The 56775-nt window shown below is 65.1% G+C and carries 50 protein-coding genes, 3 tRNA genes and 3 pseudogenes (2 of these 56 running past the window's edge); 18 read left to right on the top strand and 38 right to left on the bottom strand.

Features of this window, described 5'->3' with window-relative positions; translation table 11 throughout:
* From ftsY to smc, 3 genes are all read right to left on the bottom strand, one after another.
* Positions 1 to 86 carry the beginning of a signal recognition particle-docking protein FtsY gene (gene ftsY / locus BLU88_RS08355; protein ID WP_092012359.1) on the bottom strand. 1057 nt of this gene lie to the left of the window's left edge, so the window shows 86 of its 1143 coding nt (coding positions 1-86); its start codon is at positions 84 to 86; the stop codon falls past the left edge of the window.
* 160 nt (positions 87 to 246) lie between these two features.
* Positions 247 to 648: a hypothetical protein gene (locus tag BLU88_RS08350; RefSeq protein ID WP_092012356.1), complete on the bottom strand. Its 402-nt coding sequence runs from the start codon at positions 646 to 648 to the stop codon at positions 247 to 249.
* Between the two features lie 238 nt (positions 649 to 886).
* Positions 887 to 4426 carry a chromosome segregation protein SMC gene (gene smc / locus BLU88_RS08345; protein WP_092017328.1) on the bottom strand — a complete coding sequence of 1180 codons (3540 nt, stop codon included), beginning with the start codon at positions 4424 to 4426 and terminating at the stop codon, positions 887 to 889.
* A gap of 87 nt (positions 4427 to 4513) precedes the next feature.
* On the opposite strand from smc, the gene BLU88_RS08340 reads away from it, so the two are divergent.
* The 4 genes from BLU88_RS08340 to BLU88_RS08325 all read left to right on the top strand — a co-directional run bounded on the left by BLU88_RS08340 (position 4514) and on the right by BLU88_RS08325 (position 8175).
* Positions 4514 to 4586 (top strand) — tRNA-Asn (locus BLU88_RS08340).
* A 284-nt stretch (positions 4587 to 4870) separates the two neighbouring features.
* Positions 4871 to 6676 (top strand): BCCT family transporter, encoded by a 1806-nt coding sequence (locus tag BLU88_RS08335; RefSeq protein ID WP_157689041.1) that lies wholly within the window; start codon positions 4871 to 4873, stop codon positions 6674 to 6676.
* A 92-nt stretch (positions 6677 to 6768) separates the two neighbouring features.
* Positions 6769 to 7242 carry a hypothetical protein gene (locus BLU88_RS08330; protein ID WP_092012351.1) on the top strand — a complete coding sequence of 158 codons (474 nt, stop codon included), beginning with the start codon at positions 6769 to 6771 and terminating at the stop codon, positions 7240 to 7242.
* A gap of 72 nt (positions 7243 to 7314) precedes the next feature.
* Positions 7315 to 8175 carry a CorA family divalent cation transporter gene (locus BLU88_RS08325; RefSeq protein WP_157689039.1) on the top strand — a complete coding sequence of 287 codons (861 nt, stop codon included), beginning with the start codon at positions 7315 to 7317 and terminating at the stop codon, positions 8173 to 8175.
* 21 nt (positions 8176 to 8196) lie between these two features.
* Here the strand turns inward: BLU88_RS08325 and BLU88_RS08320 are convergent, their stop codons facing one another.
* From BLU88_RS08320 to BLU88_RS08285, 8 genes and pseudogenes are all read right to left on the bottom strand, one after another.
* The gene (locus BLU88_RS08320) at positions 8197 to 8592 is read right to left on the bottom strand and encodes a DoxX family protein (protein ID WP_092012344.1); all 396 of its coding nucleotides are present in this window, start codon (positions 8590 to 8592) and stop codon (positions 8197 to 8199) included.
* A 293-nt stretch (positions 8593 to 8885) separates the two neighbouring features.
* Positions 8886 to 9824 (bottom strand): bifunctional DNA-formamidopyrimidine glycosylase/DNA-(apurinic or apyrimidinic site) lyase, encoded by a 939-nt coding sequence (gene mutM, locus BLU88_RS08315; protein WP_092012341.1) that lies wholly within the window; start codon positions 9822 to 9824, stop codon positions 8886 to 8888.
* Between the two features lie 88 nt (positions 9825 to 9912).
* The gene (gene rnc / locus BLU88_RS08310) at positions 9913 to 10617 is read right to left on the bottom strand and encodes a ribonuclease III (protein ID WP_039210982.1); all 705 of its coding nucleotides are present in this window, start codon (positions 10615 to 10617) and stop codon (positions 9913 to 9915) included.
* Positions 10618 to 10621: 4 nt separating this feature from the next.
* Positions 10622 to 10824 (bottom strand): annotated as a pseudogene (gene rpmF / locus BLU88_RS08305) (50S ribosomal protein L32).
* A 2-nt stretch (positions 10825 to 10826) separates the two neighbouring features.
* A complete protein-coding gene (locus BLU88_RS08300; RefSeq protein ID WP_231939688.1) occupies positions 10827 to 11390 on the bottom strand; it encodes a YceD family protein in 564 nt (187 codons plus the stop codon).
* A 74-nt stretch (positions 11391 to 11464) separates the two neighbouring features.
* Positions 11465 to 12652: an MFS transporter gene (locus BLU88_RS08295; RefSeq protein ID WP_092012333.1), complete on the bottom strand. Its 1188-nt coding sequence runs from the start codon at positions 12650 to 12652 to the stop codon at positions 11465 to 11467.
* Positions 12653 to 12655: 3 nt separating this feature from the next.
* Positions 12656 to 13165 (bottom strand): pantetheine-phosphate adenylyltransferase, encoded by a 510-nt coding sequence (gene coaD / locus BLU88_RS08290; protein ID WP_092012329.1) that lies wholly within the window; start codon positions 13163 to 13165, stop codon positions 12656 to 12658.
* A 53-nt stretch (positions 13166 to 13218) separates the two neighbouring features.
* A complete protein-coding gene (locus BLU88_RS08285; RefSeq protein ID WP_092017327.1) occupies positions 13219 to 13971 on the bottom strand; it encodes a GntR family transcriptional regulator in 753 nt (250 codons plus the stop codon).
* Between the two features lie 116 nt (positions 13972 to 14087).
* On the opposite strand from BLU88_RS08285, the gene ehuB reads away from it, so the two are divergent.
* Genes ehuB through ehuA form a run of 4 tightly spaced genes read left to right on the top strand, consistent with a single transcriptional unit; the run spans position 14088 to position 17267 of the window.
* On the top strand, positions 14088 to 14966 hold the full coding sequence (gene ehuB / locus BLU88_RS08280; protein WP_092012326.1) for an ectoine/hydroxyectoine ABC transporter substrate-binding protein EhuB: 879 nt from the start codon (positions 14088 to 14090) through the stop codon (positions 14964 to 14966).
* Between the two features lie 21 nt (positions 14967 to 14987).
* Positions 14988 to 15818, top strand: coding sequence for an ectoine/hydroxyectoine ABC transporter permease subunit EhuC (gene ehuC, locus BLU88_RS08275; RefSeq protein WP_092012323.1), 831 nt, complete (start codon positions 14988 to 14990; stop codon positions 15816 to 15818).
* Positions 15815 to 16474, top strand: coding sequence for an ectoine/hydroxyectoine ABC transporter permease subunit EhuD (gene ehuD / locus BLU88_RS08270; protein ID WP_092012320.1), 660 nt, complete (start codon positions 15815 to 15817; stop codon positions 16472 to 16474). The genes ehuC and ehuD overlap by 4 nt, the downstream gene beginning before the upstream one ends.
* Entirely contained in the window at positions 16461 to 17267 is an 807-nt protein-coding gene (gene ehuA / locus BLU88_RS08265) for an ectoine/hydroxyectoine ABC transporter ATP-binding protein EhuA (protein WP_092012317.1), read from the top strand. Before ehuD ends, ehuA begins: the two co-directional genes overlap by 14 nt.
* 11 nt (positions 17268 to 17278) lie before the next feature.
* Here the strand turns inward: ehuA and rsmD are convergent, their stop codons facing one another.
* Genes rsmD through thiL form a run of 4 tightly spaced genes read right to left on the bottom strand, consistent with a single transcriptional unit; the run spans position 17279 to position 22694 of the window.
* Positions 17279 to 17881: a 16S rRNA (guanine(966)-N(2))-methyltransferase RsmD gene (gene rsmD, locus BLU88_RS08260; protein WP_092012313.1), complete on the bottom strand. Its 603-nt coding sequence runs from the start codon at positions 17879 to 17881 to the stop codon at positions 17279 to 17281.
* Positions 17882 to 17891: 10 nt separating this feature from the next.
* Positions 17892 to 20039, bottom strand: coding sequence for an ATP-dependent DNA helicase RecG (locus BLU88_RS08255; protein ID WP_092012310.1), 2148 nt, complete (start codon positions 20037 to 20039; stop codon positions 17892 to 17894).
* A complete protein-coding gene (locus tag BLU88_RS08250) occupies positions 20036 to 21655 on the bottom strand; it encodes a DAK2 domain-containing protein (protein WP_092012307.1) in 1620 nt (539 codons plus the stop codon). The genes BLU88_RS08255 and BLU88_RS08250 overlap by 4 nt, the downstream gene beginning before the upstream one ends.
* Before the next feature lies 1 nt (position 21656).
* Positions 21657 to 22694 carry a thiamine-phosphate kinase gene (gene thiL / locus BLU88_RS08245; protein ID WP_092012304.1) on the bottom strand — a complete coding sequence of 346 codons (1038 nt, stop codon included), beginning with the start codon at positions 22692 to 22694 and terminating at the stop codon, positions 21657 to 21659.
* Positions 22695 to 22726: 32 nt separating this feature from the next.
* On the opposite strand from thiL, the gene BLU88_RS08240 reads away from it, so the two are divergent.
* Positions 22727 to 23251, top strand: a complete 525-nt coding sequence (locus BLU88_RS08240; RefSeq protein ID WP_092012300.1) for a DUF3515 domain-containing protein — start codon at positions 22727 to 22729, stop codon at positions 23249 to 23251.
* Between the two features lie 18 nt (positions 23252 to 23269).
* Here the strand turns inward: BLU88_RS08240 and BLU88_RS08235 are convergent, their stop codons facing one another.
* The 7 genes from BLU88_RS08235 to leuC all read right to left on the bottom strand — a co-directional run bounded on the left by BLU88_RS08235 (position 23270) and on the right by leuC (position 30452).
* Positions 23270 to 24385, bottom strand: a complete 1116-nt coding sequence (locus tag BLU88_RS08235; RefSeq protein ID WP_092012297.1) for a D-alanine--D-alanine ligase family protein — start codon at positions 24383 to 24385, stop codon at positions 23270 to 23272.
* 93 nt (positions 24386 to 24478) lie between these two features.
* The gene (locus BLU88_RS08230) at positions 24479 to 25012 is read right to left on the bottom strand and encodes a YbhB/YbcL family Raf kinase inhibitor-like protein (protein WP_092012294.1); all 534 of its coding nucleotides are present in this window, start codon (positions 25010 to 25012) and stop codon (positions 24479 to 24481) included.
* Between the two features lie 45 nt (positions 25013 to 25057).
* Positions 25058 to 26071, bottom strand: coding sequence for an NAD(P)H-dependent glycerol-3-phosphate dehydrogenase (locus BLU88_RS08225; protein WP_092012291.1), 1014 nt, complete (start codon positions 26069 to 26071; stop codon positions 25058 to 25060).
* A complete protein-coding gene (locus tag BLU88_RS08220; RefSeq protein ID WP_092012288.1) occupies positions 26068 to 26835 on the bottom strand; it encodes a lysophospholipid acyltransferase family protein in 768 nt (255 codons plus the stop codon). Before BLU88_RS08220 ends, BLU88_RS08225 begins: the two co-directional genes overlap by 4 nt.
* A complete protein-coding gene (murA, locus tag BLU88_RS08215) occupies positions 26832 to 28148 on the bottom strand; it encodes a UDP-N-acetylglucosamine 1-carboxyvinyltransferase (RefSeq protein WP_092012285.1) in 1317 nt (438 codons plus the stop codon). The genes BLU88_RS08220 and murA overlap by 4 nt, the downstream gene beginning before the upstream one ends.
* A gap of 203 nt (positions 28149 to 28351) precedes the next feature.
* Entirely contained in the window at positions 28352 to 28951 is a 600-nt protein-coding gene (gene leuD, locus BLU88_RS08210; protein WP_092012281.1) for a 3-isopropylmalate dehydratase small subunit, read from the bottom strand.
* Positions 28952 to 28967: 16 nt separating this feature from the next.
* The gene (gene leuC / locus BLU88_RS08205; protein WP_092012278.1) at positions 28968 to 30452 is read right to left on the bottom strand and encodes a 3-isopropylmalate dehydratase large subunit; all 1485 of its coding nucleotides are present in this window, start codon (positions 30450 to 30452) and stop codon (positions 28968 to 28970) included.
* Between the two features lie 175 nt (positions 30453 to 30627).
* Here leuC and BLU88_RS08200 point away from each other — a divergent pair, with 175 nt between their 5' ends.
* The 4 genes from BLU88_RS08200 to BLU88_RS08185 all read left to right on the top strand — a co-directional run bounded on the left by BLU88_RS08200 (position 30628) and on the right by BLU88_RS08185 (position 34326).
* Complete coding sequence (locus BLU88_RS08200) at positions 30628 to 31344, top strand: IclR family transcriptional regulator (RefSeq protein ID WP_025777351.1); 717 nt, start codon at positions 30628 to 30630, stop codon at positions 31342 to 31344.
* A 65-nt stretch (positions 31345 to 31409) separates the two neighbouring features.
* On the top strand, positions 31410 to 32168 hold the full coding sequence (locus tag BLU88_RS08195) for a DeoR/GlpR family DNA-binding transcription regulator (RefSeq protein ID WP_092012275.1): 759 nt from the start codon (positions 31410 to 31412) through the stop codon (positions 32166 to 32168).
* 149 nt (positions 32169 to 32317) lie between these two features.
* Entirely contained in the window at positions 32318 to 34015 is a 1698-nt protein-coding gene (locus BLU88_RS08190) for a sodium:solute symporter family protein (RefSeq protein WP_092012272.1), read from the top strand.
* Positions 34016 to 34032: 17 nt separating this feature from the next.
* Positions 34033 to 34326 carry a hypothetical protein gene (locus tag BLU88_RS08185; protein ID WP_092012269.1) on the top strand — a complete coding sequence of 98 codons (294 nt, stop codon included), beginning with the start codon at positions 34033 to 34035 and terminating at the stop codon, positions 34324 to 34326.
* Between the two features lie 60 nt (positions 34327 to 34386).
* Here the strand turns inward: BLU88_RS08185 and BLU88_RS08180 are convergent, their stop codons facing one another.
* The 3 genes from BLU88_RS08180 to galT all read right to left on the bottom strand — a co-directional run bounded on the left by BLU88_RS08180 (position 34387) and on the right by galT (position 37860).
* A complete protein-coding gene (locus BLU88_RS08180) occupies positions 34387 to 35253 on the bottom strand; it encodes an alpha/beta fold hydrolase (RefSeq protein WP_231939687.1) in 867 nt (288 codons plus the stop codon).
* A gap of 115 nt (positions 35254 to 35368) precedes the next feature.
* Complete coding sequence (galK, locus tag BLU88_RS08175) at positions 35369 to 36652, bottom strand: galactokinase (RefSeq protein ID WP_092012263.1); 1284 nt, start codon at positions 36650 to 36652, stop codon at positions 35369 to 35371.
* On the bottom strand, positions 36649 to 37860 hold the full coding sequence (gene galT / locus BLU88_RS08170; protein WP_092012260.1) for a galactose-1-phosphate uridylyltransferase: 1212 nt from the start codon (positions 37858 to 37860) through the stop codon (positions 36649 to 36651). Before galT ends, galK begins: the two co-directional genes overlap by 4 nt.
* Positions 37861 to 37980: 120 nt before the next feature.
* Between galT and BLU88_RS08165 the strand changes: the two genes are divergently transcribed.
* Together BLU88_RS08165 and BLU88_RS18940 are read left to right on the top strand one after the other, a co-directional pair.
* Positions 37981 to 38970, top strand: coding sequence for an aldose 1-epimerase family protein (locus BLU88_RS08165; RefSeq protein WP_092012257.1), 990 nt, complete (start codon positions 37981 to 37983; stop codon positions 38968 to 38970).
* 136 nt (positions 38971 to 39106) lie between these two features.
* The gene (locus BLU88_RS18940; RefSeq protein ID WP_092012254.1) at positions 39107 to 39736 is read left to right on the top strand and encodes a DUF4282 domain-containing protein; all 630 of its coding nucleotides are present in this window, start codon (positions 39107 to 39109) and stop codon (positions 39734 to 39736) included.
* An 85-nt stretch (positions 39737 to 39821) separates the two neighbouring features.
* On the opposite strand, the gene BLU88_RS08155 is transcribed toward BLU88_RS18940, so the two are convergent.
* From BLU88_RS08155 to BLU88_RS08135, 5 genes are all read right to left on the bottom strand, one after another.
* Positions 39822 to 39894 (bottom strand) — tRNA-Glu (locus BLU88_RS08155).
* A 38-nt stretch (positions 39895 to 39932) separates the two neighbouring features.
* Positions 39933 to 40004: transfer RNA gene (locus tag BLU88_RS08150), tRNA-Gln, on the bottom strand.
* Between the two features lie 154 nt (positions 40005 to 40158).
* Positions 40159 to 41457, bottom strand: coding sequence for an alpha/beta fold hydrolase (locus tag BLU88_RS08145; RefSeq protein ID WP_092012251.1), 1299 nt, complete (start codon positions 41455 to 41457; stop codon positions 40159 to 40161).
* A gap of 2 nt (positions 41458 to 41459) precedes the next feature.
* Positions 41460 to 42926 (bottom strand): glutamate--tRNA ligase, encoded by a 1467-nt coding sequence (gene gltX, locus BLU88_RS08140; protein WP_092012247.1) that lies wholly within the window; start codon positions 42924 to 42926, stop codon positions 41460 to 41462.
* Between the two features lie 74 nt (positions 42927 to 43000).
* Complete coding sequence (locus tag BLU88_RS08135; RefSeq protein ID WP_092012244.1) at positions 43001 to 43807, bottom strand: fumarylacetoacetate hydrolase family protein; 807 nt, start codon at positions 43805 to 43807, stop codon at positions 43001 to 43003.
* An 83-nt stretch (positions 43808 to 43890) separates the two neighbouring features.
* Between BLU88_RS08135 and hrpB the strand changes: the two genes are divergently transcribed.
* The 3 genes from hrpB to BLU88_RS08120 all read left to right on the top strand — a co-directional run bounded on the left by hrpB (position 43891) and on the right by BLU88_RS08120 (position 48724).
* A complete protein-coding gene (gene hrpB, locus BLU88_RS08130) occupies positions 43891 to 46575 on the top strand; it encodes an ATP-dependent helicase HrpB (protein ID WP_092012241.1) in 2685 nt (894 codons plus the stop codon).
* 37 nt (positions 46576 to 46612) lie between these two features.
* Positions 46613 to 47581: a 3-methyladenine DNA glycosylase gene (locus tag BLU88_RS08125; RefSeq protein ID WP_331712468.1), complete on the top strand. Its 969-nt coding sequence runs from the start codon at positions 46613 to 46615 to the stop codon at positions 47579 to 47581.
* An 87-nt stretch (positions 47582 to 47668) separates the two neighbouring features.
* On the top strand, positions 47669 to 48724 hold the full coding sequence (locus tag BLU88_RS08120) for a zinc-binding dehydrogenase (protein ID WP_092012237.1): 1056 nt from the start codon (positions 47669 to 47671) through the stop codon (positions 48722 to 48724).
* 73 nt (positions 48725 to 48797) lie between these two features.
* Here BLU88_RS08120 and BLU88_RS18935 read toward each other — a convergent pair whose 3' ends face one another.
* From BLU88_RS18935 to BLU88_RS08080, 8 genes and pseudogenes are all read right to left on the bottom strand, one after another.
* A complete protein-coding gene (locus tag BLU88_RS18935; protein ID WP_269457695.1) occupies positions 48798 to 48932 on the bottom strand; it encodes a hypothetical protein in 135 nt (44 codons plus the stop codon).
* 67 nt (positions 48933 to 48999) lie between these two features.
* Positions 49000 to 49119, bottom strand: a pseudogene (locus BLU88_RS18640) (HIT family protein); the annotation flags it as partial.
* 60 nt (positions 49120 to 49179) lie between these two features.
* On the bottom strand, positions 49180 to 49758 hold the full coding sequence (locus BLU88_RS08110; RefSeq protein ID WP_092012234.1) for a maltokinase N-terminal cap-like domain-containing protein: 579 nt from the start codon (positions 49756 to 49758) through the stop codon (positions 49180 to 49182).
* An 85-nt stretch (positions 49759 to 49843) separates the two neighbouring features.
* On the bottom strand, positions 49844 to 50629 hold the full coding sequence (gene thyX / locus BLU88_RS08105; RefSeq protein ID WP_039211033.1) for an FAD-dependent thymidylate synthase: 786 nt from the start codon (positions 50627 to 50629) through the stop codon (positions 49844 to 49846).
* A 93-nt stretch (positions 50630 to 50722) separates the two neighbouring features.
* Positions 50723 to 51418, bottom strand: coding sequence for a Type 1 glutamine amidotransferase-like domain-containing protein (locus BLU88_RS08100; protein ID WP_231939721.1), 696 nt, complete (start codon positions 51416 to 51418; stop codon positions 50723 to 50725).
* Between the two features lie 107 nt (positions 51419 to 51525).
* Positions 51526 to 52605: a lipoate--protein ligase family protein gene (locus BLU88_RS08095; RefSeq protein ID WP_092012232.1), complete on the bottom strand. Its 1080-nt coding sequence runs from the start codon at positions 52603 to 52605 to the stop codon at positions 51526 to 51528.
* Positions 52606 to 52615: 10 nt separating this feature from the next.
* Positions 52616 to 54801, bottom strand: a pseudogene (locus BLU88_RS08090) (prolyl oligopeptidase family serine peptidase).
* A gap of 723 nt (positions 54802 to 55524) precedes the next feature.
* A protein-coding gene (locus tag BLU88_RS08080; RefSeq protein ID WP_092012229.1) for an HNH endonuclease crosses the window boundary here: on the bottom strand, positions 55525 to 56775 show its 3' portion. 372 nt of this gene lie beyond the right edge of the window; the window shows 1251 of its 1623 coding nt (coding positions 373-1623); the start codon falls outside the window, past its right edge; it ends in the stop codon at positions 55525 to 55527.

Genomic DNA, 56775 nt, shown 5'->3' with positions numbered 1-56775 from the left:
GCGTTGACGCGCAGGGAGATGCCCACGCCGACGACGATCGCGAACACGATCGCCGCGACGATGAGCAAGATGATCGGCTGATCCATGGTTCTTCCGTCCTCCTTTGAGTGCCGCCGTTCTGGCCGACGGCACTCGAGTTCCCGGACTCTTCCGGTGGTGTCTGTGTGTCGGTGTGCGCGCCGGAATCAGTCGGCGCTGTCTCCGTTGTCGTGAGCCTCGATCGCTCGGGGCCGCACGGGTCGCGGGTCAGGAACCGCGGCTGCCGAAGAGCAGCCCGGCGGTGGTCTTCCACCCGGTTCCGGACTCGGGAATCTTCCAATGGCGGGTGCGCGGGCGCACCGTGATGAGTGAGGGGGCCGCATGGCGTCGGGGCTGGGGGCGCAGCACGTAGGAGTGATCGCGGATCGCGGTCACTGCCGCCTGTTCCCGCGTCGCCAGATGCGAGGTGCCGTCATCGTGGCCGAAGAATTCGTGGACTTCGTCGTCGTAGCCGGTCCATTCGGGCGGCAGACGGAATCGCTGCACGTCGGAAGAGTAGCGCAGGCGTCCTTCGGCGCGCAGGCCGGGCAGGGCCACGAGGAGGACCACGACGAGTGCCAGAGCGAACGAGATCGCCAGCCCGACGACGACGACAAGTACCGAATTCATGCCCTAGAGCCACCTCGCAGTACAGCAGCCTCGGCCATGGACGTCCCGCTCCTCACGTTCTTCGAATACCTGTGTCTCGACCCAAGTCTATAGTCCCCGGCCACGACAATTGTGCTCGCCCGCCGTAGCGCAGTTGCAAAATTCCCTGGGACTGTCCTGGGCACCACCGTCAATCAGCCTTGTGCTCCAGCTGCGGGCCCGTCACCTCGGGCACATCGGCTGGAACGTCGAGCGCGGATCACGGGATCCGCTGTGATATGACTTTCGACACTCCGTCGCCGTGCATCGTCACACCGTAGAGGGCGTCGGCGATCTCCATCGTCCGTTTCTGGTGGGTGATGACGATGAGCTGCGAGGAGTCCTGCAGCTCTTCGAACACGGTCAGCAGCCGCGAGAGGTTGAGATCGTCGAGTGCCGCTTCGACCTCGTCCATGACGTAGAACGGGCTCGGTCGGGCCTTGAAGATCGCGACCAGCATGGCCACGGCGACCAGCGACCGCTCCCCTCCGGAGAGCAGAGACAGGCGTTTGACCTTCTTGCCGGCCGGGCGGGCGTGCACGTCGACGCCGGTGGTGAGCATATCGTCGGGATCCGTCAGGCTCAGTGCGCCCTCACCGCCGGGGAAGAGGCGCGAGAAGATGTCCTCGAATTCCCGCGCCGTATCCGCATAGGCTTCGGCGAAGACGCGTTCGACGTGCCGGTCGACCTCCTCGACAAGCTGCATGAGGTCCTTGCGGGAGGATTCGATGTCCGCGATCTGCTTCTCGAGGAACTGATGCCGCTCCTTCAGCGCCTCGTACTCCTCGAGCGCGAGCGGATTGACCGTGCCGATGCGCTTGAGCTGCGAGGCCGCCTGCTTCTGCCGCTTCTCCACTTCGGCGCGCACATATGGGCGGTCCTCCACACCGTCCTCGAACGACGGGACGGGCAGGTGCGGTCCGAATTCGTCGACGAGGCGGTCGATGCTCAGCCCCGTCTCCTCGTCCGACCGGTGAGAGATCTCCTCCAGCTTGAGCCGGAACCGCTCCTTCGCGAGTTCCGCCTCGGCGGCGGCGTCCTTGAGCTTCTGCAGCTGGGTTCGTGTCGACCCCAATTCCTCGCCGAGGCGGCCCTTCTCGTCGCGCAGACCGCCGCGTTCGTCGACAAGGACCTGGATCGCCTCGCCGAGTTCGGCCACCGTGGAGGTGGCGAGTTCTGCGGCTTCGGCCGCGGTTTCGGCGATGAGCTGCACGGAGGCAGCCGCGCGCTTCTTCTTCGCGATCGTGCGTTGGGTCTGCTCCCGCGCTGCCTCTTCGGCCTTCGCCGCCCGCAGGAGGGAGTCGACACGGTCGCTGAGGAACCGAGCCCGGTCGGCGGCCGACCGGTGGCTGATGCGGGCTTCGACGAGGTCTTCCGAGGATTGGGCGACCTGTGTGCTGAGTTCGTCACGGGCGGCGGTGTCGACGACTTCGTCGACTTCGGCGGCTCCGGCCAGTGCCGCAGCGGCCGATTGAGAGTCGCGTTCGGCGGCGGCGAGGCGGGTTTCGAGTTCGGTGGCGTTCTCTTCTGCACGCTGCACACGAGTCCGGGCCACGCCGATCTCTCCGGTGATGCGCGAGACCTCTTCGGCGGCGGCCATGATCTTCGCATCCGAGGAGTGGAGGGCCTCGAGCGCTGCGGCCGATTCCTCCCGCGCCGTGGTCAGCCGCGGTTCGAGTTCCTCGAGTTCGGAATCGAGTTTCCCCGCCCGGTCCTCGAGATCGGCGATCTGGGAATGCGAGTCCTCTAGCGCGGTCTGTGAGGCCAAGCGTGTGCCCGAGGCGGTGCGTGCACGGCTGATGCGGGTCGCAGTGAGCACTTCGCCGTGGACGGTGACGGCGGTGAGTTCAGGCCGAGCCTCGGTCAGCTCGATTCCGGTGCGCGCGTCGGGCACGCAGGCGACTCCGTGCAGGGCTCGTTTCAGCAGAGTGCGCAGTTCGGGGATGTCGCTGTCGACGACGTCGGAGAGCCATCGCAGGTCTCCCAGATCCGGCAGTTCGGCCAGTGCAGGAAGGGCACTCCCGCCGCCCTTCCCGGCGCCTGTTTCGGCACCGGCGGGGATGGTCAGGGACACGTTCGTATCCTCGCCGAGGTGGTCGAGCACTGCCAGCGCCACTTCGCTGTCATCGACGATGACGCCGGAGACCGTGGTCGACAGGGCCGCGGCCGCAGCCATCTCGAATCCGTGATCGACGCTCAGCCGTTCGGTCACGGCCGTGCGCACTCCCGGCAGCTTCGCGTTGACGATGTCTTCGAGGTCGGCTTCCAAGGCGGTGCCCAGGGCCAGGGCTTCCGCGCGGGCTTTCGCCGAGGACAGTTCGGATGCGACCTGCGCCCGCTCCTCCTGCAGCTTGGTGCGTTCGGCCTCGAGCTTCTCGAGTTTCTCCTGAGCCGCCTCGTAGGCGGAGTCGAGTTGGCTCTCACCGGCTTCGACGTCCTCGACCCCTGTCTCGGCGGTTTCGAGCTCCTTGCTTCGCTCCGTGATGCGGGCGGTGACGGTTTCGATCTCTTTCCGGTTGGCTTCGATCCGCGACTTCAGATCGGTGATCCGCTCGGCCGCCTGGGTCTGCTTCGACTGCAGAGCCGAACGGTTCTTCACCGCCTCGGTGATGGCGATCTGCGCGGCCTTGACCTCGTCCTCGGCAGTGCGCAGAGCTTGGGTGAGCTCTTCTTTCCGCGCTTGGCTGGCTTCGAGAGCATTCGTCTTCTCGGTCACGGCCTCCTCGGCGGCGTGAAGTTCGGAGCGGTTGCGTTCGGCCTGGGCGCGCAGCTCTTCGGGTGACTTCGATTCCCGCTGTCCCAAGCTCGTGACTTCGGAGAGCAGGTGGGAGCGTTTGTCTTCGGCACGCTGGCTCAGCCCTTGGGCACGCACAACCAAAGTCTGCGTGTGCGATTCCGCGGTGCGTTGGACTTCGAGTTCGGAGTCGAGTTCGGACAGGCGGGCTTCGATCTCCGACAGACGTGCCTCGGCGCGGGTGCGCCGGTGGTCGAGTTCGGCGATGCGGTCACTGTGGTCTTCGCCGTCGCTGGTCGAAGCCAGTGAGGACTGCATCCGCACGGCATCGTCGGCGAGAAGTCTGGCGGTGGCATCCCGCAGGGTCGCTTGGACGGTCGCGGCTTTCGCGGCGGCTTCGGCCTGCCGTCCCAACGGTCCCAATTGCCGGTTGAGTTCGGTGCGCAGGTCGGCGAGCCGGTCGAGATTCGTCTGCAGTCCGGTGAGTTTGCGGACCGCTTTGTCCTTGCGGCGCCGGTGTTTGAGCACCCCGGCGGCCTCTTCGATGAAGCTGCGCCGCTCCAGCGGGTCGGCGTGGAGGATCGCATCCAGGCGGCCCTGACCGACGATGACGTGCATCTCCTTGCCCAGGCCGGAGTCGTTGAGCAGCTCTTGGATATCGAGCAGTCTGGCCGGCGCACCGTTGACGGCGTATTCGGATCCCCCGGTGCGGAACAGGGTCCGCGAGATGGTCACCTCGGTGTAGTCGACGGGGATGGCTCCGTCGGTGTTGTCGATGGTCAGAGTCACCTCGGCGCGGCCCAGTGCCTGACGTTTCGAGGTTCCGGCGAAGATGACGTCGTCCATCTTTCCGCCGCGCAGATTCTTCGCACCCTGCTCTCCCATCACCCAAGACAGGGCGTCGACGACGTTCGACTTGCCCGAGCCGTTGGGTCCGACGACACAGGTGATTCCCGGCTCGAACCTGAGGGTCGTCGCCGAGGCGAAGGACTTGAATCCCCGCAAGGTCAGGCTTTTGAGATGCATATTGGCACCCAGCATATCCTCAGGAGGCGGCGAGATCCTGAATCTTTTGGTAGAGTTTCTCCTCGTGCGTAGACGACTGCGCCGTTTTCCTCCGTAGCTCAGTTGGCAGAGCATTCGACTGTTAATCGAAGGGTCGCTGGTTCGAGCCCAGCCGGGGGAGCTGGAAGGGGCCCTGTCGTGCGCGGCAGGGCCCCTCACTATTCACCGCACCCGTATAGCGGTGAAGCACAGCGAAAGGCGACCGATGGTGGTTCGAGAAGAGGGAGTTCCGACCACCTTCGCCCGTGTTCTGTCATGATCATGAGTGAGAGGTGTTCGGGTGCACTCGGCTCGGATGCCTTCGGCCACCTGTCCGAATGCAGTCCATTGAAGGAAGGAACGCCGAGGCGGCAGCTCGTTCTCAACTGCTCCACCGAGGACCCGCCCCCGATCGGCCCGATCACTATGAGCAGTGAACACACTAAGACTCAGGAGCTCATCGAGCATCTGAAGCATCCGACGACCGCACTCAAGCCCTTCAGACGTGAGGGACTGGACAAGGTGGTCTTCTTTGCGGCCGGCATCCTCGCCGTCGCCTTCGTCGTTTGGGGCTTCGTCTCCCCCGAATCCCTCGGTTCTGTGGCGGGCACACTGCTGACCGGCGTGATGGACAACTTCGGTTGGCTCTTCGTCATCGCCGCCACGGTCTTCACGATCTTCGTCATCGTCGTCGCCGTCAGCAAGTTCGGACGGATTCCGCTGGGCAAGGACGATGAGAAGCCGGAGTTCAAGACCTCCTCGTGGATCGCGATGATGTTCGCCACCGGCATGGGCATCGGGCTCGTGTTCTCCGCGGTCGGCGAACCCCTGTTCTTCTACATGTCGCCTCCCCCGAACACCGTCGACGGGTCCACCCCGCAGGCGATGGGCACGTCCATGGGCACGACTCTGTTCCACTGGACGCTCTACCCGTGGGCGATGTACGCCATCGTCGGTCTCGGCGTGGCATATGGCTCGTTCCGTCTGGGACGTTCGCAGCTGTTCTCGTCGATGTTCACCCCGCTCTTCGGCGAGCGCGCCGTCAACGGCTTCGGCGGCAAGGTCATCAACATCCTCGCAATCCTCGCGACCCTGTTCGGTTCGGCCTGCTCGCTGGGTCTGGGCGCCATCCAGATCGGCGGCGGCATCGAGTCCGCAGGCATCATGTCCGATGTCTCCTCACCGGTGCTCGTCATCATCATCGCCATCCTCACCGCGGCCTTCGTCGCTTCGGCGGTCTCGGGTGTGGAGAAGGGCATCCAGTGGCTGTCGAACATCAACATGGTGCTCGCCGTCATAGTCGCCCTCATCGTCTTCATCGGCGGACCGACGCTGTTCATCCTCAACGTCATCCCCTCCTCGGTGGGTTCGTTCATCCAGGATCTGCCTCAGCTGGCGTCGCGGACGGCCGCCGACGGTCAGGGCGTCAATGAATGGCTGTCATCGTGGACCGTCTTCTACTGGGCATGGTGGGTGTCATGGTCGCCCTTCGTCGGTCTGTTCATCGCGCGCATCTCGCGTGGTCGCACCGTCCGTCAGTTCGTCACCGGTGTGCTCATCGTTCCCTCCGTCGTCTCGACCATCTGGTTCGCGATCTTCGGCGGCGGCGCCATCGGCATCCAGGAACGCGCCGAGCGCGGCGAGGGCACGGTCAAGGCACTTGCGAAGGTCGTCGACGGCGAGCCGGACATCAATATGGACACGATCCTGTTCGACCTCCTCGGCGCTCTGCCGCTGCCGAACCTCATCGCGATCATCCTCATGATCGTCACGGTCGTGCTCATCGCGATCTTCTTCGTCACCGGCGCGGATTCCGCGTCGATCGTCATGGGCACCCTGTCGGCCAACGGCATGCAGGAGCCGGGCAAGGGCCTCGTGATCTTCTGGGGCACTGCGACCGGTGCAGTGGCAGCGGTCATGCTGTTGGCGGGTGGTTCCGATCCCGCCGAGGCGCTCGACGGGCTGAAGAACATCACGATCGTCTCGGCGTTGCCGTTCGTCATCGTCATGCTGCTGCTGTGCGTAGCAGTGTGGAAGGACCTGTCGAAGGATCCGCTCATGATCCAGGAGCAGCTGGCTGCGCACGTGCTCGAGACCTCGGTCGCGACCGCGGTCGACGAGTATGACGGCGAGATCTTCGCCCTCGAGACCTCCGAACTCGAGATCGAGGAAGACCCAACCGACTCTGAGTCCGAGGCGAAGCCCGAGGACGAGGACACGTCCAAGGCCTAACCCCCGCTATTGCTACCTGACGGCGGCCCAGCTACCTCGCGCGAGGTAGCTGGGCCGCCGTCAGGTAGTTCTGAGGGAAAGGACGTCGATAGATGAACAGAGTCATCAGACGCGAGGGGAACATCTCGACATTCATCGGCTGGATGCTCGTCGTCATGGCGATTCTCGCGTTCATCACGGTGATCCTCCTGGCAATCTTCGCCGAACCATTCTTTCTCATCTTCCTCTTCACACCGGTCATCGCGCTCATCGGCGCGTGGGTGAATTTCCACTTAGGAGCCCGCGCCCGGTTGGAGATCACTCCTGAGGAGTTCATCTGGTGCGGCTTCACCGGCAGACCTCATCGGATCGCCTGGCGGGATCTCGACCGCATTCTCCTACCGGTTCCCGGTTCACGCTATCGGCTGGCTGCGGCAGCGCGCCTGCGAGACGGTCGGATCGTCGAAATCGACTCACTGTGGTTATCTCCGACGAACCCCGCGAATATTCTCTCCCCACCTGACCACACCGAGGCGCAACGCGCGCTCATCGACGGCCACAAAGCGTATCTTGCGAGGGCATTCTGACACTGACGTCTTGATACTGTGTTCGCATGCGGCACTACTGACGGCGAGAGACGGAGGGCGAGACTGATGATCGTGATCGACAGCATCGAGGCGCTGCGTGAGCACACAGCCGACACACGTTGCGTTCTCGCCACCCCCGAAGACCGAGAGCTGACGGATGAGGCGGCCAATAGCCTCGACCTGACGGTGCATACCGCACATCCTGGGCCGAGGCGGCCGATGGCTGCGGTCGTCGACGACCAGATCAGCCTCGTGCTGCAGGTCCTCGACGAGGATCGTGCCCACCATGCGCTGCAGCTCCACGCCCGTGACCGCGGCCTGCTCGTCATCGGTGAGAAGAAGGCCCTGGACTCCATCGCGGGAAAGATTCCTGCCGATGCCGGCGATACGTGGACCGTGCTCGTCGAGCTCATCCTCATCGTGGCGCGCCGCTGCGAAGAGGCACTCGACGAGATCGATGATCGGTGCCAAGAGCTCGAAGCACAGTCCGTGGGCTACGCGTCTTCACCGCGGCGGCGGACGATGGGGAGACTGCGAGCCGAGCTCTTCCGAATCGGTGAGACCCAGGCGGCCCAACAGAGGCTGCTGTCGAACGAGGAAGAACTCGCGCAGAGCCTCGGCGAGGACCATCAGCGGCTGCTCGCCCGTGCTTCAGCGGCGTTCGGGGCGAATCAGTCGATGACCACGCGACTGTATGCGATGCTCGGCGACATCCTCAACGAACAGGACTCCGTCGTGTCCGAACGGCTGACACTCGTGGCGACGATCTTTCTGCCGCTGACCCTGGCGACGGGGTTCTTCGGCATGAACTTCCAGTGGATGCTCGATCGTCTGGGCAGCCTGCCGGCGTTCATCGTCTTCGGCCTCGTCATCCCCGGCCTGCTCACGGTGGCGACCCTCGTCTTCATCCGCCGCTTGACCCGTTCGTCGTGAGCCGGCCGACCCCGGTCTCGGCTACATTCCGAACAGCGCCGGAATGGCGATCGGGCCGGCACCGAACGCAGTGATGACCGCGGCCAGCACCAGCAGGAGCAGGTCGTATTCGGGACCGCCCGCCGAGGCCCAGTACTTCGAGTGCCATTTGAAGACGTGCAGGCTCGTCGTGATGAGCATGAGCACGACGACGCCGAGACCGGCCCATTGGGCGAGGACGCCGGTGGCGAATGAGACTGCGGCGGCGAGCTCGGCGATGGCGACGAACCATGCGGTCGGGACGTTGAGCCCATCCGCTTTGGCGAACCGCGGAATATCCTTGGCCTTGACCATGAACTCGCGGACGAAAGCCACCGTCAGAACCGCCCTGACGAGCAGGAGTACGACCCCTGCAGCGATCGTTGGAACCGTGAACATGAGCAATCCTCTCCGCCTGAGCGCCGAGGTGGCGACCTCTCGACCGAGTCTACGCTTCACTGCGTTGCAGCCGAAGGTCTCGACAGCCCCTCCTGCCCGGCATCCCTCACCCTGAGTTTCATTTCACCGCGCTGCAGCGGTGCATAATGCCGCTGCCGGTGACCGATGGACTGTTGACTGTAGGACTTGCGGCGAAGGCGAGGGACTGCGAGCAACGGTGCGGGATGCTCTCGGCAGCTGGAGTGCACCGTGCCGGAGACACGGAGGCCGGATCACCCCAGCGTCGTCACCGCCTACCTATACCGTGGGGGCTTCTGGCACACGGGACAGTAGTGGGTTCCGCGGCCGCCGACGGTGATCTTGACGATCTCCGTCCCGCAGCGCACACATTCCTGTCCCCCGCGCCCGTAGACGAGCAGGGCGCGATCGAAGTATCCGGATTCGCCGTTGACGTTGACGTAGAGCGCGTCGAAGCTCGTCCCGCCCACGGCCAGGGCATCGCTCATGACTTTCGTCGCGGATTCGAGCACCGCCACGAGGCGGCTCTTCCGCGTCCGGCCCGGTACCGCCAAGGGGTGGACTCCCGCCCGGAACAGTGCTTCGTCGGCATAGATGTTGCCGATTCCGCTGACCAGGGTCTGGTCGAGCAGTGCGACTTTGATCGCGGTGCGCTTCTTCGCCAGGTCCCCCATGACCCGTTCCGGATCGAACGCGGGCTCGAGCGGATCAGCCGCGATGTGCATCGCCGAGGCGGGGACGAGCCGACCGTACCCGTGGACGAGAGGTTGGACGCCGATATGGCCGAAGATCCGCTGGTCGACAAAGCGCAGTTCTCGTGGCTGTCCTCCATCGTCCGAGAGGTGCAGAATCGCCCGTGTGTGGCGGTGGATCTCCTCGCCGGGCGAGTGGATGCGCAGCTGTCCGCTCATGCCCAGATGCACGAGGATGCCGAGTTCGGGCCTCGGCACAGGTGAAGCGACCGGGTCCGCAGTGGAGAGATCAGCCCCCTCCCCCAGGCACAGCCACATGAACTTCCCGCGCCGTTCGGCCCTAAGGATGTGCGCCCCGGTCACGGCCGAAACGAACCCGGAAACCGCGGACGGATCGATGCGCCGCTGGGACGTCGTGCCCAGGATTCGGGGGTCGGCCACCTCGGCGCCGGTGATTGTGGTTCCGGACGTCCATTCGTCGACGCCGCGACGAACGCTCTCGACTTCGGGAAGCTCAGGCATCAGGACATCGCCCCATCAGCCCCATCGGTCAACGAAGAAGACCTCAGCGAAGAAGATGTCAGCGAAGAGCCCGGCCGCACGGAAAGACTCAGCGCCGGTAGTCCGGGTAGATGGTGCGGATAGCTTTGACGGCCACCTCGGCGGCCGCGGCTTCGGCGGCCTTCTTCGAGGATCCGTCGCCGGCGCCCCAGTTGTTCACGCCGAGCATCGCGGTGGCGGTGAAGACCATCGCATGGTCGGGTCCCGACGAGGTGATCTCGTAGCTCACGGTGCCGAGGTCAAGGTCGGCAGCCGCCTCCTGCAAGGTGGTCTTGAAGTCCATCCCCGCGCCGAGGTTGACCGCGTCGTCGAGCATTCCGTCGATGAGACGGTGGACGAAGGCGAAAGCCTCTTCGCGTCCGCGGGAGACGAAGGTCGCGCCGATGAGCGCTTCGACGGTGTCGGCGAGGATCGAGTCCTTGTTCCGGCCTCCGGTCAGCTCCTCACCCTTGCCCAGCAGAATGTGCTCGCCGATTCCGTGCCGGCGGGCGATCGATGCGAGAGCGCGCGTGTTGACGACGGCCGACCGCATCTTGGCCAACTGTCCTTCGGGCAGGTCCGGGTTGTCGTAGAACAGCGACTCGGTGGCGACGAGGCCCAGAACGGAGTCGCCGAGGAACTCGAGGCGCTCGTTGGTGGGAATCCCACCGGCCTCGAAGGCAAAGGAGCGGTGCGTGAGCGCGAGACGAAAAGTCTCGGGATCAATATCGATCCCGAGACTCTTCTTCAGTGCTGCTGTGGTGTCAGTTTCCACAGTCTCAGACGTCAGCGACCTTGCGGCCCTTGTACTCGAGGTACAGCGGGGTGCCGGCTGAGTCTTCGACGACCTTGGCCTGGTGGGGCGCGAGTACACAACGCGACCGTTCTCCACAGTCTTGACCAGGTTCGGAGCCTTGGCCTTCCACTGCGAACGACGGTGGCGGGTGTTGCTGCGCGACAATTTACGCTTCGGAACAGCCACGTCTAGCTCTCTTTCTTCTCTTCCAACAGATTCTTCAATGATGCGAACGGCGATTCGGATTCGTCCTCGTCCACCTCGAGGTCCTCCCCCAGGGTGTAGCTGAACTCCTCGCTCGCATCCCGTGAGGGATTGAACGGCAGAGCCATCACGACGGCGTCTCTGATCGCGGGCTCGAGGTCGAGCTGATCCCGGTCGATGACGTAGGAGTCCTCGTCCCCTTCGGCCTGCTCATAGACGTACATCTCCTGGATGTCGACATCTATAGGCAACTCGATGGGTTCGAGCGTCCTCGCGTCTTCGCCGCGGGCCGTCGCCGAGACTGTCCCCGACACGTAGATCCCCTCCGACACACTCTCGAACATCAGCTCGAGCGTCAGTGGTGAACCTTCCGCAACCCCGATCACTTCGATCTTGAGATCCGCTGGAGCCGACAAGGTGGTGTTCACCCGTTCCCACTCACCCGGATGACCGAGCAATCCCATGGACCTGAGATCATAGACGAATTCAGATCTGTTCTTCATGCCCCGTCCTCCTGGTGCGTTTGAGGATGTCGCTCCTGCGTTCACACGCGACTCACCATTCTAATCATCTTCAGCGGCCATTACCAATCGATCCGGAACCGCCCCGCCAGTGTTCCTCGTCACCATCGTTCGTGATGATTGCGCCAGGTCACTCCCCCGGCGAGGATGAGCAGCGCCCCGGACATCGTGAACACGATCCCGGAGCCGGCGAGGACCGTCAGCGCCGAGGCGGCCGATGGGATGGCGACCTGGCTGAGTCGGTTGCCCGCCAAGCGGATCGAGAGCACCGCGGCCCGATTCTTCGCATCGGCCAGTGCGGACACCCACGACATGGTCAGCGGCTGGGTGAGCCCGAAGCAGAATCCCGCGACCGTGAGCAGCACTCCGAGCATCCACGGCTGGCTGAAGATCGGGATGAGTATGACGCTGACGCCGGCCATCGCCGAGGCGGTCCACAACAGAGACAGGTCCCGCCACCTGGCCGTGAGGCTTCCGATGAAGAGCCGTGAGACCACCGAGGAGAGGGTGCGCAGGGCGAGCAGCCACGTCACCGTGGTCACGGACAGTCCGTTCTGCTGACCGATGAGCGGCAGGTAGGCGGTCATCAGGTCAACGGCGGCGAGCGTGGCCATAGACGCGAAGATCGCAGGCTTCATCCCTCGCAGCGACAGCAGCGCCCACGGTGACTGCGCACCTTCGGCCGCGTCGGCGCGGGAGACGTGCGGAGTCCGGCCGCGGAGCATGACGATGACGGCGGCGATGAGGGTGAGCGCGGAGACTGCGGTCATGAACCACAGTGCGCTCGTGATCGCCGTATCGCCCGAAGTGGCATCAGCGACCATTCCCGCCATCGGCAGTCCGACGGTCTGACCGATCGAGACGCCGAGGGTGAGGTGGCCGAACTTCGAGGTCATCTGGGCCGCCGGGAAGCTCTGCGGGATGAGCGCCTGGGAGGCGACCGTGGTCAGCAGCTGTCCGATGCCGAGGCTCATCGTCGCAATGAGGAGCACCCCGAGGTTGGGGGCCATGGCCGCAAGCGCGACAGGCAGGACGGACAGGACCGTTCCCGTCCACAGCACCGCAGTGGCGTAGCCCCGATCGACGAGGCGGCCGACGAAGAGTGCGGTGAGCAGCGGGACGAGGGAGTACACGGCTGTCATCAGGCCGAGGACGAATCCCGATCCGCCGAGTTCGAGGGTGCGGTAGGAGATGAGGACGCGGACGCCGTTGTAGGTGGCGTGCGCGAGCACGGTATGGATGACGAGGCCTGGGAACCAGGCCCGGTTGGCTGGAGTCGCTGCGTCCATCCCTCAGCGGGCGCTGTCGTCGACGGCCGCATCGCTCCGCAGGGCCGCCAGCACCGAGGTGGGGACGAGGCCTTCGATGTTCCCGCCGCCTCCGTGGACTTCCTTGATGAGCGAGGAGGAGACGTGTTCGAACTTCGGATCGCCGGGGACGAAGATCGTCTCGAGCTCGGACAGGTGCTTGTTCATCAGCGCCATCGGCAGTTCGTAGGCGAAGTCGGTGCCCGAGCGCAGGCCCTTGACGACGGCGGGGGCGCCGATCCTGGTGCAGTAGTCGACGAGAAGTCCTCCGGAGACGAGGTCGATCGTGATGTTCTGCGCGCTCTGAGTGCGTTCGTCCTCGGCCAGGGAACGGCGGATGAGGTCCGCGCGGACTTCCGGGTCGAAGCGACCGGACTTCGAGGGATTGTGGACGACCGCTACGACGACCTCTTCGAACATCCGAGAGCTGCGGGCGATGATATCGAGATGACCCATGGTGATCGGGTCATAGGAACCGGGGCAGACGACCTTCATGCCCTCATCGTATCGTCTGCCCCGATCAGAGGCGTGTGGTTTCCACGTGCCGCTCACGCATCACGCAGCTGCAGCCACTGATCGTCGGCAAGTGTCTCGCCGTCGTGGCCTTTGACGACCTGCGCATCGAAACCGTCTCCGGGTCCGTGCAGTCGCGAGGCCGCCTCGGCCATGATCCGGGCGACGATGGCCAGGGAACGACGCTCATCACCGGCGGCGACCGCCTCGGCGAGTTTGCGGTGGCTGTCGATGAGGTCGCACCGGACCTCGTAGCCGCGCTTATCGGACAGCGACAGCAGGCGGGTGTGGACCATCGAGACCTTCATGAGGTCGGTCAGCCGCCTCGATCCGGAGCACGCGACGATCGAATGGTGGAAGTTGAGGTCCGCGTCCCCGATCGTGCGCGCCGCGTTCTCCGCGATGGCGTGCTCGAGTTCTCGCAGCCCCTGCCTAATCCGTGAAGTGGACCGCCCCTGCCGGATGACGAGCTTGACCGCCTGCGATTCAATCGCCTCACGGACGGCGTAGACGTCGTCGATATCGGCGGTGCGCATCCGCCTGACATGCACACCACGTCCGGGAGCATGCGTCATCACGCTTTCGCTGATAAGACGCTGCAGAGCCTCCCGCAGAGACGGTCGCGACACCTCGAGCAGCTCGGCCGTACGCACTTCGTTGATCGACTGACCGGGCTCGAGGGAACCGGAATAGATGGCATTGCGGATCTGATCGACGATGAGGTCGATCGTCGAGGCACGGACCACTTTGCGCAGTACCGGCAGCTCGGAAGTCGGAGGATTCGTCACGATCACGATCATATAACGTTGTCAGACAGTGTGACATTCGGACAACATGAGTATTGAATACTGTTCCAGAGACGCACGTCACGATGATGTGTCGACGTTCAAGGAAGGAACAGCACATGAAACTCAAAGGACTGGCCGCCGCGACTTCGATTCTCGCGCTGACGCTGACCCTCGGTGCCTGCGGCGGAAGCGACTCGGACAAGTCGACTCTGCAGAAGGCCATCGACGACGGAAAGATCTCCGTCGGCTTCGCCGGTGAAGCCCCATACAGCTTCGAGGAGGGCGGCGAACTCCAGGGAGCGTCCGTGGCGCTGGCCAAGGCCGTGTTCAAGGAGCTCGGCGTCGACGACGTCGAAGGCGTCAACACCGAGTTCGGCTCCCTCATCCCAGGTCTCAACGCCGAGCGCTTCGACGCGATCTCTGCCGGAATGTCGATTCTTCCCGACCGCTGCGAACAGGCCGCCTTCGGCGACCCCGAGTTCATGTACACCACGGCTCTGATGACGAAGAAGGGCGAGCAGGAAGGGATGAAGTCCCTCGACGACGTCAAGGAGAAGGGCCTCAAGTTGGCCACAATGACCGGTGCCATCGAGTCCGACTACGCGGAGAGCCTGGGCATCAAGTCTCAGCAGGTCGGCACCCCACAGGACGGCATGGACGCTGTGACGACCGGGCGCGCCGATGTCTTCGCCCTCACGGGGATCTCGCTCAACTGGATGGCGAAGAACAACAAGGACGCCGACGTCGAAGTCAGCGAATCCTTCGTCCAGGAGATCGATGGAGTCCCGCAGGTCGGAGCGGGTGCCACTGTGTTCCGTACCGGTGACGACGAGCTGCGCGACGAATGGAACAAGGCACTGGAGAAGATCGTCTCCGACGAGAAGTCCTACCTCGACATCGTCGGGGACTACGGCTTCACGAAGGAGGAGCGCCCTGACGGTTCGATCACGACCGATCAGCTCTGCAAGGGCGAACTTCCCACCGCTGACTCCTGAGTCGACGCGAACTGAAGCACCATGACCGAAAACCTCACGACGTTGCTGAACTTCCTCCCACAATTGTGGGAGGGAGTTCGGGTGACGATCATCCTCACGGTCGTCGGAAGCCTCGGTGCCGTCATCATAGCGCTCGCTCTCGGGCTCGCGATGACGTCCACGCACGCGTGGCTGCGAGTTCCTGCCCGGATCATCGTCGAATTCTTCCGCGGCACTTCCCTGCTCGTGCAGCTGTTCTGGCTGTTCTACGTCTTCCCGCTCCTCGGCGTCGAGCTCGATCCTATGATCTGCGGCATCGGAGCGCTGGCGCTCAACTACGGCGCCTATTCCGCCGAGGTGGTCCGTTCCTCGATCACCACCGTCGACAAAGGGCAGTGGGAGGCCGCGATCGCCCTCAGCCTCTCACCGTCCCGACGGATGATCCGCGTGATCTTCCCGCAGGCCTGGGCCCTGATGATCCCGTCGCTGGCCACACTGCTCATTCAGCTGCTCAAGGGCACCGCGGTCGTCTCATTCATCACTCTCCAGGACCTCACCGACAAGATCACGCAGCTGCGTCAGTCCACGAACGACACGTACTTCGCCTTCACCGTCGGCCTCATCATCTATTTCGTCATCGCCTGGCTGCTCCAGGAGCTCATGAACTTCCTCGAACGCCGAGCCACGGCGGCGCTGGGGCGCCGGCGTCCGAACTCGCGCACCGATCGTCGAGAGGCCCGTCGACTCGCCCGCGAGGATTCCGTGCGCAAGGACCGTCTGGCCTCCCATACTGCCGCTGGCGAAGGCGCGAACCGCGGACGCGGGACAGATCCCGGATCAGGGCCCTTCCCCGGACAGGGAGGAGCCCTGTGATCTGGAACTGGGAATTCGCCGCCGAAGCGCTGCCGATCCTGCTCCGCGGCTTCGTCAACACGCTCATCGCGACCGTCGTGGGCACGATCATCGCCACGGTCCTCGGTCTCATCATCGCCGTGGCCATCCGCGGACTGCCGCGCTGGATCAATTGGATTGTCCGACTGCTCGTCGCCTTCGTCCGCAACACGCCGCTGGTCGTGCAGCTGATCTTCGTCTACTACATCTTCGCGGGCATACCGGGCCTGGTCGATGTTCCGGCGCTCGTCATCGGCTTCATCGTCATCGGAATCCACTATTCGACGTACATGTCCGAAAGCTACCGTGCCGGGATCGATTCGGTGCCGCCGGGCCAGTTCGAGGCTGCCACCGCACTGTCCCTGCCGCCGGTGAGGACCTTCACCGCGGTCGTGCTGCCGCAGGCTCTGCGTGCGACCATCCCCTCGCTGGGAAACTACGCAGTCGCGATGTTCAAGGACACACCGTTCCTGTTCGCGATTTCCGTGGTCGAGCTCGTCACCTCGGCGCAGCAGTTCGGAGCAGCGAAATTCGCCTATACGGAAGCCTTCACTCTGGCCGGAATCATCTTCCTCGTCGCCAGCTACCCGACCTCATTGCTCATTCAGAGATTGGACCGACGCCTTGCCACTTACTGAGAAAACCCCAGCCACTCCCGCCGCCGCAGGCACACCGGCGATCGAGTTCAAGGATGTGGAGAAGAGCTTCGGGCCGACAACAGTGCTCAAGAACCTCAACTTCACGGTGGCTCCCGGCGAACGCGTCACCCTCATCGGACCCAGTGGTTCGGGCAAGACGACGATCCTGCGCCTGGTGATGACGCTCGAGGAGCTCACCGGCGGATTCATCTACGTTGACGGACAGCCGCTGACCTTCGAAGAGCGCGACGGCAAACGCGTCGAGCTGCCGAAGAAGCGCACGCGTGAGATGACCACGCGCATCGGCATGGTCTTCCAGCAGTTCAACCTGTTCCCGAATATGACCGTGCTCGAGAACATCATCGAAGCCCCCGTCCATGTGCTCGGCAAGTCCAAGGCCGAAGCGAGCAGGGAAGCCAAGGAGCTGCTCGAACGAGTGGGCCTGGCCGACAAGGCCGATGCCCACCCGACTCGTCTCTCCGGCGGTCAGCAGCAGCGTGTGGCGATCGCCCGTGCGCTGGCGATGAACCCGGAGATCCTCCTCCTCGACGAGGTCACCTCCGCCCTCGACCCGGAGCTCGTCGGTGACGTGCTCGGAGTGCTGCGCGATATCGCCGAGACCACGGACATCACGATGCTGCTGGTCACGCACGAGATGCAGTTTGCCCGCGATGTCTCACACCGGGTGATGATGTTCGACGGCGGTCAGGTGCTCGAAGAGGGTCCGCCGGATCAGATCTTCAACGATCCGCAACACGAGCGCACCCGCTCGTTCCTCTCCAGCGTGCTCTAGTCAACCAAGCTCTAGTCAGCCGTTTTCTGGTCCGTGTCGGCCTCCCCGGAGAGCTGGACGAAATGGATCGCGGTCTCGCCGAAGGTCTTCGCACGGAAGACTTCAAGTCCGTCCGGCATCGTCGGCTCCGGCGAACGGGCGGCGCGTTCGACGACGACGATGGACTCCATGTCCAGGTGCGCGCTCAGGCGGCGGAGGATCTGCGTGACCGCGTCCTCCCCCAGTGGGTAGGGCGGGTCCATGAACACGAGGTCGAAGACTCGGGACTCCGGATCTTCCTGCCCGGGCAGACCGGAGAGATAGTGGAGCACATCCCCGGTGTGGACTTCGGAAGAATGGTCGAGGCCGAGCTTGTCCGCGTTGGATTCCAGGGCTCGGGTCGCCGCCAGGGACGAGTCGACGAAGTCGACCTGCGCCGCTCCCCGCGACATCGCTTCGAAACCGAGACCTCCGGAACCGGCGAAGAGGTCAAGGACGTTCGCCGCCTGCAGCACTCCGTAGCCGTCGAGCATAGAGAACAGCGACTCCTTGACCCTGTCGGACGTCGGCCGGGTATTCGCCCCCGACGGGGAGGTCAGCTTGGCCCCTTTGTGTGCTCCGGCGATAATCCTCATGTCTGCCTCCTCAGCCTGCCTCGATGAAGTGGGCATCGTCCTCGGGCAGGACGCGCCGGATGAAAGCCTTGAGCGCAGGCACCGCTTCAAGAGTGGGGTCGATGGCGACGATCTGCTCGGCGAGCGTCTTCGCTTCGGCCACGATCTCGGAGTCGCGGAGGATCGACAGGTGTCGCAGCGAAGAACCGCCCCACTGCGACCCGCTGAGCACATCGCCTTCGCCTCGGGCGGCGAGATCGTATTCGGCCAGAGCGAAACCGTCGAGCGTCTCGGCCACCGCCTGCAGCCGTCCATAGCTCTCGTCCTCAGCACTCATCTCGGTGAGCAGGAAGCACATTGCCGAGTTGCCGTCACGGCCGACGCGTCCGCGCAGCTGGTGCAGCTGAGCGACACCGAAGTTCTCGGCTTCGATGATGACCATCATCGTCGCCCTCGCCACGTCGACGCCGACCTCGATGACCGTCGTCGAGACGAGGATCTCGATGTCGCCTTTGACGAAGTCCGCGAGCACCCGGTCCTTCTCCGCCGTCGACATCCGCCCATGAAGCAGACCGAACTTCAGACCAGCCAGTTCCGGGGTCTCAGACAGCTTCCGTGTAATGTCCTCGATACCCTGCTTCTGTCCGACGACGTCCCCGGACTCCGGATCTTCGATGTCCGTCGGTTCGATTCGCGGGAAGACGACGAACACTCCCCTCCCGTCCTCGACGGTCTGCCGCATGAGCTCCCGAACCCGGACGTACCAGGCAGGTTGGTCGACGATCGGCACCACATGGGTGGCGATGTCCTTCGGCCCGGCCGGCATTTCTTTCAAGGTCGAGATATCGAGGTCGGCGAAGACCGTCATCGCCACGGTGCGCGGGATCGGCGTCGCCGACATCACGAGAGTGTGCGGGGTGGTGTCCCCGCCCTTCGCGCGCAGCGCTTCCCGCTGTTCGACACCGAAGCGGTGCTGTTCGTCGACGACGATGAGACCGAGGGCTGCGAACATCGTCGACTCCGACAGCAGCGCATGCGTTCCGACGACGATGTCGATGTTCCCGGTGACGAGGTCGACGGCGAGTTCACGACGATCCTTCGCTGGCATCGACCCGGTCATCAGCGCCACCGTCACCTGATCGTCATCGGACAGCAGCGGCGACAGCGCCATCTGCTCGTCGAGGAGGCTCTGAATGGAATGGAAATGCTGAGTGGCGAGCACCTCGGTGGGTGCGAGCATGGCGGCTTGGGCACCGGAGTCGACCGCGGTGAGCATGGCCCGCAGAGCCACGAGGGTCTTACCGGAGCCGACGTCACCGTGCAGAAGCCGGTGCATCGGCCGATCGGCGGCCATGTCCTCGGCGATCTCCTCGCCGACCCTGACCTGGGAGGCCGTGAGAGTGAAGGGCAGATCGTCATCGAAGCGGCGGCTCTTCGCCCCTTGGGTCAGCAGCGGAGTCGCCTTCTCCCCGGCCAGAATGGCCTTCCGGGCGGCGAACTCAGTCTGCAGGGCGAGCGCTTCCTCCCACTTCCACCGGAGCCGAGCCCGTTCGACGTCCTCGATCTTCCGCGGCCGGTGCATGTCCTCCAGCGCTGTACGCAGATCCGGCAGTTCATGAGCCTCCCGCAGCCCCTTCGGCAGGGGGTCCTCGAACTCTTCGTCCCCGGCGACGGTGAGCAGGGTCTTGATCGAACTCCACAGCCGGGATTGGGCGATGCCCTTGACGGCCGGGTAGATGGGGAACGGAGAATTGAGGTCCTCGGGGGTCCATTCGTGGTCATCCTCGGTACGATTGAGCCACACCGGGGAGGCCAGGGTCAGCTGCCCCCGGAACGATTCGACCTTGCCGCCGAAGACGACACTCAGCCCCGGCGTCAGCGACTTCTCCAACCAGTACTGATTGAAGAACGCGATCTTCATCGACTGCTTCCCGTCGTGGACGATGACCTCGGTGATGGTGCCTTTCCGCTGCTTCATCCGCCGCGTCTCCACCCGGATGACTTCGGCCTGGATGATCGCAGTCTCTCCCAAAGGCAGATCCCCGAGCTCCGTGCGCTCCCCGGGCACGAGGTACCGGCGAGGGAAGAAACGGAGTAAGTCGGTGACCGAATGCACCCCGCGTTTGGCCAAGTGAGTGCGGTCGGCTTTGCGGAAGTTGTCTTCGAGCCGGGTCGTCATTCGACCCCCATGATCACGAGCACCCCGGGGTCACGCGAGTCGATGTCCTGGAAGTGGACGGTCTCATGTGACTTCTGGATCCAGTCGCGCAGGTGGTCGAGCACCTCGGGTGCACAGTCGGGTCCGTGGACGACGGTGAGCAGCTCTCCCCCTGCCCCGAGCAGCCGATCGGCGAGTTTCTCGACCAAGGTGCGCAGCTCCGTGCTCTGGGTCTTCGCTCTGCCTTCGATGAAGACCCGGTAGAACTGCGCCGGATGAGCTGCCACCGCTGTGCCGACACCGACACTCGCATCCGCGCCCATGCCCGCACGGGCCTCTCCGTCGTCGCGGACGACCGGCAGCATTCCAGTCGGCGGGTCCGAGGCGAGCTGATCGGCCGAGTAGATCGTGCCCACCCTGGTGCCCGCGGCCGCCTCGGTCATGTCCGCGAAGATCTCCCCTGCAGGGGCGAAGGGATCGTAGACGGCCAGGGCCGAGAGCAGTGTGGCGACGTTGCGGGAGCGCACGACATGCGCTCCCAGTCCGGTCAGGGACTTCAGCGCCGAGGTGGAGCTGGGGATGACGATGACCTCGCGATCCTCGGCGGCGATGAGCTCGGACATCGTTTCGAACAGGTCTCCTGCCTCCGGAGTCAGCGCCGTGGCCCCGTTGAGCGCGGTGTGCATGAGCAGTCCCGTGCCCTTGACCAGGGCGATGAGCTTCGTCTCGCCCTCCTCCTCGTGCATCCGCAGATCTTCCATGTCGAGCCGGGCGACCCCATACTCGCCGAGGCGGTCGATGACGGTCGCGGCGGTCGTTTCGTCGGCGACGTGAACGTGGACCTTGGCCGCGTTGATGACGATGGAGGTCCCGCCGAGGCGGTCGAGATCCTCGGCGAGCGAGTCCGCGGGGGTATCGGCGAGGACGGCGACGATCTCGAGTTCGTCGGCGGTGGCTTCGTGGATGATCTTCGGGGCGCGGGCCACCTCGGCGAGCATCGAATCCTGCGGGGTGCGGCCGGTGACGGTGGCGTAGAGGAGGTCGAAGAGTTCGACGATGCCCGTCGATCCGGCGTCGACGACCTCGGCCTCGCGCAGTACCGTGAGCTGTCCGGTGGTCTCACGCAGCGCCGACCGGGAGCGTTCGCGCACGGCCGCGATGACGTCGATCAGGGAGGCTCCGTCGTCGGCGCGTTCGCGGGCTTCGGTGGCCATGGCGTCGAGGACGGTGAGCATGGTCCCGTCGACGGGGCGGGCGACGGCGGAACGCGCCCGATCGGATGCAGTCTCCAGGGCGGTGGCCATGGCGTCGGCGGTGGCGACGGTGACCCCGGCCAGAGCATCGGCAACCCCTTGGAGGGCGACTGCGAGGATGAGTCCGGAATTGCCGCGGGCACCGCGACCGGCTCCGGCGGCGAGTGCCGCGACGACCTGCGGGAGAGTGACGGGGCCGGTGAGCTCTTCGACGGCGAGGTAGGCGGCACGCAGCGTGTGGTACATGTTCGTACCTGTATCGCCGTCGGGGACGGGAAAGACGTTGAGTTCGTCGATCTCGGTGCGCTCCTTGCGCAGCCGGTCGACCGCGCGACGGGCCCAGCGTGCGGCCAGACGACCGTTGAGGCTGATGGCGTTGCTCATGTCACTTCCCGAAATGGCTGAAACCGCTCGCCGGCACGGGTGTGCCGTCGAGGCTGACATCGTGTCCGGTGCGGATCTCACCGATTCTCCGCCAGCCTACTCCAGGGTCCTGACGCGACGGCGCCGACGCGGCGAAGCCGTGGTCCTCTCCCCCGTCGAGGACCCAGGACAGGGCCAGATCATCGGCCGTCGCAGCACGGCCATCCGACGAATCCGCATCACCGGCCCCACCCGTCGCTCGCACGTCGAGCACGACCTCGGCCGCCGGCAGCAGCGGGTCGATGAGGTCGCGCAGCAGGGCCCGGTCGAGGTCGATTCCCACCCCCGAGGCGGCCGCCACCCGAGCGAGGTCGAGGCTGAGTCCGTCGGAGACGTCGATCATCGCCGAGGGAGTCCCGACCGTGCGCAGTGCGCCGTAGTCGGGCCGTGGGGCCAGTTGGGTGTCGATGAGGGCGCGCAGCTCCGGACCGGCGGTCTCGCGTCGCAGTCCGGCGAAGAGCAGGTCGAGTCCGGCGGCTGCCCGACCGACCGTCCCGGCGAGGTAGAGCGCATCCCCGGGCTGAGCACCGGAGCGCAGAAACGCTGCATCCTCCCTCACCGTTCCGAGCGCGGTGATGGCGATGACGATGAGACCCGAGGACGACAGATCGCCGCCGATGATCGGCACGGTGCACTCCAGCGCAGTCCCTGCCCGCTCCGCTTCGTCGAAGAGTCCGGAGTACAAGGCCTCGAGGTCGGCGATATCCGTGTCATCGGGCACCGCCAGTGATACGAGCAGTCCATGCGGGTCGGCGCCCATGGCGCAGACATCGGCGAGATTCTGGGCTGCGGCTTTGCGTCCGAGCAGGTCCCAGTCCAACCAGTCGCGGGTGAAGTCTTCGTTCTCAACGAGCATGTCCGCGGTGGATACGAGTCGACCCTCCGGCGCGGTCACGGCCGCATCGTCTCCGGGTCCGACGATCACGTGCGCGGACTCGGGGTTGCGGGTGAGCACGCGGGAGATGATGTGTGATTCGCCAAGTTCGGACAGTCGGGTCATGGCTCCAGGTTATCGGGAGATACGGTAGTCCTATGAGATCTCGCCCTGCTTCGACGCGCCGTTCTCCACGGCCCGCGCACCGTCGTCGTTCTCTCACCATCGTCGCTCTGGCCACGGTGCTCACCGGTCTCGCTGTGACCGGGTGTTCGCGCACTGTCATCGTCGAACCGGCGAAGGATGCGGCGAATCCGAAGTGTGCCGACATCATGCTCACCCTGCCCGATGAGATCTCGGGTGAGAAGGCGCGCACGACCTCCTCGCAGGGCACGAAGGCCTGGGGAGATCCCAATGTCGCGGTGCTGCGCTGCGGAGTCACTCCTCCCGGCCCGACGACGGATCAGTGCGTGAGCGTGTCCGGGGTCGATTGGATCTCGAAGCCGGCGGAAGACGACGAGTCGACGTGGAAGTTCACCAGCTACGGACGCACACCGGCCGTCGAGGTGCTGGTCAACCGCAAGGCCGAGTCCGGCAACGATGTGCTCGCCGCGATCTCACCGACCCTGTCGAAGGTCCCAGCGGAGAACGAATGCGTCGGCGCCGAGGACATCGCCGGCTAGCGCCTGCCGCGTGCCCGGCTATTTCGCGCGGGAGTGATCGATCAGCGCGATCGAGATGAGTTCGCCGATGAGTTCGGAGTACTCGAGTCCTGACTGTGCCCACATGAACGGGTACGCCGAGGTGGGAGTGAATCCGGGCAGCGTGTTGAGTTCGTTGATGACGACGTCCCCGGTGTCCGTGACGAAGGTGTCGACACGGGCCAGCCCGGTGCAGTCGAAGAGACGGAACACCGAGGCGGCGACCTCCTGAACTCGAGCTGTCACCGTCTCGTCGAGATCGGCCGGACAGGTGACCTCTGCGGCGGAGAGATCGAGGTACTTGGCGTTGAAATCGTAGAACGAGTGGTCTCCGCTCACCCGGATCTCGCCCGGTGAGGACACTCGCAGATCTGTGTCATAGACGGAACCGAGCACAGCGCATTCGACTTCACGTCCGTTGACCTCGGGTTCGACGATGACTTTCGAGTCGTGTTCGAACGCTCCCTGCAGGGCGGCTTCGAGGTCCGCTGCCTCGGCGACGCGGCTGACCCCCATGGACGATCCGGCACGAGCGGGTTTGACGAACACGGGCAGACCGAGTTCGGCCACACGGTTCTCCGCCTCAGCACGGTCCGCAACCCACATATTCTCGGTCACGAGCTCCCACGGGCAGGTGGGGATTCCGGCCTGCGCCATGAGTGACTTCGTATAGTGCTTGTCCATGCTCGCAGCTGAGGAGAACACTCCGGAGCCGACGAAGGCGGTGTTGCTGAGCTCGAACAGCCCCTGCAGAGTTCCGTCCTCACCGAAGCGTCCGTGCATGAGCGGGAAGAACACGTCAACCGAACCCAGTTCGGTGAAGTTGCCCTCGGCATCGCGGTGCAGCAGAGGTGCCCCGTCGGCGGAGACCGGTGGGATCACCTCGGTGCCGTTGTCGGTGACTTCGGGCATGGCCTGCGGGTCGAACCGCATGCTCGCCCAGTCATCGACGACCCGCCACACGCCGGTCTTCGTGATGCCGATCGGCAGGACGTCGAAGGCTTCGGTGTCGATGGCACCGATCACTCCGGCCGCCGTGACGCAGCTGACGGAGTGCTCGCTCGAACGGCCTCCGAAGAGGACTGCGACAAGGGGCCGGTGATCGTTGTCTGCCATGGGTTTCCTTGCTGAAGTGGTACTCCCGCGAACTGGGACCGGACACGGGGTGCGCACACCGATTCACGTGTGCGCGGACTGAAAGACTCTAGCTCACTTGGCCTCGAACGTGCATTCCAGCCACGCCCGGCCGATGCCCTTGAAGAACATGTTGAAGCCGGCGAAGGCAGGAGATGCGGATTCGTCGATGCCCAGCGGTTCGGCCAGGGCGGTGACGATGAAGAAGTAGCGGTGCGGTCCGTGGCCCTCCGGCGGGGCAGCACCGACGAAGCGGGGTTCGCCGGCATCGTTGCGCAGAGTCACGGCTCCTCCGGGCAGGAGGTCGGCGGACGGGTCACCCGCATTGGTCTCGAGGCTCGTCACCGAGGCGTCGAGGTCGGTGACGACCCAGTGCCAGAAGCCCGAACCCGTCGGTGCGTCGGGGTCATAGCAGGTGACGGCGAAGGCCTTGGTCTCTTCGGGGAAGCCGGACCAGGACAGCTGCGGTGAGACGTCCTCACCGCCGGGCACGCCCATGGCACCGGAGAGCTGGGGGCCGGTGAGCACCCCACCGTCTTCGATGTCGGTGCTGGTCAGCGTGAAGGTCGGAAGTTCGGGAAGGTTGAAGAACGGTGAGTTGGCGCTCATGTGTGCTCCTAATTTTCCAGCGGGTGGCCTGAGTCGTGGTCCGACTCAGGCCGGTGGGCCTTCGTGCTTACGTTTCCGAGACAACAGCAATCCGGCGAGTTCGTCAACCTGCAGTTTTCCGGCCAACACCGCGCAGACCGCCTCGGTGATGGGCAGGTCGACGCCGTTGCGTCGGCCGAGCGCCAGGACGGCGGGAGCGGACTTCACGCCTTCGGCTGTCTGCGAGGTATGGGCGATGACATCCTCGAGGCTCATCCCCTCACCGAGGTGGCGCCCGAAAGTGCGGTTGCGCGACAGGGGTGAGGCGCAGGTGGCCACGAGGTCGCCGAGTCCGGCGAGCCCGGACAGAGTGTGTGCTTCGGCGCCCATAGCCGCGGCCAGGCGGGACGTTTCGGCGAGCCCGCGGGTGATGATCGAAGCCTTTGAGTTGTCGCCGAGCTTCTGCCCATCGGCAATGCCCACGGACAGGGCGATGATGTTCTTGATCGCACCGCCGATCTCGACCCCGACGACGTCGGTGTTCGTGTACGGGCGGAAGTATGCGTTCGCACTGATCTCCGCGACCGCCTCGGCGGTGGTGATGTCGGAGGACGCAACGACGGTGGCGGTCGGCTGCCGGTCGGCGATCTCACGGGCGAGGTTCGGGCCGGAGACGACGGCGATCTGCGATTCGGCGACCTCGGCGACCTCGGCGATGACCTCGGACATGCGTTTGCCGGTGTCGACCTCGATGCCCTTCATCAGGCTCACGAGCTTCACGCCGCGCTTAAGGTGCGGCTTCCACCGGGTGAGGTTCTCGCGCAGGGTCTGGGCGGGGACGGCGAGGACGATGACGTCGGCATCGGTGACGGCGGCGATGTCGTCATCGGTGGCGCTTAAGCCCTCGGGCAGGACTCGTTCGCCCAGGTAGCGCTCATTGGTGTGCGTGGAGTTGATCTCCTCGGCGACCTCAGGACGGCGGGCCCACAGAGTGACGGGGAATCCGGCGTCGGCGATGACCGCGGCGTAGGTGGTTCCCCACGATCCGGCTCCGAGGACTGTGATCTTAACGACGCTCATTCGCCTGTCTCCTTGCTCTTGAAACGCTGCGGCAGTTCGCGTTCGGACAGTTCGGCCACCATCGCCGCCACGGTGTTCTTCACACGCTGCGAGAGGTACCCCATCGTCTTCTTCTCATCCCGGTGATCCCACAGATCCGAGTAGTCGATGGCGGGTCCGAAAGCCACGACGGTGTCGTGGCTGAAGGGGCGGAAGCGGAATTTCTTCTGCCCGCGCGGATAGATCGTGTTCAGTCCCCAGTGGGCGACTGGGATGATCGGGGCTCCGGTCTCCAGCGCCAGCCGGGCCGTGCCGGTCTTGAAGTGCTGGGGCCACATCTCCGGGTCTTTCGTCAGCGTACCCTCGGGGTAGATGACGACGGTCTGGCCGTGCGCCAGGGCGTCCTTCGCATATTCGAGGGAGTCGCCGGCCTGCGCGGAGGAGCGCAGCACAGGGATCTGCCCGATGACCTTGAGGATCTTGCCGAGCGCACCGGTGAACAGCGTCGACTTCGCGAGGAAGTGCGGCATCCGACCATTGCGCTTGAGGGCCAGTCCCACGAGGATCGGGTCGAGATGGTTGGCATGGTAGGCGGCTGCGATGATGCCTTCGCCCGCCGGCGGCAGGTGTTCGGCTCCCCGAATGCTCATCTTCGTGGCCGTGCGCATGAGTCCGAATGCCGCCGTGGCCGCGACGGTGCCGGCTCGGTTCTGGGAACGCACCGAGGCGGGGTCGAAGGAGACGAGATCGTGTTGGCTTTCGTCCGGTTCGGTCGCCTGGCTCATGCAGAGACCTCGGCACCGAGTCCGATGAGCTTGTCGAGGAAGTTCTCGTAGCCGCGGTTGATGAGTTCGATGCCGTGGACTTCGCTCGCGCCCTGGGCGACAAGGGCGGCGATGAGGTGGCTGAAGCCGCCGCGCAGATCTGGAACTTCGATGCGGGTGCCCTTGAGGTCGGTGGGTCCGGAGATCACGGCCGAGTGCTGGTAGTTCCGCCGGCCGAAGCGGCAGGGAGTGCCGCCGAGGCATTCGCGGTAGAGCTGGATCTGCGCACCCATGTCGCGCAGGGCGTCGGTGAAGCCGAAACGGTTCTCGTACACGGTCTCGTGGATGATCGACAGCCCTTCGGCCTGAGTCATCGCGACGACCAGCGGCTGCTGCCAGTCGGTCATGAAGCCGGGGTGGACGTCGGTCTCGAGGGCGAAGGACCGGAGTTTGCCGCCGGGGTGGCGGAAGCGGATACCGGTCTCCTGCACATCGAATTCGCCGCCGATCTTGCGGAAGACGTTGAGGAAGGTGATGAGTTCGGGCTGGCTGGCGCCTTCGACGAAGATGTCTCCGCCGGTGGCCAGTGCCGCCGAGGCCCACGAGGCGGTCTCGTTGCGGTCGGGCAGGGCGCGGTGGATGAATCCGCGGAGGCTGTCGACGCCTTCGATGCGCACTACGCGGTCGGTGTCGACGGTGATGATCGCGCCCATCTTCTGCAGCAGCGCGATGAGATCCATGATCTCCGGTTCGATGGCCGCTCCCCGCAGCTCGGTCACACCCTCGGCGCGCACTGCGGTCAGCAGCACCTGTTCGGTGGCTCCGACGGAGGGGTAGGGCAGTTCGACCTTGGTTCCCTGCAGGCGACTGTGTGCCTTGAGCATGATGCCGCCGGGAGTCTTGTCGACCTCGGCTCCGAACTTGCGGAGCACATCGAGGTGGAAGTTGATGGGGCGGTCGCCGATATGACAGCCGCCGAGGTCGGGGATGAATGCCTGACCGAGGCTGTGCAGCAGCGGGCCGCAGAAGAGGATCGGGATGCGGGAAGAACCGGCATGGGCGTCGATGTCGACGATGGATCCCTGAGCCACATCGGCCGGGTCGAGGTGGAGCTCGCCGTCGGGCTGGTCTCCGTCGGGGCCGGATGCGACGCGGACTCCGTGGAGTTCGAGGAGTCCGGTGACGATTTCGACGTCGCGGATCTGGGGCACGCCGCGCAGCACGGACGGGGTCTCACCGAGCAGAGACGCCACCATCGCCTTGGGCACCAGGTTCTTGGCGCCGCGGACTCGGACGGTGCCGTCCAGCGGATTTCCCCCACGTACTTCGAGCATGTTCCTCCCTGATTCCGATGATCGGATCCGGGCGGGAATCCACCCGGAGACGGTGCCTGTCGATTGCTGAGGGCACCGTCCTAGACTAACCCAGGCGACGGTATCCCACCGATTCGTCGAGGTGGCCCCGAGGTCGCGTACGAGCGTTTCGGTCGGCCGCCTCGGTGGGGGTCCGATGGTGGCGGGGGCCGCCTCGGTGAAGGTCAGACCTTGGCAGGCAGGGTCGTGGGTTTGAAGGCGAAGCGGGAGGATTCGTAGGCGACGATCTCGTCTTCCTTGGCCAGGGTGAGACTGATGTCGTCGTGACCTTCGAGCAGGCGCCAGCGCGTGTAGTCGTCGATCTGGAACGACACGGTGACGGTGTCGCACGTCACGGTCTTCTCGCCCAGGTCCACGGTGATCGAGGTTCCGGGATGGTTCTCGAGGATCTTCCAGATCAGCTCGATATCGGCCTGTTCCAGCTGGGCGGCCAGCAGGCCCTCCTTGCCGGAGTTGCCGCGGAAGATGTCGCCGAAACGCGACGACAGGACGACGCGGAAGCCATAGTCCTTGAGTGCCCAGACGGCGTGCTCACGGGAGGATCCGGTGCCGAAGTCCGGACCGGCGACGAGGACGGAGCCCGACGCGAAGTCGGGGTCGTTGAGGACGAAGTCGTCGTTGGTCCGCCAGCGGTAGAACAGAGCATCTTCGAAGCCGGTGCGGGTGACGCGCTTGAGGAACTTCGCGGGGATGATCTGGTCGGTGTCTATATTGGATCGGCGCAGAGGAACGCCGATGCCGGTGTGGGTGGTGAAAGCTTCCATGGCTCGTCCTCCTTCTTCAGTCGTTCGCCGAGACGGGTGTCAGGTTCAGGGACAGGCGGTCATCGGCCCATTCCACGGGTTCGGCATCCCGCGGCAGGTCGGCGACGTCACCCGGTGAGGACAGGGTGCCGCGCACCGCAGTCGCAGCGGCCACGAGCGGAGACACGAGGTGGGTGCGTCCTCCCTTGCCCTGGCGGCCTTCGAAGTTTCGGTTCGAGGTCGACGCGCAACGTTCGCCCTCGGCCAGCTGGTCCGGGTTCATGCCCAAGCACATCGAGCAGCCGGCGAAGCGCCATTCGCCGCCGAAGTCCTTGAAGATGACGTCGAGGCCCTCTTCTTCGGCTTGGAGGCGGACCTTCGCGGAGCCGGGGACGACCATGAAGCGGACGTTGTCGGCCTTCTTACGTCCGCGGACGATGTCGGCCGCGGCACGGAGGTCTTCGATCCGGGAGTTCGTGCAGGAGCCGAGGAATACGGTGTCGACTTCGATCTCACGCAGCGGCGTGCCCGGGGTCAGGCCCATATAGGCCAGCGCGTTGGCCGCTGCGGCTTTGTCGTTCTCGTCGGTGAAGTCGTCGGGGCTGGGAACGCTTGCCGACAGCGGCAGGCCCTGGCCGGGGTTCGTGCCCCAGGTGACGAAGGGTTCGATGTCTTCGGCTTTGAGCACGACCTCGGCGTCGAATTCCGCGCCGTCGTCGGTGTAGAGGGTCTTCCAGTAGTCGACGGCGGCGTCCCAGTCAGCGCCTTCGGGTGCGTGCGGGCGGCCCTTGACGTACTCGAAGGTCGTCTCATCGGGGGCGACCATTCCGGCGCGGGCACCGGCTTCGATCGACATATTGCAGATCGTCATCCGGGCTTCCATCGACAGCTGGCGGATGGCCGAACCGCGGTATTCGAGGACGTAGCCCTGTCCCCCGCCGGTGCCGATCTTCGCAATGATGGCGAGGATGATGTCCTTCGCGCTCGAGCCTTCGGGCAGGTCGCCGTCGACGGTGATCGACATCGTCTTGAAGGGCTTGAGGCTCAGTGTCTGCGTGGCGAGCACGTGTTCGACCTCGGAGGTGCCGATGCCGAAGGCGAGCGCCCCGAAAGCACCGTGGGTGGAGGTGTGCGAGTCGCCGCAGACGACGGTGGTGCCCGGCTGAGTCAGGCCCAGCTGCGGTCCCACAACGTGGACGATGCCCTGGTCGGCGTCGCCGAGGCTGTGCAGGCGGATCCCGAACTCTTCGGCGTTCTTGCGCAGGGTGTTGATCTGCGTGGCCGAGGTGGGTTCGGCGATCGGCTTGTCGATGTCCCAGGTCGGGGTGTTGTGGTCCTCGGTGGCGATGGTGAGGTCGGGGCGGCGCACGGGGCGTCCGGCGAGTCGGAGTCCGTCGAAGGCCTGCGGGCTGGTCACCTCGTGGACGAGGTGCAGGTCGATGTAGATAAGGTCCGGCGCACCGTCAACACCTCGTGAGACGACGTGATCGGCCCAGACCTTCTCGGCCAATGTGCGTGGCATGATTCCTCCCGCCGGCGCAGGGATCTCTGCACCCGATGTAGACCTGACGGGCCGAGGTACGGCACGTCGATGAACTGCTGTGTGCGCACTGGAGTGAGTGCGTATTCGAAATCTACTCGCCCGTATCGCAATGCGAACTTGCATCTCGCCCACTGAGACGCGCACAATAGTGCCTATGACAAGCAATGGTAGCGGCGTCGGAGTCATCGACAAGGCCGCAATGGTTCTCTCCGCACTTGAGGCCGGACCCGCCTCTCTCGCCGAATTGGTGACGCTGACCGGACTGGCACGCCCCACTGCCCACCGCCTGGCTGTTGCCCTCGAATTCCACCGCATCGTCGGCCGCGATCTGCAGGGACGATTCGTCCTCGGGCCGCGCCTGGCCGAGCTGTCGTCGGCTGCCGGCGAGGATCGTCTGCTGGCCGCAGCCGGGCCTGTTCTGGGTCAGCTGCGCGATCAGACCGGCGAGTCCGCTCAGCTCTTCCGCCGCCAGGGCGATCTGCGTCTGTGCGTGGCCGCAGCCGAGCGTCCGGTGGGCCTGCGCGACTCCGTGCCGATCGGCGCGACCCTGTCGATGCGCGCCGGTTCCGCCGCTCAGGTGCTTCTTGCCTGGGAGGAGCCGGACCGTCTGCACACGGGTCTGCGCGGCGCCCGGTTCTCCGCGACCATGCTCTCCGGTGTCCGTCGCCGAGGATGGGCACAGTCGATCGCCGAACGCGAACGGGGCGTCGCCTCGGTGTCGGCTCCCGTGCGAGGACCGAGCAATCGTGTGGTCGCCGCCGTCTCGATCTCCGGACCGGTGGACCGTTTGACTCGCCAGCCCGGTCGCCTGCACGCGAAGTCCGTCATCGACGCCGCGCGGGCGCTGACCGAAGCACTCGTGCGCGGCTGAATGCAGCAGAACACTTCGCGGGCCCGGGAGATCTCTGCCGGGCCCGCTGTCTGTACTATGGCCCCATGATCGCCGCCCAGAGACGCAATATCATCGTCGACACGATCGAGAGAGACGGCGCCGTCTCCATCACCACCCTGTCGGAGAAGCTCGACACTTCGGCCGTGACGATCCGCCGTGACCTCGATCAGCTCGCCGAGGAGGGCAGGCTCGTCCGCACCCACGGCGGTGCCGTGCTTGCCTCGAGCGCGCGGGAGTCGAGCTATGCGGAGAAGCTCGAGCAGGCGCTGGCCGAGAAGACGGCGATCGCTCGCGCCGCGGCGACGCTGGTGCGCAACGGCGATGTCGTCGCGCTCGGTCCCGGGACGACGACCGAGCTGTTGGCCAAGGAGCTCGTGACGCGTTCGGGTCTGCGCGTGGTGACGAATTCACTGCTCGTCGCCGAGGCCATGGTCTCCTCCCCCGACAATGAGGTCATCGTCGTCGGCGGTCTGCTGCGCCACTCCATTCGCGCCTTCGTCGGCGGCGGCACGGTGTCTCAGCTGCTCGGACTGCGCGCCGATACCGTCTTCCTCTCCGGCAACGGCCTGGCCGCGGACTTCGGTCTGTCGACGCCGGCTTTCCCCGTCGCCGATACGGACCGGGCGATGGCCGCCGGGGCGGGTCGCGTGACTGCTCTCGTCGATCACACGAAGGTCGGGCTCCGTTCATCGGTGCTCACCGTTCCGACCGAGCAGATCCATCAGCTCATCACCGATTCGAAGAGCACGGAATCCGAGCTCACGGCCCTGCGCGAGGCAGGCGTCGAGGTCCAGGTCGTCTGACCTTCCGACCAAACGATCAAAACTGTTCAGGTTCGATCACTAGCGATCAAGCTCACAATCCTCTAAAGTGTCCATTCGGGTGTCACACACCACACGCAGCCATGCAGTGACGCATTTTGACGACATGCACTGACGCATATGGAGGAACCTTGGAAGCAATCCGCTTGGACGCACAGTGGATCGACTATCTGCTGATAGCGATCTACTTCATCTTCGTCCTCGGCATCGGGTGGTTCGCCAAACGCGGGATCTCCTCGAGCATCGAGTTCCTCCTCTCCGGACGGAGCCTTCCGGCGTGGGTCACGGCTCTCGCGTTCGTCTCGGCCAACCTCGGCGCCGTGGAGATCATGGGCATGTCCGCCACGGGCGCCCAGTACGGCATGCCGACGATGCACTATTTCTGGATCGGCGCGGTCCCGGCGATGCTGTTCCTCGGTGTCGTGATGATGCCCTTCTACTACGGTTCGAAGGTCCGATCGGTGCCCGAGTTCATGCGCAAGCGCTTCGGCACCGGTGCTCACCTGGTCAACGCGCTGTCGTTCGCGATCGCGCAGATCCTCATCGCCGGCGTCAACCTGTTCCTGCTCGGTACGATCGTCAATCGTCTGCTCGGATGGCCGCTGTGGATCGCCCTCGTCGTCGCCGCAGTGATCGTGCTCTCCTACATCACGCTCGGCGGGCTCACCGCGGCGATCTACAACGAGGTGCTCCAATTCTTCGTCATCGTCGCAGCGCTCCTGCCGCTGACGATCATCGGGCTCAATCGCGTCGGCGGCTGGGAAGGCCTCAAGGAGCGAGTGACCAACGACGGCATGCTCGGCGCCGAGCAGCTGAGCAGCTGGCCGGGCGAACAGCTCTCCGGCTTCTCCAATCCAGTGCTCTCGGTCGTCGGCATCGTCTTCGGTCTCGGCTTCGTGCTCTCCTTCGGCTACTGGACGACGAACTTCGTCGAGGTCCAGCGGGCCATGGCGTCGAAGTCGATCAATGCGGCGCGGCTGACGCCCATCCTCGGCTCCTTCCCGAAGATGCTCATCCCCTTCATCGTCATCATCCCCGGCATGATCTCCGCAGTCCTCGTGACGCAGATGACGCAGTTCAAGCAGATCGCGTCCACCGTCGACGAGGCGACCGCCCAGGCACAGACGGGCGTGACTTACAACGATGCGCTCCTGCTGCTCATGCGCGAGGTCCTGCCGAACGGTCTGCTGGGCATCGCGATCGCGGGTCTGCTCGCCGCGTTCATGGCGGGAATGGCCGCGAACATCTCCGCGTTCAACACAGTCTTCAGCTATGACCTGTGGCAGCAGTACGTGGTCAAGGACCGGGAGGACGGCTACTATCTCAAGGTCGGCCGCTACGCCACGATCGGCGCCTGCATCGTCGCGATCTTCACTGCTCTCATCGCCGGCAACTTCTCCAACCTCATGGACTATCTGCAGACGCTGTTCGGCTTCTTCAACGCACCGCTGTTCGCAACCTTCATCCTCGGTATGTTCTGGAAGCGGATGTCCGCGACCGCCGGTTGGGTCGGCCTGGTCGGCGGAACGCTCTCCGCCGTGGCCGTGTTCGTCCTCGCAGAGACCGGAGTCCTCGATCTGCCCGGTCAGGGTGCGGCATTCCTCGCCGCCAGCACCGCGTTCGTCGTCGACATCATCCTCTCCGTCATCGTCACCTTCAGGACTGCGCCGAAGCCGACGCATGAGCTGCGCGGGCTCGTCTATTCGGAGACTCCGAAGACCGACTTCGAGGATCTGGGCGAACCGAAGCCCCCGGTCTGGAAGCGTCCGGTGCCCATCGCGGGAGTCGCCTTGGTCCTCGTCATCATCCTCAACGTGACCTTCGGGTGAAGGAGCCAGTGAACACCATGAGCAAAGCAAACGAACTGACGAAGACCGCAGGCGCCTTCGACATCCGCAACTTCATCGGCATCCTGCTGGGGATCTTCGGCATCATCCTCACGATCGCCGGGATCGTCGGCTTCACCCCCGATGAGGCGGAGCGCACCGGCGGAATCGACGCGAATCTGTGGACCGGGATCGGACTCATCATCGCCGCAGCCATCTTCATCGTCTGGGCGAAGCTGCGCCCGATCCGCATCGTCGAGACCCCCGAGGACGGCGCAGACACCGACACCGAGGCGACCCCCGGCACCGACTGATTCCCTGGGTCCGCGCAGGGCAGGGTCAGAAGCTGCCCGTGGCTGGCTGAGTCGGTCTGCTCAGAGCTCGGACATTGCGCTCACAACCTCGGGAACGTCTGCGGTCGACACTGCCGTCGAGCCGTTCTCGAGGACGAGGAGCCGGGCCCCTGGAATCTCCCGGGCGATCGCTTCCCCGTTGCCCACGGGGAAGAACGGGTCGAGGCGGCCGTGTACGACAAGCGTCGGCAATTGCAGCTGCGGCAGGCGTTCCCTCCACCGCGGGCTGCAGTCGAGGCGGGAGAACACCATTCCGAGCTGATCGGCCAGGTGGGTCTCCGTGTCCGAGTCTTGCGTCCTCTCCCAGATCCGCACAGCGACCTCGCGGGCCTCGTCAGGATCGTCGCCGAGGATCTGCGCGCCTTCGGTCATGAAGTCGGCCACTGAATCGACGTCCGTCCAGTCCGGCTGCGGACGGGAGAAGAGCGGTTCCATCGTGGCCTCATCATGATCCGGCAGGTCATTGTCGACGGGGCCAGGAGCGACCGGTCGGGTCCCGATGAACGTGAGTGCTGAGAACGCGTCCGGATGGTCGAGAGCTGCGACCTGAGCAACCATCCCGCTGATGCCGATTCCCGCCAGGTGAGCGGGCCGCTCGTCGAAGGTACGAGCGAGTGCGGCGGCATCGGCGGCGAGGTCTCGCAAGGTGTAGTCCGGTGACTCCAGGTCACCGTGGCTTGAGGCACCGGCATCACGGAGGTCGCAGCGCACCACGCGGCGTCCCTGCCTTGCCAGGAGCTCGCATAGGGCGTCCGGCCAAGACAGCATCGTCGGAGCGCCGAGGCAGAGCACCAGAGGCGCATCCGGCTCACCGAACTCCTCGACGCCGAGGCTCACTCCATTGACCTCGCATATGCCCATATCGCTCTCCCACCTGTCTGAACTCATCGCGTCTCCATCGACCGCTGCCCCAACCAGAGCCGGCTTCGGTTCAAGCATGAACCGCAGGAGTTCGTGGAGTCAACGCCTGCGCATCGGTCTGCGATCTGGTCGAGTCTGCGACTCAGTCGAACCGGGCGGCGCCCCCGCCTGCGCTGACGGCGAAGATATCCGGCTTTCCAAAGCCGTGCTCGGCGAATGCAGTTATCACCGCGTCGCTGACCGCTGAAACTTGGTCCGCATGGATGAGGGCGATTCCCGAGCCGCCGAAGCCGCCGCCGATCATTCGCGCCCCGAGCGCACCCGCGCCCATCGCGGCCGCCACCGCCACATCGAGTTCAACGCACGAGACCTCATAGTCGTACGCCAAGGATTCGTGGGAAGCCACCAGCAGATCGCCGATGGCACGGATGCGGTCGTCGTGGTCGGCGACGGTTGAACGTTCATTGTCCGCGAGCAGCTCCACGGTGGCCCGGACCCGCGCGTTCTCGGAGATGACGTGCCGCACGCGCTTGCGCTGTTCGTCGGTCAGCTCGCCCAGGTCGACGTCATCGGCGAGTTCCCGCAGGCTGTCGACGCCGAAGATCGCGGCGGACTCTTCGCAGGTCTTCCGCCTGGCCCCGTACCCGCTTTCGCTGTGCGAGTGCGAGACCTTCGAGTCGATAACGAGGAGCCTGAGCCCCTCGGCGTCGAGGTCGAAGGGAATCTGACGGGCGCTGAGGTCCCGGCAGTCGAGAAAGAGCGCGTGCCCGGCCTCGGTCATGATCGAAGCGGCCTGATCGACGATTCCCGTCGGCGCACCGACGAAGTCGTTCTCGGCCCGCTGAGTCAGCAGCACCTTCTCCCGGTCGTCGAGACCGAGGACGAACACTTCGTCGAGGGCGATGAGCACCGCAACTTCGAGAGCATGCGATGACGACAGTCCGGCACCGACCGGCACCGTGGACTCGATATAGAGGTCGACTCCGCCGACGGTGGTGCCGGTGGTCTTCGCGATCTCATCGACGACTCCAGCTGCGTGGCTCAGCCAGCCGGGCAGGGTCCCGGGCACGAGTTCCGCGGCCGTGAACTGGCCGGACAGACGCTGACCAGCTCTATCGCGATGATCGGAGACGATGCGGATGCTCTCCCCTCGCCGAGGCGGCTCCACAGTTGCCGACTCCCCTGTGCTGTGATCGATTCGACCTTCGGCACCGCCCTCGGGTCGCTTGCCGATGGCGACGTACACGGCCCGGTCGATGGCGATGGGCAGGACGAACCCGAGGTTGTAGTCCGTGTGTTCGCCGATGACGTTCACTCGTCCGGGCGCACGGAAGGATCCGAGCGGCCGGTACCCGAACAGGGCTTCGAACTCCTCGGCGAGATGATCGGGGGTCGGGGTCGCCGTCGTCGAAGTCGCGGTGCTCATCGTCGGTCACCTTCCGTCACAGTCGCTGCGGTGTTCGCACTCGCGGTCGCGGCCGCCTCGGCGAGGGGCTCCAAGGTCACCGCCCGCAGCCTGGCTGCGGTCTCCTCGGCGGAGACGTCGCCGACGAAGGCGCCCATGGCGGCCTCCGACCCGGCGAGGAACTTCAGTTTGCTCTCCGCCCTCCTCGGGCTGGTGATCTCGAGGTGGAGCCATTCGGCCCGGCGGTCGGCACTGTTGACCGGCGCCTGATGCCAGGCCGCGATATACGGTGTGGGGCTCGGGTAGAGGCCGTCGATGCGGCGCAGCACCTCCGGGTAGACGCGAGCCAGGTCGTCGCGTTCGGTCTCGTCGAGTTCGTCGACGCTGCCCACCTGGCGGTGCGGGATGATGTGGACTTCGATCGGCCAGCGGGCCGCGAAGGGCACGAAGGCGGAGAAGTGAGCGGTTTCGAGGATCATCCGCTCCCCTGCCTCACGCTCGAAGGCGAGCACATCGCTGAGCAGTGGTCGCCCCGTCCGGCGCAGGTGATCGTGCGCCCGTGCCGAGGTGATCGCGGTGTGCGGGGTGACATATGGGTAAGCATAGATCTGTCCGTGCGGGTGGTTCATCGTCACTCCGATCTCCTCCCCGCGGTTCTCGAACATGAAGACCTGCTCGATTCCCGGCAGAGCAGAGAGTTCGGCGGTCCGGTTGGCCCAGGCGTCGATGACGGTGCGGGCGCGTGCGGTTCCGAGTCCTGCGAAGGAACCGGTGTGCTCGGAGGAGAAGACGACGACTTCGCAGCGGCCGAATCCGGGTCCCGACAGCGCAGACGTCACGGTGTCGGCCGCGGCGGCGGTCGCCTCGGCGAAGGTGGTGTCCACCGCTTGAGAAGAGGGAACGTCACCGAGGCCGGGGCCGAGTGAGGGGAAGCGATTCTCGAAGACGGCGACGTCGAAGTCCGCGGCCGGGATCTCTGTGGGGCGGTCCGGCGACGACGGGCACAGCGGACATTCGGAGGCGGCGGGCAGGTGGGTGCGGGCCTGCCGGTGTGTGGCCACGGCAACCCATTCGCCGGTGAGGACGTCAAAGCGCAGGGCGCCGCTGTCGGGACGCGAATCGTGTGGCCGGGGGTCAGCGGCGATCGTCGGTGCAGGTGAGTCGTGGTCCTGGAAGAACAGGATCTCGCGACCATCGGACAGGTTCGCCCTTTGATGCGACGCTGGCATCAGACCTCCCAAAAGTTATCATTTTCGATCATAATGCTAACATCTGGAGGCTCAGCTCGGCGCGGACAGAGTAGAATATCTGCAACCGTTCTTCTCGCACTCGACTCCCCCTGGAGACCCATGACCGCCACCATCGAACTCGCCTGCGACGAGTCAGCGGCGGTCATCTCCCCCATCGGTGCGAGCCTGGTTCGCTTCAGCGTCGGTGATCGCCCGGTCGTGGTGCCGATGAACGCCTTCGACGGAGCCGTGCTCGCTCCCTGGCCGAACAGGATCGATAGGGGCCGTTTCGACTTCGCCGGTGAGAGTCATCGGCTGCCGATCAACGAGCCCGAGCGTAATACCGCGCTCCACGGCCTCGTCGCCGACGTCGAGTGGTCCGTGGCCGAGCGCACCGAGTCGACGGTCAGCCTCGAATACACGCTGGAGGCGACCCAGGGGTATCCGTTCGAGTTCGGCCTGCGGGTCGATATCGAACTCGCCGAGGCGGAGCTGCGCATGCGCGCACGTGCCCTCAACACGGGGTCGGCTCCGGCTCCGTTCGGTTTCGGTTTTCACCCATGGCTCTCTCCGGGCGCATCTGCCGATGATGCCGGCGTCCCGGAACAGGACTGCCTAGTCGATGACGCGCAGCTCGTCATTCCTGCTGCGCACTGGCACAAGACAGATGAGCGGCTCATACCCACGGCCGTTCGCCCATTCGATGACGGTACCGCGGTCCCGGCCGACCACGTCTCCGATGATTCCGCGTGCATGGTGTGCAAGGACTTCCGGGCGCTGCGACTGGTCGGCGGAACGGTCCTCGATGATGCTTACGGTCAGCCACGGCGCGGGGATGACGGATGGTCACGGGCAAGGCTGAAGGGTGCGGATCTGTGCGAGGTCGTCGTCGGGATGGGGCCTGGTTTCCGCACCTGGCAGGCGTGCACGGGCGACGGGCTCGACGAGGATCTGGCGCGTCGGGCGATCGCGATCGAGCCGATGACGTGTCCTCCGAATGCCTTCGCCGCTGGCGAGGCAGGCGTTGACTTCGACGTCGTCGAACCAGGTGACGCGCTTGTCGTCGAGTGGAGCATCGCTCTGACCGGGGACGACGAGCACGCAAGCTGAGTCAGCACTTCGCTGTTCCTCCCAAAATGACAGTCGCCCTGCCGCGGGTCAGTGCACCCTGATAGGTTGCGACTACAGGCAGATATCAGGCGAGTGTGCCCTGCTTAGGGTGCGCTCCTTTCGTGAGAGGGACATAATGTCGACACCGCAGAACCCGAACGACCCGAACAGCAGCTCGGCTGAGCAGAACCTCGACGGCCAGAACCCGAGCGCGGGAGACCAGCCGGAGAATGCCCAGCCCGACCAGCCCACCTATCAGCAGGGAACTTACGATCCCAACGCCTATCAGGCACAGGGGCAGCAGTATCAGCAGGGCGGATACTCCCAGCCCGGCGTTTACCAGCAGGATCCCTATCAGCAGGCGTATGGTCAGCCCGCCTACGGTCAGCCAGCGTATGGTCAGGCTCCGCAGTCGGCACCTCAGCAGGCTGGTTTCTTCAAGTCGCTCTTCGACATCCGCTTCGACAACTTCATTGCAGTGAAGTGGGCGGGCTTCATCTACATCATCGCGATCGTGGTCGCGGCTCTGTCCTACCTCGGGACCATCGTCGCTGGCATCACGACGGGGGTCGCCGCAGGTTCGGCAGCGAGCTACCTCAGCGGCGGTCCGAGCTTCAGTGTGCTGCCGCTGATCCTGTCGATCATCTTCGGCTGGATCATTCCGGCGCTGTGGGTCATCGGCGTCCGTCTCGTGCTCGAGCTCATCGTCTCCAACATCAAGACGGCCGAGCACACGCAGCGCATCGCCGATTCCGTCTCTCGCTGACACGGCCTCAGGCGAAGACAGGCGCAGGAAAGCGCCCGTGAATTAGAGTGAGCCCCGCACCGAAATTCGGTGCGGGGCTCAACCGTACCCCCGAGCAGATTCGAACTGCCGTTACCGCCTTGAGAGGGCGGCGTCCTAGGCCACTAGACGACGGGGGCTTAGAACAACACTCCTGGACTGATCCAGACTGTGTCCGCTGGGCTACCAGGACTTGAACCTAGACTAAATGAACCAGAATCACTCGTGCTGCCAATTACACCATAGCCCAATGTTTTTCAAGGTCTTCCCCGTGGAGAATTCCCTGAGCAACGAGATATAACTCTACACAAGCACCCCGCCTCCGGACAAATCTCAGGGGGTCGTTTTCGGTGTGACCTTCTTAACAATACAGGCTCACCGTCCCCTGCCGACGGGCCCGGACATCACCCGCGGGCGAGGCCGATGAGCCGGTCGAAGACCCGGTATCCGTCGGCGCGCAGACCGTTGTGTTCGTACTCGTTCGTCACCCACGGATGCACCCCTGAAAGGTGTTCGGCCGTGGCGAGCGAATACTCCACCGGCACGTACGCGTCCTCGAAATACACCGCCGCAGCGCCGCGCACCGAGGCGGCCCACAGAGCGTCGACATCGTAGAGACCGGGCCACTGACGTGCGGCGACGATCTCGGCCACCTCGGCGAAGGGCGTAAGCTCCGGATCCTCGTGCAGGGACTCGGGTCCGGCGTGCTCACCGGCCAGCAGGGTGGGGTCCTCACGGACGGCATCGGGCATCGCCCGCCTGGCTGCCCAGTTCGTCGTGGTGCCGTCAGCCCAGCAGGATTCGTGGATGACCGCATAGAGCGGGTTCCGTCCCGAGAACGGCAGGGATGCGGCGAGGTCATGCCGGAACGCCGACGAACCGAAATCGTGGTCGAGCAGATAGTGCAGCTTCTCCGGACCGTCCGAGGATCCGAGGAAGTGCCCGAGCAGACGGATCCGCTCCGGCGTCGCCCGTGCTCCCCCGGGCAGGGCAAGACCCTCACCAGCCGACGCGAGCTCGACGAGGTGCCGCATCTTCTCACGGTCGCCGGGGAACGCCGCATAATACTGCTCGGACTTGCGGATCATCCCCTCCCACGTCCGTCCGTAGACGGTCGCCGGGTCGAGGCCGATCGCCGGCAGACCCCCGGTGAAATACACCTCGTGCAGCGCGCTCGAATGCGCAGAGATATAACGCAGCGTCGTGAATCCGCCGAAGGACTGCCCCAGCAGGGACCACGTCTCCGCGCCGAGGTGGCCGCGCAGGATCTCCGCGTCCTCGACGATCGAATCGGCTCGGAAGCAGGACAGCGCCTCGGCGATCGCGGCCGGGTCCTCCCCTACCGTCTCAAGGCCGGTGATGGCCCCGTCGACCGAACCGATCGGGTTCGACTTCCCGGTTCCGCGCTGGTCGAGCATGACGACCTGAAACTCCTCGAGGGCGCGCTTCACCCACCCGCTGGCACCGCCGACGATGCCCGGGCGCGGAGCTTCCACGCCGGGCCCGCCCTGCAGGTACACGAGGTAGGGCTTCCGGCTGTCCGCCTCGGTGGCGATGATCCGTGCGAACACGTTCACCGTGTCCGGCAGGTTCACCTTCGCCGAGGCGGCTTCCCCCGCCCGTCCGAAATGATCGAAGGGGACGGTGATCGTCACATCACGGAAGTGCAGGCCCCCGCGGGTCCAGTTCGTCTGCTCTCCCATGGTCACAGTTGTGCCGCGAGTGCCTTGAGGCGAGTGAGAGATGAGTCCTTGCCGAGGATCTCCATCGACTCGAACAGCGGCGGGGAGACCTTGCGGCCGGACACGGCCACACGCAGCGGGCCGTAGGCCAGGCGCGGCTTGATCTCCATCTCGTCGACGAGTTTGGCTGAGAGCACCTCTTCGAGCTTGGCCGTCGTCCACTCGTCGAGGCCTTCGAGGACCTCGATGGAGGCGGCGAGCACCTCGGGGGCGGAGTCCTTGAGCGTCTTCAGACCGTCTTCGGCCATGACGAGGTCGGCGTCGGAGGTGAAGAGGAACGCGAGCAGGTCGGGAGCTTCGCCGAGCAGCTTCATGCGGGTCTGGACGAGCGGTGCCGCCCGGTCGAGGATCACCAGCTGAGCGTCCGTCGGTGACTCCGGGAGCACCTCGGCGGCCTGGAGATACGGCACCAGCCGGTCTCGGAAGACACCCGGCTCGAGGAGGCGGATGTGGTCGGCGTTGATGGCGGTGGCCTTCTTCACGTCGAACCGGGCCGGGTTGGGCAGGACATCGTGGATGTCGAAGGCCTCGGTGAACTCCTTGACGCTGAACACGTCACGGTCGGGTCCGATGGACCAGCCGAGCAGGGCGAGGTAGTTGATGAGACCCTCGGGGATGAAGCCGTTCTCGCGGTGGAGGAACAGGTTCGATTCGGGGTCGCGCTTCGACAGCTTCTTGTTGCCCTCGCCCATGACGTAGGGCAGGTGGCCGAATTCGGGGGTCGCCTCGGCGATTCCGATGGCCTTGAGGTGTTCGTAGAGAGCGATCTGGCGCGGGGTCGAGGACAGGATGTCCTCGCCGCGGAGCACATGGGTGATGCCCATCAGCGCATCGTCGACGGGGTTGACCAGGGTGTACAGGGGCTGGCCGCCTGAGCGGACGACGACGAAGTCAGGCACGGTGCCGGCCTTGAAGGTGATGTCGCCGCGGACGAGGTCGGTGAAGGTGATGTCCTCGTCGGGCATGCGCACACGCCACACGGGCTCGCGACCTTCGGCGCGGAAGGCGGCCTTCTGCTCGTCGGTGAGGTCGCGGTCAAACCCGTCATAGCCGAGCTTGGGGTCGCGGCCCGCGGCCTTGTGGCGGGCTTCGACCTCTTCGTTGGTGGAAAAGGACTCGTAGATGTGGCCGCCGGCCTTGAGCTTCTCGATGACGTCGGCGTAGATCTCACCGCGCTGCGACTGGCGGTAGGGTCCGTTGTCGCCGCCGACCTCGATGCCTTCGTCCCAGTCCAGGCCCAGCCATTTGAGGGCCTCGACGACCTGGCCGAAGCTCTCTTCGGAGTCACGTGCCGCGTCGGTGTCTTCGATGCGGAAGACGAACTTGCCGCCGGTGCGCTTGGCATAGGCCCAGTTGAACAGGGCCGTGCGGACCATGCCGACGTGCGGGGTGCCGGTGGGTGATGGGCAGAAACGAACTTTGACGCTCACGATTGTCCTTTGCGTGATCTTCTCGGGTGTGAGTCTGTGGTGTGCGCGGTGGCGCTGGTGGTGTGCGGGTCGGCTCAGGCGTCCATGACCGGGTTCGACAGGACACCGAGCCCTTCGATGGCGATGTCGACGCGGTTGCCGGACACGATCTGGCCGACTCCGGCCGGGGTTCCGGTGAGGATGACGTCGCCGGGCAGCAGAGTGATGGTCTCGGACAGGTGCTCGATGAGGGTCGGGATGTCGAAGATGAAGTCGGCGGTGGTCCCGTCCTGCTTCTTGTCTCCGTCGACCCAGGAACGGATGTTCAGGTCGTCGACGTCGAGTTCGGTCTCGATCCACGGGCCCAGCGGGCAGGAGGTGTCGAAGCCCTTCGCACGCGACCACTGCTTGTCGGCCTTCTGGATGTCGCGCAGGGTCACATCGTTTCCGGCGGTGTATCCGAGGACGTGGTCGAAGGCGTTCTCGGCCTTCACTCCCTTGGCCACTCGGCCGATGATGACGGCGAGTTCGGCCTCATAGGAGACATATTCGCTGATGGCAGGCAGGCGGATGGGGTCGCCAGGTCCGATGACCGAGGTATTGGGTTTGAAGAAGGTCAAGGGTGAGACCGGCACTTCATTGCCGAGTTCGGCGGCGTGGTCGGCGAAGTTGCGGCCGACGCCGATGACCTTCGAACGCGGCAGGATGGGGCTGACCAGACGCACGTCGTCGATCTTCAGCCTCTCCCCTGTCGATTGGGCCGGAGAGAAGAACGGGTCCGAGTCGAGAACGGCGAGTTCGAGTCCCGACGTGTCCCAACTGCCGTCGGTGATCGGCGGCACTTCACCTTCGACGACTCCGTATTTGGGCTCGTCCTGATGTACAAATCTGGCGATACGCATATGCCCCAGTCTAGTCAGTGCCAGGCGCCTTCCGCGCGTCGGTGCTCGTCGGCGTCGCGACGTCGACCTGAGAGACTAGTGCCATGCCCGATCCGCACCTCCCGCTCGCCTTCGATCTCGCCCGCATCGGGGCCGGACTGCCCGCGGCCGCGCTCATTGATGAGCTGAACCTCGCCGAGGCGGCCCCCTTCCCGAGATTGGTCGTGGAGGCTCCCCCCGGAACCGGTAAGACCACCGTGGTGCCGCCGATGATCGCCGACTATCTGGCGCGGTCGTTGGCAGGTGCGGAACCGGTCCGCATCATCGTCACCCAACCCCGCCGGATGGCGGCCCGCGCCGCGGCCAGGCGGCTCGCAACGTTGACGGAGACCCGCCTCGGCGAGGTGGTGGGCTACACCGTCCGCGGTGAGTCGCGGACCTCGTCTGCGACTCGCATCGAGTTCGTCACCACGGGCGTGCTCCTGTCCCGACTGCTGCGTGATCCGGAACTGACCGGAGTCGCCGGAGTGATCCTCGACGAGGTGCATGAGCGGCAGTTGGATACGGATCTCGCGTACGCGATGTGCCGGGAGTTGGCCGCTCTGCGTGAGGATCTGTCCATCGTCGTCATGTCCGCGACCTTGGATGCGCAGCTGTGGTCCGAGCGTCTCGGCGATGGGCCGCAGGCGCCGGCGACTCTGCTGTCGGTGGCCGCCGATACCTATCCCCTGGAAGTCCGATGGGCGCCGGCGAAGGAGCGACCGCTCGATGCACGAGGCGTGACCTGGAACTTCCTTGACCATCTGGCCGCGGTGACCGTGCGCGCTGTGGAGGAGAACGCCGACGGGGATGCGCTCGTCTTCGCTCCCGGCGCGCGCGAGGTCGACGAGGTGGCTTCCCGGGTGCGAGGCCGTGTGGAGACGAGCGTGGGCGGTGGTTCTGCGGTCGAAGTGCACACGCTGACGGGCCGGACCCCTGCGAAGGAGCAGGACGCGATCCTGCGGCCGCAGGCGGACAGGGAACGGAGCCGGCGGGTCATCGTCTCGACGTCGGTCGCCGAATCGGCGCTGACCATCGACGGTGTGCGCATCGTCGTCGACTCCGGACTCTCCCGCGGACCACGCCTGGATACGAGACGACGCATGTCCGGGCTGGTCACGATGCGGGGGTCGAAGGCCTCAGGCACGCAACGCTCCGGTCGTGCCGCCCGGCAGGGACCGGGTGTCGCATATCGGTGCATGTCAGAGGCCGATTGGGCGAGCCTGCCCGAGCACACTCCTCCCGAGATCGCGACCTCGGACCTCACCTCTGCAGTCCTCGCGCTGGCCGTCTGGGGAGGAGACGAGGACTTGCTGCCCGATCCTCTGCCCGCGGGCCCGAAGCGGCAGGCGGTCGACAATCTCGTGGCGTTGGGGGCTGTGGAAGTGACTGCGGATTCATCCGAGCTCCCGCTATCAGCACTGCATGCCACCGAGACCGGCCGGGCGATCGCGGCGATTCCCGCCTCGGTGTGGTCGGCACGCGGTCTCCTCGACGGGGCTGACCTGCTCTCCCCTGCTCGTGCGGCCGAGGCGATCGCCGTCATCGAATCCGATCAGAGAGCTCCCGGCGCCGACCTCTCGGCACTTCTTCGACAGCTGCGACGCAGCAGAGATTCCCGATTCGCTCAGGACCGCAAACGGTTCGCCTCGATCGCACGCGAATTCGCGGCCGGCGGCGGTGACGAGAACACGGGCGGCGGAACCGGCCACGGCGGAACTGCCGACACCGGCGAAGCCACCGACAGCTCCGGCATGTCGCTCACCCCTGAGGACCTCGGGTTCGTCACCGCGTTGTCCTATCCCCTGCAGATTGCGCGGCTGCGCAGCTCATCGGACTCCGAATACCTGCTGGCCTCGGGCACTGCGGCGAGCCTGCCGCGAGACTCGTCCCTGCAGGGCAGTCCCTGGCTGGCCATCGCTGAGGTGGGACTGTCCGGGTCGCGGGCGATCATCCGGTCCGCGGTCCCCATCGACGTCGACACCGCGGAACTCGCCGGCGCCGGACTGCTGCACACGGAGGAGACGGCGAGCTTCGAGGGCGGCAAGGTCCGTGCGGTTCGGCGCAGCCGCCTCGGCGGGATCGAACTCTCGTCCACCCCGATCCAAGCCAGCCCCGAGCTCGCTCGCCGCGCCATTGCCGAATCGGTGCGTGAGCGGGGAGCCCGTAAGGTCCTTCGTCCGTCCGAAGCCTTCGAATCGCTGCGAACCAGGCTCGGTCTGCTCCGCTCAGTTTTCGGCGAACCGTGGCCGGACGTGACGTGGGAGCACCTGTCGGTCACGCTCGATCAGTGGTGTCCGGAGGCGCTCGACCGGATCGCGAAGGGCTCGGATCCGGGCCGCGTGGACCTCAAATCCGCGCTGCGCACTCTGCTGCCGTGGCCCGAAGCGGCCCGACTCGACGAGCTGGCCCCGACCCACATCGAGGTGCCCAGCGGATCACGCGTCCGCCTCGAGTACCCGGATCCTGATCGCGCCGAGATCCCGAGCCCGATCCTCGCGGTCAAGCTCCAGGAGTGCTTCGGGTGGACCGATGTGCCTCGCGTCTGCGACGGCCGAGTGCCCGTCACGATGCATCTGCTCTCCCCCGCCCGCAGGCCCTTGGCAGTGACCAGTGACCTCGCGTCCTTCTGGGCGAACGCGTATGCCCACGTCAGAGCCGAGAATCGGGGCCGCTACCCGAAGCATCCGTGGCCAGAGGACCCGTTGACGGCACCTGCGGCGAAGGGCACGAAGCGCTCAGGCCGCTGAGCTGGAGGCCGACTCGGCTGTCTGGGACAATGGTGCGGTGACTTCCGCACCCTCCTCCACGACTCCCGCCCCGTACAGGGCGGAGACCGAGCATGCCGATGAATCGTCGGGCCGCCTCGGTGATGGTGTCGTTCCTGCCTCCCACTGGCACGGGGCACGGGATGAGCACGAACGGCGGATCGCCGAGCGCACCGATGCGCATATCAAGCGGCGGATGCGGCAGGAGAGCCATCCGGTTGAGGATTTCCTCTTCACCTATTACCCATTCAAGGTCGGGCAGCTGAAGAAGTGGCACCCCGGTCCGGGCGTGCGCGTCGAACTCGCCGAGGCGGCCGATCGCCGGTATTTCGACCGACGTTGGTACCGCATCGACGATGACCGGAACGTCGCCGAGGTGGACCTCGAGTCTTGGCGTGCCGACCGTGGGGATGGGGCGAAGTTCATCGCTTCCCTGCTGTCGTCGACGCTGAACCGGGAGGCGAATTTCGGGTGTTTCGGAATCCATGAGTGGGCGATGGTCTACCGGCTCACCGAGGAGCAGCGTCGGCATCAGCAGGTGCCTTTGCGACTGAATCCGGCCGAGACTGATGCTGTCGTCGAGGGCCACCGCATCCAGTGTTCGCATCATGATGCGTTTCGTTTCTTCACCGAGCCGGCTCGGCCGCTCAACACCCTGCAGCCGAGCCGCGAGGGCATGATCTCCAACGAACAGCCCGGGTGTCTGCATGCGGGGATGGATCTGTACAAGTGGGCGATGAAGATCTCGCCGATCGCTGATTCGGATCTCGTCGTCGACTGCTTCGATCTGGCGCTCGACATCCGCACCCTCGATATGGAGGCCTCCCCCTATGACCTTCGCGGATGGGGCTACGGGGTCGTCGCCATCGAGACCGCTGCAGGAAAGGTCGAGTACATGGAACGGCAGAAGGCGTTCTCCGGGCGGGCGCAGTCCCTGCGTGCGCGGCTGCTCGGTGCTTTGGCAGCTGCCGGAATCCATCCACACTGAGGTGCCGACGGTAAGTCGACTGACAGGCAGTCGCCACAGAGCGGACACGCTGGGTTCGCGCCCGGCCTACCGCCTACGATCGGCGGTATGCGCGCCGTTGTCTTCGATCAGTTCTCCGCCCGACCTCAACTGCAGGAGATCCCTGCTCCCGCTGCCCACGCTGCCGGCGTCGTCATCGACGTCGAAGCCACCGGGGTGTGCCGCAGCGATCATCACGCGTGGGCCGGCCACGACTCGACGATCAGCCTGCCCCATGTTCCCGGGCATGAGCTGGTGGGTCGGGTCACCTCGGCGGGGTCAGGTGTGCAGGAATTCCGCGTCGGTCAGCGAGTGACCGTCCCGTTCGTGTGCGGGTGCGGGAATTGTCGGTGGTGCACTTCCGGAAATGCGCAGGTCTGCCCCGATCAGACGCAGCCGGGATTCACGCATTTCGGGTCGTGGGCGGAACAGGTCGTCATCCACAATGCCGATGCGAACCTCGTGGCCGTGCCCGAGGATCTGCCGGCCGCGGCGGTGGTCGGGCTCGGCTGTCGATTCGCCACCGCCTTCCACGGTCTGCGCGTGCGGGCTCAACTTGGCGCGGACGAGACTGTCGCCGTGTTCGGCTGCGGCGGCGTGGGGCTGTCGGCGATCATGATCGCCCGGGCACTCGGCGCGAGGGTGGTGGCCGTCGACGTCAGCGATGCGGCCTTGGAATCCGCCAGTGAGTTCGGGGCCGAACGATGTGTCAATGCCCGCGATCTCGACCCGGCCCAGCTCGGCGCCGAGGTGGTCGCGCAGTTCGCGTCGACCGATCCTGATGGAGTGGCTGTGACTGTCGATGCCTTGGGTCGAGAGGACACGATCCGGGCGGCGATCGGTGCACTGGCGCCCTTGGGCCGACATGTGCAGATCGGGCTGCTGCCTGCCGAGCCGGTCATCGACCTGCCGCGGGTGATCGCTCTCGAGCTCAGTGTGCTCGGCTCGCACGGAATGGCAGCGGCCGAGTACCCGGAGCTCGTGGACCTCGTCGTTCAGGGGCGGCTGCGCCCGCAGGATCTCGTCTCGAACGTCATCGGACTCGACGAGGCGCCCGCGGCGATGGAGGCGATGGGATCGCCCTCCGCCCCGGCAGGAATGACAATCATCGACTTGACCAGGTGAGACGGCCGACGGCCTGGGCACTGTGCGTCGCCTCGGCGACGTCGAGCGCAACGGCGGCGATCGCGGCAATGCATCATCCCTCGCCGAATGACTCCCGCATGCTCGACGCAAGGGAACCGATGAGGTCCTGATTTCCGCGGACGCCGGGCTCGAACGGCAGACGCAGACGATCCTTGTCCTTGTCCCGGCAGCGCGGAATGACGTGCATGTGGAAGTGGAACACAGTCAGCCGGGATGTCCCGCAGATCCGTGCTGTGACGCTTCGGCACAACGAGCAGATGCCCATCCGACCCGGGCTGGATGTCCATGAACGCGAACGTCGATTCGGTCTCGGCGATCGGCGCACTCGGTGCCTCACCCGCGACGATCTGGCAGAAGATGCAGTCGCTGTTCATCAGATCCGGTTCCTCCCTCGCCGTGAGTGGACTGTGCCGTAGGGTGTTCGGCTGCGATGTTCAGACCATGATGGCGAGGACGACGTTCGTGTCCTGACCATCCCAGCGGCCCAGCAGCAGACCTGCGTCGGACTTCTCTGCCGGCGATTCGGGCGACAGGCGATAGAGGATCTCAACGTCTTCGGCGCCCGGCAGTGGGCCGGTCCCGAAGGCGTGAGCCACATCGGTGATCTCTTCTCCCCGATTGCCCTCGTCGTCGACGCGGTACTGCTTCGCCGCGGTCGATGCAGTGGCGATCGTGTGGTCGAGGCGCTGCCGGAACAGCGGGTCGCCCATGCCGGCGTAGACCCACCGCTTGCCGAGCACCGAGTGCTCCATGTTCGCCACGAACGCCTCGTCGGCGCCTTCGAGAGGTGCTCCGCGGTAGGTCAGCGGCACCTGCAGCAGCTGGTCGCCGCTCTTCACGATGTGGATCTCGATGCCCACCTCACCGGCGGGGTCATCGAAACGGTACGCGGTGACGGCTTCGAGCGGGTTCGCCTCGAGGTCGAGCTCGGCGGCCCATCCCTGTTTGGCCACCCAGTCGGTGACGACGTCGAGCTTGCCTGGATTGAGCTGAGCTGAATAGATATCTGCCATGGCGGTTCCTCCTGAGAACTGAGTGACGACGGTGTCAGGTGCTGCTGGTGTCAGGTACGGCTGGTCGCGGTTGACCCGCTGCCGGTCAGGCCTTGCGCGTGCCGGGGATCCATTCTCCGTCGACGACTTCGTAGTCGGCGAAGACCGCCGGGGCCTCTTCTCGCATGACTTCACCGATCTTGTTGAAGATGAGGCGGATCTCCTCTTCGGCGCCCTTCGCGGTGCGCATCTCGATGACGTGGCGCAGGGAGCGCAGGTTCGCGGTGTAGACGATGCCGGTTGCCAGACCCTCAGGGGCGAAGCGGCGCATGAACGAGGTCATGTGCTTCTTATGTGAGAACTTCGTGCCTTCCTCGTCGAGTTCGAAGTGCTCGGCCATCCACTTCTGGTGCTCTTCGAGGGTGTCGAGGACTTTGAGGCTGCGTTCCATGAGTTCGGGATCTTCGCGAGCCCACTCGGGGAACCAGAAAGGAATGTCGGAGAGACGGACGTAGCGAAGCGATTCCTGCGAGAACGCCGATCCTGCACGGTGACGGATGAGCTCGTGAGTGAGCACGCGCGAGACGTTGTGGAGGACGAAGGTGAAGTTCGCGTGTTCGAGCACGGATCCATGCTGGGACTTCACCACGTTGCCGAGGTACTGCGCGGAATCGGTGCGCACCCGCGAGACGTTCGGGTTGAGTCCCGGCTCCCACGAGCGGTAGCACATGCGCCCGGAGAACTCGAGGAGATCCTCGGCGTCCGGGGATTCAGCCTCTTCGACCCGGTCCGCCCATGAGGTTCCGCCCACCTCGTCGAGGTAAGTCCTCATCGCTTCCCAATCGATATTGGGTTTGGCAAGCAGTTCAACGGACGGTTCGACCTGGCGCATGGCTCTCCTAGTGAAGGGGACGTGATTGATTCCCAATCCTACAGACAGCGCGACTCGTTTCGTTGACGGATCCCCACCCAAATTCTGTTCGCCTCAGTCGTGTTCGCTGGCGGGTAGGACGTGCTTGTGCTCGTCGAGCTCACACAGGTTTCCGTCTGGTTCGACGATGTAGGCCGTCGCCCTCGCGGCCTCAACCATCACCGAGGTGGCCACACCGTCGACATACACGACCGCGGCATGATCGTCGATGGCAGTCCCGGGACCGGGCAGGCTCCCATCCGCGATCCAACCCCGGAAGGATTCCTCTCGCCCTGGCTCGCCGTGCAAGTGCGGGCAGGCGCTCCCCTGCAGAAATCCGAGACCGTCGTTCAACGGTGCCAACGGTCCGAACGAATCCGTCGAGGAGGCACGGAACCAGCAATTAGCTCCCGCACTGATGCCGGCGAGGATCGTGCCGCCGGCAGCTGCCTTCTTCATCAGTTCGTCGACTCCATGCCGACGCCAGAGGCTGAGCAGGTTCGCCGTCGAGCCGCCACCGACGTAGATGAGGTCCATGTCGAGCAGCATTGACGGATCCTGGTAGTCCCGCGGGCTCTGCCCGAACAGGGAGAGGACATGGGTCTGTGCTCGCCCTTCGAAAGCCGCTTCGAACCTCTCAGTGTAGTCACGACTGTCGCCGGAGGCGGTGGGGACGAAGCAGACGTGTGGAAGTCCGGATGAGACACTTCGTCGACACACGTCCGCAGACGTCGATCGACGTCCATCCGCAGACCTTCGCTGACTCGCCATCCGCAGGAGTTCGTCATCGATGGCCGATTTCCCGAACTCGGACATCGAGAATCCACCGCCGCCAAGAGCCACGATGGTACCCCGGAAAGCGGTGGGTTCAGGCGTGCTCACGGCACCCGGTGCGTCCACTTCTCGGTCCCGAATTTCTCATCGACGAGCTCCTGGGCCCGTTCGAGCTCCTCCGGAGTGTACGTACCGTAGGTGGCCCCGTATCGGTTGGCGAAGGTGTCGGCCATGACATCGATGATGTCCTTGCGCGCTTCACCTGTCTGGCTCCGCAGCGGATCGACGCGTTTCTTCGCACTCGCCACGCCCTTGTCGGAGATCTTCGCTTCTCCGATGCGCAGCACCTCGACCATCTTGTCCGCGTCGATGTCATAGCTCATCGTCACGTGGTGGAGCAGGGCTCCGTCGCGCATCCGCTTCTGAGCGGCACCGCCGATCTTTCCTCCGGTCGAGGAGATGTCATTGATCGGCTTGTAGAACGCCTCCACGCCGAAGGTCTTCAGCGCCGCGAGCACCCACTGGTCGAGGAACACGTACGACTCTTCGTAATCGAGACCGGCGACGAGGGCAGGCGGAACGAAGATCGAATAGGTGATGCAGTTGCCGCCCTCCATGAACATGGCTCCGCCTCCGGAGATGCGGCGCACGACCTGGACGTTGTGCTTTTCCACACCTTCGGGCCGCAGTTCGTTGACGTAGGACTGAAAGGCTCCGATGACGGCGGCCGTGTCCTCCCATTCCCAGAACCGCAGGGTCGGCTGGCGACGACCGGCCGCGACTTCTTCGAGCAGAACCTGATCGAGTGCCACATTGAGCTGAGTGGGCAGCACCTCTCCGCGGATGACCTGCCAGTCGAAGTCGGTGAAGTTCGCAGCCGAGCCCAGAGCTCGACGCACGACCGTGGCGATATCGGCAGTCGAGAACCCGTGCATCGCCAGTTCCGAACCGTAGCCGGCCAGAGCCTCATCGAGACGGCCGCGCAGCGTCGCATTGTCGGCGGTGACGCTTGCGCCGACGAGGGCCGGCGCGAGGTCGAAATAGGCTTCTTCCGGTTCGAGGAAGAAGTCACCGGAGATCTTCACCTCGGTGATGGTCTTGCCGTCGGAGGTCACATCGGCGACGACGAGTTTGCCGCCGATGACCTTAAATTCGCCGTGGAAGTGCTGCGTGTCGTTCGTCATGTCTCCCAACCTACTCCCCCGTCAGTGCATTCCACATGAACCGGTAGCTCAACGCCCGGGTGAACGCGGTCTGTTCGTTGTCCGATGCGGCGGAATGTCCGCCTTCAGTGTCTTCGAAGAACCACACGTTCGCGATTCCCTGCGCCTGCATCCGGGCGGCCATCTTCCGTGCCTGCACCGGTCCCACCCGATCATCCGAGGTGGCCGTCCAGAACAACACCGGCGGATAGTCCTGTCCGTCCTCGAGGAGGTGGTAGGGCGAGAATTCCTTGATGAACGCCCAGTCCTCGGCCACGTCCGGGTCGCCATATTCGGCTTTCCACGAATAGCCGGCGCTCAGTTTCGTGTACCGGGCCATGTCCAGCAACGGGACACCGCAGGAGACTGCGCCGAAGAGCTCGGGATATTGTGTGAGCATATTGCCCACCAGCAGCCCCCGTTGGATCCGCCGGCGCAGGCGAGCGTCTTCGGGCTCGTCACTCCGCGGGCGATGAGATCGCGCGCCACGGCCGAGTGGTCTTCATAGCAGCGCATGCGGTTCTCCCGCATCGCCGAGGTGTGCCACTCAGGGCCGTATTCACCGCCGCCGCGGATGTTCGCGAGCACGTAGACGCCTCGGCGGTCTGCCGGGAGGATGTTTCCGGTGGTGCTCCGACTCAGCCAGCCGATTCCGACGACGGGTGAGTATCCGGGAGTGCGGCTGACTTCGAATCCTCCGTAGCCATCGAGCAGTGTGGGATTGTCACCGTCGAGCACGAGGTCGTCGGCCCCGATCTGGAAATACGGGACCTTCGTTCCGTCGGTGCTGGTGGCGAAGTGCTGTTCGACGCTCAGCCCTTCGGCATCGAACATCGCCGGTGCTGATTTGACCACCTCTGTTGCGGGTTCGTCTGAGTCGGTTCCCAGGGTTCCGTACGACAGGGTCGAGGGGGTGAGGAAGCCGGTGCTGACCATCCAGAAGTCATTTGCGGTGGCCGGATCGAACTTGTCGACCGCGCCGAGGCCGACCATGTGATTGGCCGGGACTCCGGGCAGAGTGGATTCGGCGAAGTCGTTGCCCAGGTCAAGGACCGTGAGCTTCGACTGGACGTCGGCGAGCAGCTCGAGCACGAGGTAGTCCCGGGTGAAGGTGAAGGACTGCAGGGAGGTGTGGGCGTCGGGGGTGAAGATCACGCGTGGAGCGATCTCGCCTGCCTTGACCGCATCGATATCGGCGGTGGCAAGGCCGCCGGCGGCCACCTCGGTGGTGGCGGACTTCCATGTCGACTGGGGTCGGAAGAGCACGAGGTCGCGTTCGAATCCGACCTCGACGTCGGTGGGGACGTCGACCTGGTTGAGTGCGTCTGCCCACTTCGTCGGTTCGGTGGAGAGCGAACCGTCAGCGCCCGTGATGTCGTCGAGATCGAGGAAGCTCATCGTCGAATTGAAGAAGTCGATGGCGTCGACGATGACGGCACGGTCGGTGGTTTCGGTGTCCGGCCGGATATCGCTGCCGACGAAGATCGCGACGTGGTCGCGCGGCACTTCGGCGACGATCGGGGCGTCGTCGAGGCTCTGACCGCGGCGGAGCGCTCGGGCTTGGCGTGGGTAGGACGAGGTCGTCAGTGAGTCGGCGTCGGTTTCGGTGGCAACGAGCACGGTGTCGTCGTCGAGCCAGGCCAGGCGGGTTTTGGCGGCGGGGATGTCGAAGCCGCCGTCGACGAAGGCGCGGTCGTCGAGGTCGAATTCGCGGACTCGGTGTGAGTCTCCTCCGTCCGGGGACAGGAGGACGAGTGCGCGCCGATTGTCGCTGCGGCGAACCATCGCCCCCGACCAGACCCAAGCTGTGTCTTCCTCTGCAGCCAGCGCGTCGAGGTCGAGCAGCACGTCCCAGTCGGGTGCGGCCGTGCGGTAGCTGTCCCAAGTGGTGCGACGCCACAGTCCTTTCGGGTTCGTCTGATCCCGCCAGAAGTTATAGAAGTGGTCCCCGCGTTTGGTGACCATCGGAATGCGGTCGTCGGAGTCCAGCGCGGTCCTCAGGTCACCGGCGATGTCGTCGAAGAGGTCGTCGTGGAATCGTTCGAGGACCGTCGCGTTCTGGTTCTTCACCCAGGCGATCTGCTGCTCGCCGTAGATGTCTTCGAGCCAGAGGTTTTCGTCGTCGGGCAGATCGGCGTTCGTCGTCGGGGCCGCTGATGGTGAGTCTTCTTCGCGCATATTCTCATCCTAATGACCGCCACCGACGTGGTTGCCCCACCTCGGGTTCCGGTACATAATCGGGCCGGGCCGTCCGGTGGGGGGGGCTTCGGGGCCGTGGCCGAGCTCGGTGAAGCCGAGTTTCTCGTAGAGCTGTCGTGCCGGGCGGTCGATATCGTCGGTCTGCGGCCAACAGCCGAAGCATCGCCGAGGCGGCTCTGCAGTTCGAATTCCCACGGATGCTTCTGTTCTTCCCACTTCCAATGGTGGCCGTTGGCGAATGAGCTCAGCCGTCCGTCGGGCTTGGTTCGTGTCAATGTCATGAGGATCTGTCCGTTGCGGTCGGAGACGTGGTAGACATCCGCAAACATCTCCGCGAACCTTGGGTCCTCGTTCAGGGACGGTTCAGCAGCAGCGGCGACGTAGAGTGCTTCGTTCTCGCTGCGAGGCGGAAGGACCCCGGAGATTCCTGGCCCCGAGGGCACGCCCTGCCAGAGTGGGCCCATTCCTTTGAGCATTCCCCACACGCTTTCGACCGCAGGGTCGTCTGCTTGGACAGAGCCGGCAAGGCAATCACCGGCCGACGGCTGCCCGTTGAGGTCGTTCATGATTATCACCATAGTCCTGTGATGGAGCAGGCAGTTGAACTTTCGGTATCGCCCCGGCGGACAGCACGTGGGCAGGCCCTCACCCGCTCCTGCGCCGACCCAGGTCACCGCTTTTCGTCCTACGCGAAGACTCGATTTACCGCCTGTTCCTATGTTCGAGGATTGCGGCGCAGAGGAGTTCTTCGGTGGGACTCATCGGTCGTTCGTCGGCATCGAAGATGTCGATTCCAACAATCGACCCGCCGATATCGATGGTCTTCGGCTGCGAGGTCCGGCGCACGTACCGCCATGGAATCAGCACCGAGAACTCGGAGTCAGCACTCGGAGGTGCGGCACGAGCACTGTCGCCGGGCGGTGCAGCACGCGCACCGTCGCCCGGCGGCGAGGCTGTCGCCTCAACCGGAATCTCGCCGTGGCGCTCCCCCGGTTCGGGACCATGTTGCCGACCGGGATCGCGCTCTCTGCCACAGTGTTCTTCCTGGTCGGAAGCACGCCTAGGAGCGGAAGCCCGCTTGGGATCCGGAAGACCGAGTGATTTGGTTCGGGTCTTGTAGTGGTGGCCGGTCGGTGTGACGACTTCGAGGGCATCGGCGGTCGCCTTGTGGCGCCACCCGCCGAGTTCCTTGAGGTAGTTGCAGGCTGCACACAGACCAGAGGAGTTGTCCCAGTCGGTTTCTCCGCCGGCCGCGACGCCCTCGGCATGATCGGCGTGCTTGATGGGTGCCTCGCACCAGGGCGAGCGACAGACATCGTCACGGAAGACGACCATACGTCGAAGCAGACCGGAGAATTCCCGGCGGCGCGAGTCCATCCGCACGAGCTGACCGTCTTCGGGCCGCGTGTACAGTCTGCGGATGAAGGTGGCGGCTTCGTTCTCGGCCACGATGTCCCGTGCGGCTTTCGCCGGGATCGGACCGACCCCGGGGAACCATGCCGATTCCTCGCCGGGCCCGAACAGACTGCTGTCCTGCATGATGAGGTGGACCTCTGTCGGCACGGCCTGAGCGGATTCCTGCCCTGTCAGTCGCTCGACCAACAGATCGGCCGCGATCTGGCTCTGCGACCGTCCGTCTGCTTCGCCCGTGGCGATGACGGTCTGCGCCGACTTCTTGAGGTTGGCGAATGCAGCCACAGCCTGCGACATCGGCAACAGCGCGGTCAGGTATGCCATGTTGCCCGGTGCCGGACGCACGCTGACCGAGCGCTCTTCGACACAACGCTCGAGGTGGTCGACCGCAGCCCGCTGGTCGAGCTTCTGAGCCAGTGCACGCACTTCGTTTCCGAGGCGTTTGACGCCGACCTCTGGGAGACGTTCGGCCATGCGCTCGTCGAGCTCGAGCTTCTTCTCCTGTGGAAGCCAGTCGGACTCTTTGGCGACGACCCGCGC

Source organism: Brevibacterium siliguriense (genome assembly GCF_900105315.1).
In the GTDB taxonomy this organism is placed as follows: Bacteria; Actinomycetota; Actinomycetes; order Actinomycetales; family Brevibacteriaceae; genus Brevibacterium; species Brevibacterium siliguriense.
The sequence above is the reverse complement of the archived record's forward strand: the minus strand, read 5'-3'. Positions and strand labels throughout refer to the sequence as shown.

Excerpts from the sequence above, each read along its gene's own strand:
- BLU88_RS08350 (WP_092012356.1), bottom strand. The coding sequence starts at position 648 with ATGAATTCGGTACTTGTCGTCGTCGTCGGGCTGGCGATCTCGTTCGCT.
- smc (WP_092017328.1), bottom strand. The coding sequence starts at position 4,426 with ATGCATCTCAAAAGCCTGACCTTGCGGGGATTCAAGTCCTTCGCCTCG.
- BLU88_RS08335 (WP_157689041.1), top strand. The coding sequence starts at position 4,871 with ATGAGCAGTGAACACACTAAGACTCAGGAGCTCATCGAGCATCTGAAG.
- BLU88_RS08330 (WP_092012351.1), top strand. The coding sequence starts at position 6,769 with ATGAACAGAGTCATCAGACGCGAGGGGAACATCTCGACATTCATCGGC.
- BLU88_RS08320 (WP_092012344.1), bottom strand. The coding sequence starts at position 8,592 with ATGTTCACGGTTCCAACGATCGCTGCAGGGGTCGTACTCCTGCTCGTC.
- mutM (WP_092012341.1), bottom strand. The coding sequence starts at position 9,824 with ATGCCTGAGCTTCCCGAAGTCGAGAGCGTTCGTCGCGGCGTCGACGAA.
- BLU88_RS08295 (WP_092012333.1), bottom strand. The coding sequence starts at position 12,652 with ATGGACGCAGCGACTCCAGCCAACCGGGCCTGGTTCCCAGGCCTCGTC.
- coaD (WP_092012329.1), bottom strand. The coding sequence starts at position 13,165 with ATGAAGGTCGTCTGCCCCGGTTCCTATGACCCGATCACCATGGGTCAT.
- ehuB (WP_092012326.1), top strand. The coding sequence starts at position 14,088 with ATGAAACTCAAAGGACTGGCCGCCGCGACTTCGATTCTCGCGCTGACG.
- ehuC (WP_092012323.1), top strand. The coding sequence starts at position 14,988 with ATGACCGAAAACCTCACGACGTTGCTGAACTTCCTCCCACAATTGTGG.
- rsmD (WP_092012313.1), bottom strand. The coding sequence starts at position 17,881 with ATGAGGATTATCGCCGGAGCACACAAAGGGGCCAAGCTGACCTCCCCG.
- BLU88_RS08255 (WP_092012310.1), bottom strand. The coding sequence starts at position 20,039 with ATGACGACCCGGCTCGAAGACAACTTCCGCAAAGCCGACCGCACTCAC.
- BLU88_RS08250 (WP_092012307.1), bottom strand. The coding sequence starts at position 21,655 with ATGAGCAACGCCATCAGCCTCAACGGTCGTCTGGCCGCACGCTGGGCC.
- thiL (WP_092012304.1), bottom strand. The coding sequence starts at position 22,694 with ATGACCCGACTGTCCGAACTTGGCGAATCACACATCATCTCCCGCGTG.
- BLU88_RS08240 (WP_092012300.1), top strand. The coding sequence starts at position 22,727 with ATGAGATCTCGCCCTGCTTCGACGCGCCGTTCTCCACGGCCCGCGCAC.
- BLU88_RS08235 (WP_092012297.1), bottom strand. The coding sequence starts at position 24,385 with ATGGCAGACAACGATCACCGGCCCCTTGTCGCAGTCCTCTTCGGAGGC.
- BLU88_RS08230 (WP_092012294.1), bottom strand. The coding sequence starts at position 25,012 with ATGAGCGCCAACTCACCGTTCTTCAACCTTCCCGAACTTCCGACCTTC.
- BLU88_RS08225 (WP_092012291.1), bottom strand. The coding sequence starts at position 26,071 with ATGAGCGTCGTTAAGATCACAGTCCTCGGAGCCGGATCGTGGGGAACC.
- BLU88_RS08220 (WP_092012288.1), bottom strand. The coding sequence starts at position 26,835 with ATGAGCCAGGCGACCGAACCGGACGAAAGCCAACACGATCTCGTCTCC.
- murA (WP_092012285.1), bottom strand. The coding sequence starts at position 28,148 with ATGCTCGAAGTACGTGGGGGAAATCCGCTGGACGGCACCGTCCGAGTC.
- leuD (WP_092012281.1), bottom strand. The coding sequence starts at position 28,951 with ATGGAAGCTTTCACCACCCACACCGGCATCGGCGTTCCTCTGCGCCGA.
- leuC (WP_092012278.1), bottom strand. The coding sequence starts at position 30,452 with ATGCCACGCACATTGGCCGAGAAGGTCTGGGCCGATCACGTCGTCTCA.
- BLU88_RS08200 (WP_025777351.1), top strand. The coding sequence starts at position 30,628 with ATGACAAGCAATGGTAGCGGCGTCGGAGTCATCGACAAGGCCGCAATG.
- BLU88_RS08195 (WP_092012275.1), top strand. The coding sequence starts at position 31,410 with ATGATCGCCGCCCAGAGACGCAATATCATCGTCGACACGATCGAGAGA.
- BLU88_RS08185 (WP_092012269.1), top strand. The coding sequence starts at position 34,033 with ATGAGCAAAGCAAACGAACTGACGAAGACCGCAGGCGCCTTCGACATC.
- BLU88_RS08180 (WP_231939687.1), bottom strand. The coding sequence starts at position 35,253 with ATGAGTTCAGACAGGTGGGAGAGCGATATGGGCATATGCGAGGTCAAT.
- galK (WP_092012263.1), bottom strand. The coding sequence starts at position 36,652 with ATGAGCACCGCGACTTCGACGACGGCGACCCCGACCCCCGATCATCTC.
- galT (WP_092012260.1), bottom strand. The coding sequence starts at position 37,860 with ATGCCAGCGTCGCATCAAAGGGCGAACCTGTCCGATGGTCGCGAGATC.
- BLU88_RS08165 (WP_092012257.1), top strand. The coding sequence starts at position 37,981 with ATGACCGCCACCATCGAACTCGCCTGCGACGAGTCAGCGGCGGTCATC.
- BLU88_RS18940 (WP_092012254.1), top strand. The coding sequence starts at position 39,107 with ATGTCGACACCGCAGAACCCGAACGACCCGAACAGCAGCTCGGCTGAG.
- BLU88_RS08145 (WP_092012251.1), bottom strand. The coding sequence starts at position 41,457 with ATGGGAGAGCAGACGAACTGGACCCGCGGGGGCCTGCACTTCCGTGAT.
- BLU88_RS08135 (WP_092012244.1), bottom strand. The coding sequence starts at position 43,807 with ATGCGTATCGCCAGATTTGTACATCAGGACGAGCCCAAATACGGAGTC.
- hrpB (WP_092012241.1), top strand. The coding sequence starts at position 43,891 with ATGCCCGATCCGCACCTCCCGCTCGCCTTCGATCTCGCCCGCATCGGG.
- BLU88_RS08120 (WP_092012237.1), top strand. The coding sequence starts at position 47,669 with ATGCGCGCCGTTGTCTTCGATCAGTTCTCCGCCCGACCTCAACTGCAG.
- BLU88_RS18935 (WP_269457695.1), bottom strand. The coding sequence starts at position 48,932 with ATGCACGTCATTCCGCGCTGCCGGGACAAGGACAAGGATCGTCTGCGT.
- BLU88_RS08110 (WP_092012234.1), bottom strand. The coding sequence starts at position 49,758 with ATGGCAGATATCTATTCAGCTCAGCTCAATCCAGGCAAGCTCGACGTC.
- thyX (WP_039211033.1), bottom strand. The coding sequence starts at position 50,629 with ATGCGCCAGGTCGAACCGTCCGTTGAACTGCTTGCCAAACCCAATATC.
- BLU88_RS08100 (WP_231939721.1), bottom strand. The coding sequence starts at position 51,418 with ATGGCGAGTCAGCGAAGGTCTGCGGATGGACGTCGATCGACGTCTGCG.
- BLU88_RS08095 (WP_092012232.1), bottom strand. The coding sequence starts at position 52,605 with ATGACGAACGACACGCAGCACTTCCACGGCGAATTTAAGGTCATCGGC.